The 54,627-nt window shown below is 68.7% G+C and carries 57 protein-coding genes, 1 tRNA gene and 1 riboswitch (2 of these 59 running past the window's edge); of the genes, 29 read left to right on the forward strand and 29 right to left on the reverse strand.

What is annotated here, in order from left to right:
- The 3 genes from ACH4EW_RS08975 to ACH4EW_RS08985 form a co-directional block, all read right to left on the reverse strand.
- Positions 1-615, reverse strand: the 5' end (the start) of a protein-coding gene (locus ACH4EW_RS08975; protein WP_398253561.1) for a DUF6571 family protein. It extends 672 nt beyond the left edge of the window; the window shows 615 of its 1,287 coding nt (coding positions 1-615); it begins with the start codon at positions 613-615; its stop codon lies off the left edge, out of view.
- Positions 615-1,061, reverse strand: coding sequence for a hypothetical protein (locus tag ACH4EW_RS08980; RefSeq protein WP_398253564.1), 447 nt, complete (start codon positions 1,059-1,061; stop codon positions 615-617). The genes ACH4EW_RS08975 and ACH4EW_RS08980 overlap by 1 nt, the downstream gene beginning before the upstream one ends.
- 282 nt (positions 1,062-1,343) lie before the next feature.
- Positions 1,344-1,901, reverse strand: a complete 558-nt coding sequence (locus ACH4EW_RS08985; RefSeq protein WP_398253566.1) for a hypothetical protein — start codon at positions 1,899-1,901, stop codon at positions 1,344-1,346.
- A gap of 312 nt (positions 1,902-2,213) precedes the next feature.
- Between ACH4EW_RS08985 and ACH4EW_RS08990 the strand changes: the two genes are divergently transcribed.
- The 4 genes from ACH4EW_RS08990 to ACH4EW_RS09005 all read left to right on the forward strand — a co-directional run bounded on the left by ACH4EW_RS08990 (position 2,214) and on the right by ACH4EW_RS09005 (position 7,916).
- Positions 2,214-3,830 carry a WxL domain-containing protein gene (locus ACH4EW_RS08990; RefSeq protein ID WP_398253569.1) on the forward strand — a complete coding sequence of 539 codons (1,617 nt, stop codon included), beginning with the start codon at positions 2,214-2,216 and terminating at the stop codon, positions 3,828-3,830.
- A gap of 191 nt (positions 3,831-4,021) precedes the next feature.
- Positions 4,022-5,989, forward strand: a complete 1,968-nt coding sequence (locus ACH4EW_RS08995) for a hypothetical protein (protein ID WP_398253571.1) — start codon at positions 4,022-4,024, stop codon at positions 5,987-5,989.
- Positions 5,990-6,327: 338 nt separating this feature from the next.
- Positions 6,328-6,969, forward strand: a complete 642-nt coding sequence (locus ACH4EW_RS09000) for an IclR family transcriptional regulator (protein WP_398253574.1) — start codon at positions 6,328-6,330, stop codon at positions 6,967-6,969.
- A gap of 158 nt (positions 6,970-7,127) precedes the next feature.
- Entirely contained in the window at positions 7,128-7,916 is a 789-nt protein-coding gene (locus tag ACH4EW_RS09005) for a PDZ domain-containing protein (RefSeq protein ID WP_398253576.1), read from the forward strand.
- Here the strand turns inward: ACH4EW_RS09005 and ACH4EW_RS09010 are convergent.
- From ACH4EW_RS09010 to ACH4EW_RS09080, 15 genes are all read right to left on the reverse strand, one after another.
- On the reverse strand, positions 7,846-9,168 hold the full coding sequence (locus ACH4EW_RS09010) for an MFS transporter (RefSeq protein ID WP_398254745.1): 1,323 nt from the start codon (positions 9,166-9,168) through the stop codon (positions 7,846-7,848). The two genes, ACH4EW_RS09005 and ACH4EW_RS09010, sit on opposite strands and share 71 nt — an antisense overlap.
- A gap of 148 nt (positions 9,169-9,316) precedes the next feature.
- Positions 9,317-9,514 (reverse strand): hypothetical protein, encoded by a 198-nt coding sequence (locus ACH4EW_RS09015; RefSeq protein WP_398253578.1) that lies wholly within the window; start codon positions 9,512-9,514, stop codon positions 9,317-9,319.
- Between the two features lie 23 nt (positions 9,515-9,537).
- Entirely contained in the window at positions 9,538-10,146 is a 609-nt protein-coding gene (locus ACH4EW_RS09020; protein ID WP_398253580.1) for an ArsR/SmtB family transcription factor, read from the reverse strand.
- Positions 10,147-10,260: 114 nt separating this feature from the next.
- Positions 10,261-11,889: an IS200/IS605 family accessory protein TnpB-related protein gene (locus ACH4EW_RS09025; protein WP_398254748.1), complete on the reverse strand. Its 1,629-nt coding sequence runs from the start codon at positions 11,887-11,889 to the stop codon at positions 10,261-10,263.
- 166 nt (positions 11,890-12,055) lie between these two features.
- Positions 12,056-12,208 (reverse strand): hypothetical protein, encoded by a 153-nt coding sequence (locus tag ACH4EW_RS09030; protein ID WP_398253582.1) that lies wholly within the window; start codon positions 12,206-12,208, stop codon positions 12,056-12,058.
- On the reverse strand, positions 12,205-12,873 hold the full coding sequence (locus tag ACH4EW_RS09035; RefSeq protein WP_398253584.1) for a recombinase family protein: 669 nt from the start codon (positions 12,871-12,873) through the stop codon (positions 12,205-12,207). The genes ACH4EW_RS09030 and ACH4EW_RS09035 overlap by 4 nt, the downstream gene beginning before the upstream one ends.
- Positions 12,874-13,042: 169 nt before the next feature.
- Positions 13,043-13,651, reverse strand: coding sequence for a Fic family protein (locus ACH4EW_RS09040; RefSeq protein WP_398253586.1), 609 nt, complete (start codon positions 13,649-13,651; stop codon positions 13,043-13,045).
- Positions 13,638-13,799, reverse strand: coding sequence for a hypothetical protein (locus ACH4EW_RS09045; protein WP_398253588.1), 162 nt, complete (start codon positions 13,797-13,799; stop codon positions 13,638-13,640). The genes ACH4EW_RS09040 and ACH4EW_RS09045 overlap by 14 nt, the downstream gene beginning before the upstream one ends.
- Complete coding sequence (locus ACH4EW_RS09050; RefSeq protein ID WP_398253590.1) at positions 13,742-15,982, reverse strand: transposase; 2,241 nt, start codon at positions 15,980-15,982, stop codon at positions 13,742-13,744. The genes ACH4EW_RS09045 and ACH4EW_RS09050 overlap by 58 nt, the downstream gene beginning before the upstream one ends.
- The gene (locus ACH4EW_RS09055; RefSeq protein WP_398253592.1) at positions 15,889-16,932 is read right to left on the reverse strand and encodes a DUF4158 domain-containing protein; all 1,044 of its coding nucleotides are present in this window, start codon (positions 16,930-16,932) and stop codon (positions 15,889-15,891) included. Before ACH4EW_RS09055 ends, ACH4EW_RS09050 begins: the two co-directional genes overlap by 94 nt.
- 271 nt (positions 16,933-17,203) lie before the next feature.
- A complete protein-coding gene (locus ACH4EW_RS09060; protein ID WP_398253594.1) occupies positions 17,204-18,181 on the reverse strand; it encodes a glycine betaine ABC transporter substrate-binding protein in 978 nt (325 codons plus the stop codon).
- Position 18,182: 1 nt separating this feature from the next.
- A complete protein-coding gene (locus ACH4EW_RS09065; RefSeq protein WP_398253597.1) occupies positions 18,183-18,977 on the reverse strand; it encodes an ABC transporter permease in 795 nt (264 codons plus the stop codon).
- 101 nt (positions 18,978-19,078) lie between these two features.
- Positions 19,079-20,278, reverse strand: a complete 1,200-nt coding sequence (locus tag ACH4EW_RS09070; RefSeq protein WP_398254751.1) for an ABC transporter ATP-binding protein — start codon at positions 20,276-20,278, stop codon at positions 19,079-19,081.
- A 94-nt stretch (positions 20,279-20,372) separates the two neighbouring features.
- On the reverse strand, positions 20,373-21,020 hold the full coding sequence (locus ACH4EW_RS09075; protein WP_398253599.1) for an ABC transporter permease: 648 nt from the start codon (positions 21,018-21,020) through the stop codon (positions 20,373-20,375).
- Positions 21,021-21,035: 15 nt separating this feature from the next.
- Positions 21,036-21,524, reverse strand: a complete 489-nt coding sequence (locus tag ACH4EW_RS09080; RefSeq protein ID WP_398253601.1) for an Lrp/AsnC family transcriptional regulator — start codon at positions 21,522-21,524, stop codon at positions 21,036-21,038.
- A 133-nt stretch (positions 21,525-21,657) separates the two neighbouring features.
- On the opposite strand from ACH4EW_RS09080, the gene hppD reads away from it, so the two are divergent.
- Positions 21,658-22,803, forward strand: coding sequence for a 4-hydroxyphenylpyruvate dioxygenase (hppD, locus tag ACH4EW_RS09085; protein WP_398253604.1), 1,146 nt, complete (start codon positions 21,658-21,660; stop codon positions 22,801-22,803).
- A gap of 153 nt (positions 22,804-22,956) precedes the next feature.
- Here the strand turns inward: hppD and ACH4EW_RS09090 are convergent, their stop codons facing one another.
- A complete protein-coding gene (locus ACH4EW_RS09090) occupies positions 22,957-24,471 on the reverse strand; it encodes a tetratricopeptide repeat protein (RefSeq protein ID WP_398253606.1) in 1,515 nt (504 codons plus the stop codon).
- Positions 24,472-24,568: 97 nt separating this feature from the next.
- Between ACH4EW_RS09090 and ACH4EW_RS09095 the strand changes: the two genes are divergently transcribed.
- Positions 24,569-25,936 (forward strand): FAD-binding oxidoreductase, encoded by a 1,368-nt coding sequence (locus ACH4EW_RS09095; protein WP_398253609.1) that lies wholly within the window; start codon positions 24,569-24,571, stop codon positions 25,934-25,936.
- 22 nt (positions 25,937-25,958) lie between these two features.
- Here ACH4EW_RS09095 and ACH4EW_RS09100 read toward each other — a convergent pair whose 3' ends face one another.
- Positions 25,959-26,435 carry an SsgA family sporulation/cell division regulator gene (locus ACH4EW_RS09100; protein WP_398253612.1) on the reverse strand — a complete coding sequence of 159 codons (477 nt, stop codon included), beginning with the start codon at positions 26,433-26,435 and terminating at the stop codon, positions 25,959-25,961.
- 211 nt (positions 26,436-26,646) lie between these two features.
- On the opposite strand from ACH4EW_RS09100, the gene ACH4EW_RS09105 reads away from it, so the two are divergent.
- Complete coding sequence (locus ACH4EW_RS09105; protein ID WP_398253614.1) at positions 26,647-28,374, forward strand: RDD family protein; 1,728 nt, start codon at positions 26,647-26,649, stop codon at positions 28,372-28,374.
- A gap of 133 nt (positions 28,375-28,507) precedes the next feature.
- On the forward strand, positions 28,508-29,278 hold the full coding sequence (locus ACH4EW_RS09110; RefSeq protein WP_398253616.1) for an RDD family protein: 771 nt from the start codon (positions 28,508-28,510) through the stop codon (positions 29,276-29,278).
- Between the two features lie 24 nt (positions 29,279-29,302).
- On the opposite strand, the gene ACH4EW_RS09115 is transcribed toward ACH4EW_RS09110, so the two are convergent.
- Positions 29,303-29,668, reverse strand: coding sequence for a hypothetical protein (locus tag ACH4EW_RS09115; protein ID WP_398253618.1), 366 nt, complete (start codon positions 29,666-29,668; stop codon positions 29,303-29,305).
- Positions 29,669-30,087: 419 nt separating this feature from the next.
- Between ACH4EW_RS09115 and ACH4EW_RS09120 the strand changes: the two genes are divergently transcribed.
- Together ACH4EW_RS09120 and ACH4EW_RS09125 are read left to right on the forward strand one after the other, a co-directional pair.
- Complete coding sequence (locus ACH4EW_RS09120; RefSeq protein ID WP_398254753.1) at positions 30,088-32,439, forward strand: immune inhibitor A domain-containing protein; 2,352 nt, start codon at positions 30,088-30,090, stop codon at positions 32,437-32,439.
- A 286-nt stretch (positions 32,440-32,725) separates the two neighbouring features.
- On the forward strand, positions 32,726-33,040 hold the full coding sequence (locus ACH4EW_RS09125; RefSeq protein WP_398253620.1) for a hypothetical protein: 315 nt from the start codon (positions 32,726-32,728) through the stop codon (positions 33,038-33,040).
- Between the two features lie 30 nt (positions 33,041-33,070).
- Here ACH4EW_RS09125 and ACH4EW_RS09130 read toward each other — a convergent pair whose 3' ends face one another.
- Together ACH4EW_RS09130 and ACH4EW_RS09135 are read right to left on the reverse strand one after the other, a co-directional pair.
- Positions 33,071-33,655: an isochorismatase family protein gene (locus ACH4EW_RS09130; RefSeq protein WP_398253623.1), complete on the reverse strand. Its 585-nt coding sequence runs from the start codon at positions 33,653-33,655 to the stop codon at positions 33,071-33,073.
- Positions 33,656-33,793: 138 nt separating this feature from the next.
- Positions 33,794-35,122, reverse strand: a complete 1,329-nt coding sequence (locus ACH4EW_RS09135; RefSeq protein ID WP_398253626.1) for a nicotinate phosphoribosyltransferase — start codon at positions 35,120-35,122, stop codon at positions 33,794-33,796.
- Between the two features lie 78 nt (positions 35,123-35,200).
- Between ACH4EW_RS09135 and clpS the strand changes: the two genes are divergently transcribed.
- From clpS to ACH4EW_RS09170, 7 genes are all read left to right on the forward strand, one after another.
- Complete coding sequence (clpS, locus tag ACH4EW_RS09140) at positions 35,201-35,515, forward strand: ATP-dependent Clp protease adapter ClpS (RefSeq protein ID WP_398253628.1); 315 nt, start codon at positions 35,201-35,203, stop codon at positions 35,513-35,515.
- 44 nt (positions 35,516-35,559) lie between these two features.
- The gene (locus tag ACH4EW_RS09145; RefSeq protein WP_398253630.1) at positions 35,560-36,144 is read left to right on the forward strand and encodes a DUF2017 domain-containing protein; all 585 of its coding nucleotides are present in this window, start codon (positions 35,560-35,562) and stop codon (positions 36,142-36,144) included.
- A 466-nt stretch (positions 36,145-36,610) separates the two neighbouring features.
- On the forward strand, positions 36,611-38,050 hold the full coding sequence (locus tag ACH4EW_RS09150) for an amino acid permease (RefSeq protein ID WP_398253633.1): 1,440 nt from the start codon (positions 36,611-36,613) through the stop codon (positions 38,048-38,050).
- 199 nt (positions 38,051-38,249) lie between these two features.
- Positions 38,250-38,681 carry a Mov34/MPN/PAD-1 family protein gene (locus ACH4EW_RS09155; protein WP_398253635.1) on the forward strand — a complete coding sequence of 144 codons (432 nt, stop codon included), beginning with the start codon at positions 38,250-38,252 and terminating at the stop codon, positions 38,679-38,681.
- Positions 38,682-38,824: 143 nt separating this feature from the next.
- A complete protein-coding gene (locus tag ACH4EW_RS09160) occupies positions 38,825-38,950 on the forward strand; it encodes a putative leader peptide (protein WP_398253637.1) in 126 nt (41 codons plus the stop codon).
- 105 nt (positions 38,951-39,055) lie between these two features.
- On the forward strand, positions 39,056-39,367 hold the full coding sequence (locus ACH4EW_RS09165) for a MoaD/ThiS family protein (protein WP_398253639.1): 312 nt from the start codon (positions 39,056-39,058) through the stop codon (positions 39,365-39,367).
- Complete coding sequence (locus tag ACH4EW_RS09170) at positions 39,367-40,317, forward strand: PLP-dependent cysteine synthase family protein (protein WP_398253642.1); 951 nt, start codon at positions 39,367-39,369, stop codon at positions 40,315-40,317. Before ACH4EW_RS09165 ends, ACH4EW_RS09170 begins: the two co-directional genes overlap by 1 nt.
- A 66-nt stretch (positions 40,318-40,383) precedes the next feature.
- Here ACH4EW_RS09170 and ACH4EW_RS09175 read toward each other — a convergent pair whose 3' ends face one another.
- On the reverse strand, positions 40,384-40,890 hold the full coding sequence (locus ACH4EW_RS09175; RefSeq protein WP_398253644.1) for a type II toxin-antitoxin system PemK/MazF family toxin: 507 nt from the start codon (positions 40,888-40,890) through the stop codon (positions 40,384-40,386).
- Between the two features lie 177 nt (positions 40,891-41,067).
- On the opposite strand from ACH4EW_RS09175, the gene ACH4EW_RS09180 reads away from it, so the two are divergent.
- Positions 41,068-41,820, forward strand: a complete 753-nt coding sequence (locus ACH4EW_RS09180) for an MBL fold metallo-hydrolase (protein WP_398253646.1) — start codon at positions 41,068-41,070, stop codon at positions 41,818-41,820.
- Positions 41,821-41,843: 23 nt separating this feature from the next.
- Here ACH4EW_RS09180 and ACH4EW_RS09185 read toward each other — a convergent pair whose 3' ends face one another.
- A complete protein-coding gene (locus ACH4EW_RS09185) occupies positions 41,844-43,154 on the reverse strand; it encodes a PTS transporter subunit EIIC (protein WP_398253649.1) in 1,311 nt (436 codons plus the stop codon).
- Between the two features lie 223 nt (positions 43,155-43,377).
- On the opposite strand from ACH4EW_RS09185, the gene ACH4EW_RS09190 reads away from it, so the two are divergent.
- The 4 genes from ACH4EW_RS09190 (at position 43,378) to rdgB (ending at position 45,611) form a co-directional block, all read left to right on the forward strand.
- Entirely contained in the window at positions 43,378-43,611 is a 234-nt protein-coding gene (locus ACH4EW_RS09190; protein WP_398253651.1) for a glucose PTS transporter subunit EIIB, read from the forward strand.
- Between the two features lie 118 nt (positions 43,612-43,729).
- Positions 43,730-44,467: a ribonuclease PH gene (gene rph / locus ACH4EW_RS09195; protein ID WP_398253653.1), complete on the forward strand. Its 738-nt coding sequence runs from the start codon at positions 43,730-43,732 to the stop codon at positions 44,465-44,467.
- Between the two features lie 121 nt (positions 44,468-44,588).
- Entirely contained in the window at positions 44,589-44,981 is a 393-nt protein-coding gene (locus tag ACH4EW_RS09200; RefSeq protein ID WP_398253655.1) for a hypothetical protein, read from the forward strand.
- A gap of 21 nt (positions 44,982-45,002) precedes the next feature.
- On the forward strand, positions 45,003-45,611 hold the full coding sequence (gene rdgB / locus ACH4EW_RS09205) for an RdgB/HAM1 family non-canonical purine NTP pyrophosphatase (protein ID WP_398253658.1): 609 nt from the start codon (positions 45,003-45,005) through the stop codon (positions 45,609-45,611).
- A gap of 54 nt (positions 45,612-45,665) precedes the next feature.
- Here the strand turns inward: rdgB and ACH4EW_RS09210 are convergent.
- Together ACH4EW_RS09210 and bcp are read right to left on the reverse strand one after the other, a co-directional pair.
- Positions 45,666-45,749 (reverse strand) — tRNA-Leu (locus ACH4EW_RS09210).
- Positions 45,750-45,800: 51 nt separating this feature from the next.
- Positions 45,801-46,268: a thioredoxin-dependent thiol peroxidase gene (gene bcp / locus ACH4EW_RS09215; RefSeq protein ID WP_398253660.1), complete on the reverse strand. Its 468-nt coding sequence runs from the start codon at positions 46,266-46,268 to the stop codon at positions 45,801-45,803.
- A 129-nt stretch (positions 46,269-46,397) separates the two neighbouring features.
- Here bcp and ACH4EW_RS09220 point away from each other — a divergent pair, with 129 nt between their 5' ends.
- The 3 genes from ACH4EW_RS09220 (at position 46,398) to ACH4EW_RS09230 (ending at position 47,600) form a co-directional block, all read left to right on the forward strand.
- Complete coding sequence (locus tag ACH4EW_RS09220; RefSeq protein WP_398253662.1) at positions 46,398-46,718, forward strand: DUF3618 domain-containing protein; 321 nt, start codon at positions 46,398-46,400, stop codon at positions 46,716-46,718.
- 61 nt (positions 46,719-46,779) lie between these two features.
- The gene (locus ACH4EW_RS09225; protein WP_327274989.1) at positions 46,780-47,118 is read left to right on the forward strand and encodes a co-chaperone GroES; all 339 of its coding nucleotides are present in this window, start codon (positions 46,780-46,782) and stop codon (positions 47,116-47,118) included.
- Positions 47,119-47,174: 56 nt separating this feature from the next.
- A riboswitch (guanidine-III (ykkC-III) riboswitch) is annotated at positions 47,175-47,239 on the forward strand.
- A gap of 40 nt (positions 47,240-47,279) precedes the next feature.
- A complete protein-coding gene (locus ACH4EW_RS09230; RefSeq protein WP_398253665.1) occupies positions 47,280-47,600 on the forward strand; it encodes a DMT family transporter in 321 nt (106 codons plus the stop codon).
- Here ACH4EW_RS09230 and ACH4EW_RS09235 read toward each other — a convergent pair.
- Complete coding sequence (locus ACH4EW_RS09235; RefSeq protein WP_398253667.1) at positions 47,594-49,996, reverse strand: transglycosylase domain-containing protein; 2,403 nt, start codon at positions 49,994-49,996, stop codon at positions 47,594-47,596. The genes ACH4EW_RS09230 and ACH4EW_RS09235 overlap by 7 nt on opposite strands.
- 170 nt (positions 49,997-50,166) lie before the next feature.
- Between ACH4EW_RS09235 and ACH4EW_RS09240 the strand changes: the two genes are divergently transcribed.
- From ACH4EW_RS09240 to ACH4EW_RS09255, 4 genes are all read left to right on the forward strand, one after another.
- A complete protein-coding gene (locus ACH4EW_RS09240; protein ID WP_398254756.1) occupies positions 50,167-50,967 on the forward strand; it encodes an ABC transporter permease in 801 nt (266 codons plus the stop codon).
- Positions 50,960-51,841: an ABC transporter permease gene (locus tag ACH4EW_RS09245; RefSeq protein ID WP_398253669.1), complete on the forward strand. Its 882-nt coding sequence runs from the start codon at positions 50,960-50,962 to the stop codon at positions 51,839-51,841. Before ACH4EW_RS09240 ends, ACH4EW_RS09245 begins: the two co-directional genes overlap by 8 nt.
- Before the next feature lie 49 nt (positions 51,842-51,890).
- The gene (locus tag ACH4EW_RS09250) at positions 51,891-52,877 is read left to right on the forward strand and encodes an ATP-binding cassette domain-containing protein (protein ID WP_398253671.1); all 987 of its coding nucleotides are present in this window, start codon (positions 51,891-51,893) and stop codon (positions 52,875-52,877) included.
- A gap of 61 nt (positions 52,878-52,938) precedes the next feature.
- Positions 52,939-53,619, forward strand: a complete 681-nt coding sequence (locus tag ACH4EW_RS09255; RefSeq protein WP_398254759.1) for a DUF1707 domain-containing protein — start codon at positions 52,939-52,941, stop codon at positions 53,617-53,619.
- Between the two features lie 43 nt (positions 53,620-53,662).
- Here the strand turns inward: ACH4EW_RS09255 and ACH4EW_RS09260 are convergent, their stop codons facing one another.
- Positions 53,663-54,627, reverse strand: partial view of an SGNH/GDSL hydrolase family protein gene (locus ACH4EW_RS09260; RefSeq protein WP_398253673.1) — the 3' portion only. 295 nt of this gene lie beyond the right edge of the window; 965 of the gene's 1,260 nt are visible here — the last part of the coding sequence; its start codon lies beyond the right edge, outside the window; it ends in the stop codon at positions 53,663-53,665.

A 54,627-nucleotide genomic window follows, 5' to 3' on the forward strand; every position in this document is an offset into this window, starting at 1 on the left:
CTTCGTGAGGATCTTCGCTGCCTTCTCCGCCTCCGCCACCGCCTTGGCCGCGGAGTCGCGGCCCGAGTAGCCGGCATCGGAGAAGCCGTACTTGGCCTGGTCGACGATGAGGGTGAGCACCTTCGCCGCCGATGTGTCGCTCTCCGTGGCCTTCTTCAGAATGTTCTGAATTTCGTCCCGGAACGCGTCGACATCCTGCTGGGTGTGCTCGGGCAGCGTGGTGCCCTTCGCCGCCCGGTCGGGGTGGATGTTCATGGTGACGGTGAAGGATCCCTCGCCCGTGTCCAGGGCGGTGAGGTTCTTCTGTACCCCTCGGTGGATCGCCGCGTCGAGCTGTGCGCGGTAGCCGACGAGTTCCCCACGGGTGTCGGTGAGGATCTTTGTGATGGTTTCGGCCTGGGTGTGGGCGTCGGCGAACTCTCCGGCCGTCTTGTCCACGAAAGCGCGGGTCACGGTGGCGTTTTCACCGGCCCAGTTCGCTTTGTCCGACTTGGCTTTGAGGGCGTCCTTCGCGTCGTCCTGGAGGACCTTGAGCTTGGTGACCATTTGTTCCCAGTCGGTGATGGCCGCGTCCAGGTCGGAGAAGTTCGCGAAGCGCAGGGAGTCGAGGTCCATCAGTGGCCCGACCTCTCGTCGAAGCCCTTGTCGAGCGTGTCGATGTTGCTGATGATCGTGCTGATGTAGACCTCGTCGCCGGCGTGGGCGCCCTTGGTGAAATCGAGATGGTTCGAGATGTGAGCGCAGGCGTCCAGCAGGGAGCGGACCTGGTCGATCCACCGTGAGGCCACGTGATCGAGGGCCGCGCCTATCGCGAAGGTCTCCGTCTTGAGGCCTCCGGCAGCCTTCTGGGTGGCGGCGCGGGCGTGGTCACCGGCCTTTTCGAGATCCCCGTACATCCGGTATGCGGTATTGCCGATCGCTGCCAGGTCCTGCTGATTGACCTTCAGATCACCCTGGGGAGTCGGCCCTCCGCCGCCTGGTTCGACTTGGTTCAATCGCATCTGGGCCGAGCGTCTTTCTGCCGCTTCGGATTTCAGCTGCTCCCACTCGTCCCACGCCACTGGTGGTTACCCCCGTAGTCCCAATGATTCCCGTATGTCGCCCCTGTGGGCGATATGCGGTGTGTCACTTTATCAATGAGGCTGAGTAATTGTCGTGAGAGTTGACCATGAATTGAAGGATCGAACGCAAGGGGGTTGTGTCCAGCGTGGGGATACCTGGATGAGGTGAGGTGGCTCCCGTGAAGTGCCGGCCCGGGGCGGGGACAGCGGTCCTCGCTCCGGGCCGGCGGCGTTCGTGCGGATCGGGTGCGGTCGCCGGACGAACGGCTTTCGGGCGGACGGTTACCAGACGAACGGCGCGGACTGGTTGCCCGTGGCCACGCACGGAACCGTGGCCGACGTCGGGGACGAGGTCACGATCTGCAGTGACCAGTTGGTGGCGCTGGGCGGACCGGACAGCACCAGGGAGTTCGTGGTGTCACCCGCCGCCAGGGTGCCGGAGGTGAGCTTCAGCGGCCCCAGGGTGATCAACGGGCTGGGGTAGGCCATGCCGGGGTTGGCCTTCCCGGAGAACTGCACCTGACTGGTGACGCCGCCCGAGGTCTTGGTGAGCTTGAGCGTCGTCGTGATGCTGTTCGGGTCGGCAGCGGTGCCGGGCGGCATTTTGATATCGGTTGAGGTGAGCTTGATGGACTTGGACGTGCCCGAGTCGGTTGCGGTCAGGGTGGCGAGACCGCTGCCCCAGGCCCCGCAGTCGTACGTGGCAGTCGCGGTGGTCGGGGTCACCGCCTGGGCCGTCGGTGCCAGGGCGAGCGCGGCGGCCGCGGAGCAGGCCGCGGCCAGCACCAGCGGGATGCGGATGCGTCTTCGGTTCGACGGCCGTACTGAAGTGATTGACATGACGGGGGGAACTCCTTCCGGTTGAAATTCGCAGATCCATGGGATTCCGCGCTTTGCCGTAATCGATGCGTACGCGATCTTCTTGTGGATCTGCGTGCCGGGCCCGGCATGTCGGGTGCAGTGAAGCTGTGATCTCCGGAGATGTCAATAGATGTCAACAGGTGCGTGAAAAATGCCTGCTGAAATGCTTTTCGGGCATTTCTGATAAGGATCAGTCAATCCTCTCTTGACTTCTCTGCATGCGACCTCCTCAATGTGCGCAATCAATGGGCCATGGAGGGGTGTCTGGTGATCCGACGACGAAGACCCGGCGTGACCGGTCTGCTTGCTGCCTGCTTCGTACTGTCACTCAGCTGTGTCGGGGCCACCGCCCAGGCCAGGTCACCGGCCGGACAGCAGGCCACGGGGACGGTCACCCCGACCGTCCACTGCACCCTGCCCGCCGGTCAGGGCGAGGCGACCGGGCCGCAGGAGATGACCGTCGAGCTGTCGCCCGCGGTCGTCGCTCCGGGCGGCAGGGTGCACGCCAAGGTCACGCTGGGCCCGTCCCCCGCCACCAGCGCTCTGCCGCTGGAGGACGTACCGACCATCCCCAGCCTCGACCTCGCGATGTCCGGCGGGGCCACCGGTACCGTCACCGTGCGGGGCGCCGAGTTCACGATGGACATCCCGGCCGGGAAGCCCATCGAACTTCCGCCGTACGAAGGCGACTTCCTGGTACCCGCGGACGCCTCCGGCGAGATCTCGTTCGCCCCGGTCCGTACGCTGACGCAGACCAAGGTGCTCGGCTCGGTCTTCGAGACGCCCTGTGACGTGGTCGGCGGGGGCGGCAGCGTCGGCACCGTCACGGTGGAGGGCACCGGCTCCGAGCCCGCCACCCTGACCGCTCCCGCCGATTCCGTGCGCCCCAACACCGATGTGAAACTGGGTGGTTCGGGCTGGACGCCGGGCGGCACACCCGTGCCTTCGCTCTGCGCGGCGGGCGGTGGCGGCTGCGATCCGCTGAAGTTCAAGGGCCACACCCTCACCATCGACAGTTACGGAACGCTGCACGGCACGGCCACCCTCGCGGAGGCCGGGGCGGTGCCGGACGGCGCGTACAAGGTGAAGGTCAACGACGGCACGAAGGAAGCCACCGCTCCCCTCACCGTCAAGGCCGTCGCGGCCGGCGACCGCGAGATCTCGCTCTCGCGGAGCAGCGGACCGGTCGGCAGTGTGATCACGGTCAGCGGAAAGAACTACAACCCGGACCGCTGGATCAATGTCATCGGCCTCGATGCGACGGGCACCGGGCTCGACGACAGCGCGGTCTACGTCAAGAGCGGCGCGGACGGCACGTTCGCCGTCGAGTTCACCGTGATTTCCGATGCCGTCGTCGCTGTCCAGGCCGACGAGGGCAACGACCCCGCCACCGTACGGACCACCCCGTTCACCGTCACCACGGACGGGGGAGGGGGCGGTGGCAGCGCCGATCAGAAGCTGAACACCTCGGTCAGGGCCGGGACGCTGTCCATGGTCCAGGACGGCGACACCGTCGACTTCGGTACGACGGTCCTGGGCACCGGCAGCGGTGTGCAGCGCTCCCGGCTCAACCGGGTCGAGGTGGAGGACGCCCGCGGCGTCAACAGCGGCTGGTCCCTGACCGCCACCCTCACCGGATTCACCAGCGCCGGCGGGGACACCATCCCGGCGGGCGCCGTGCGGTGGACACCCAAGTGTACGGCGCAGAACGGGAGTTCGGGCGTGCCGGTGGCCGGGTCGCCCGCCGTGCTCGGGAGCGAGGCGGCGAGCCTCTGCCGGATGAATCCGGACGGGTCCCGTCCATTCACCGGAGGCCGGTTCGACGCCGACGCCGATCTCACACTGACGGTTCCCGGATTCACCCGGCCCGGAGATTACAGCGCCACCCTGACACTCACTCTTCTCTGACGGCGAGGTCGTAAGAGCCGTCAGGGGGAAAGACCCGGAGATGCCCGCCTGCTCCGTATCGCAATGGAGCAGGCGGGCGTCGCCATTTCGAATTCGGAGCATTCCCGTAGTCACGGAGGAGTCGCATGTTCGTACGGCCGAGATCGAGAAGACCGGAAGGATCGAGAAGACCGGAAAGACACGGTGCGGTGGTGCGCCGCGCCGTCGCCCTCGCCACCGGGACCGTGCTCGTCTGGACCGGCGGAACCCTCGCACTCGCCCCCGCCGCCCACGCCGGTACGGTCACGCCGACCGTCCACTGCTCCCTGCCCGCCGGCCAGGGCGAGGCCACCGGGCCGCAGCAGATGAGTGTCGCCCTCTCGCCGGGCATCGTCGACCCGGGCGGCAAGGTCCACGCCAAGGTCACCCTCGGCCCGTCGCCCGCCACCAGCGGAATCAGCCTGAACGATGTGCCCACCACCCCCAGCATCGACCTCGCCATGTCGGGCGGCGCGACCGGCACGGTCACCGTCACCGGACCCCAGATCAACCTCAGCATCCCGTCCGGGAAGCCGATCGAGATCCCGCCGTACGAAGGGGACTTCATCATCCCCGCCAACGCGAGCGGACCGATTTCCTTCACCCCGATACGCAATCTGACGCGTACGAAGGTGCTCGGCTCCACCTATGAGACCCCGTGCGACGTGACCGGCGGCGGCGGCTCCATCGGCACCGTCACCGCCGAGGGCACCGCAGGCCATCCGGCAACCCTCACCGCGCCCACGGCCGCCGTCCGGCCGTCCACCGGTGTCGCCCTGTCGGGCAGTCTGTGGACCGTCGGCGCCACCCCCGTACCGTCGCTCTGCGCGGCGGACGGCGGTGGCTGCGACACCGGCAAGTTCGTCTCCAGCACCCTCGCGATCAGCGGCTCGGGGGAGCTGACCGGAAGCGCGGTGCTCGCCGCCGCAGGCGCGGTGCCCGACGGCTCGTACCTGGTGAAGGTCGGCGACGGCACGAAGGAGGCGACCGCACCCCTGACCGTCAAGGCGTACGTCCCGGGCGGGCCACGGGCCATCGCTCTCTCCCGCGCCGGTGCACCGCTCGGCAGCGTCATCAAGGTCACCGGCAGCAACTACTTCCAGGACCGCTGGATCAACACCGTCGGCCTGGACGCGAGCGGTGCGACGCTCGATGACACCGCCGTCTATGTGAAGAGCACCGCCGACGGCACGTTCAGCGCCGACTTCACCGTCTCCGACCCGGCCATCGCCTCGATCCAGGTCGACGAAGGCAACGACCCGTCGACCGTACTGACCACCCCGTTCGCCGTGACCGACGCCTCCGCGACGCTCTCCGCGGGCGCGGCGAAGGTCAAACCCGGCGGAACGATCACTCTCTCCGGCGGCGACTGGCCGACCGGGACCACACCCGCCGCCGCGCTCTGCGCAGCCGACGGCAGTGCCTGCGACAGCGCACGGATCAGCCGCTCCACTCTCCGGATCAACGCCGACGGAACGCTCGCCGGTACGGTCACCGTGGCCGGATCCACCCCGCGCGCCGTGTACGCGCTCCAGGTCACCGCAGGAGGAGCGCAGGCCCTCACCCCGCTGACCGTCGCCCCGACCTTTGTCGTCCTCACCCCGTCGGCCGGGCCGAAGGGCACCGCCGTCACCGTGCTCGGGCAGGGCTTCGCCCCCGTGGCCACCGTATCCGTCGTCGGGCTGCGGGCCGACGGATCACAGACGTCCGACCCGGCGAAGACGAAGGTCGTCGGGCTGGACGGGGCGTTCTCGCAGACCTTCACGGTCAACGCCGCCGACACCGTCGCGATCCGGGTCCGGGAAGTCCTCGTCAACCCGCGCACCGAGACCGCGGCGTTCACCGTCCAGGACGGGACCGCCCCCGCCGGACCGTCCTTCGCGCTCTCGCCGCCCGAGGGGCCCGTCGGCACGGCCGTCCAGGTGACCGGCCGGGGCTTCGCCCCCGTCGCCACGGTCTCGGTGACAGGCCGCACCGCGGACGGGAAGCAGACCTCGGACTCGTACGTCACCCGGGTCATCGGACTGGACGGCACTTTCGCCCTCAACTTCACCGTCCGCGACCCGGCGACGAAAGCGATCAGAGCCTGTGAGGTGCTCGTGAACGGAAAAGTTGTCCAACAGACTTTCACGGTGAGTTAGCGTCCTTTCACCCCCGGTGCGCGGAGCGCCCGCCGAGCCATCGGCCGACCTGGACGCGCGTAGACGTCCAGGTTTCGGCCGGCGCCGCGCTGACCGGTGCGGATGCTTCTTCACCACAACTCCACTCCCGTCGGCGCCCGGATTCTGAACGAGGTCTTCCGCTGAGCGGACTGACTCGCTACTGTCCCAAAAATATGCACGCCCCGTGGCAGTGCCGCCGCGGAGCGCAGTCGGCTGCCGGCGGCCTCTCCGTGCGTCGCCGCTGGGACCGGTGATGCACATTTCCATGGGAGCCAGCCGCCGCCGCTCACCAAAGAGGAGAAAGAGGAGAGGGCGTCGTGACCGCGGAGACCTCCCAGACGCTCGACCGGGGACTACGAGTCCTCAAACTGCTCGCCGACACCGACCACGGCCTGACCGTCACCGAGTTGTCCAAAAAGCTCGGCGTCAACCGAACCGTGGTCTACCGTCTGCTTGCCACCCTGGAGCAACACGCCCTGGTACGCCGCGATTTGGGCGGCCGGGCCAGGGTGGGCCTCGGCGTGCTGCGCCTGGGCCGCCAGGTGCATCCGCTCGTACGGGAAGCAGCGCTGCCCGCGCTGCGGTCCCTCGCCGAGGACATAGGGGCCACCGCCCATCTCACACTGGTCGACGGCAGTGACGCGCTGGCGGTCGCCGTCGTCGAGCCGACCTGGACCGACTACCACGTGGCCTACCGGGCCGGCTTCCGCCACCCGCTGGACCGGGGTGCCGCGGGCCGGGCGATCCTTGCCGCCCGCCAGATGCCGGTGGGCGAGACCGCCTTCACCCTCACCCACGGCGAACTGGAAGCCGGGGCGAGCGGGGCCGCGGCTGCGCTGGTCGGGGTGACGGGGGTCGAGGGAAGCGTGGGCGTGGTCATGCTCACGGACTCGATACCCGAACGGGTCGGCCCCCGAGTCGTGGACGCGGCCCGCGAGGTGGCGGACGCGCTGAGGTGACACCGGGGCCGTCCGGCCGGCCGACCCGGAGAGTTACGGCCTCACCCACGATTGGCAGTGGGAGAAGGAGCGGTGTCTGGGGCCTTCGAATCCAAGGCGGAGGTCCCAGGCGCTGCGCCGCCGCTGCCAATCGTGGGTGAGGCCGTTAGATTGGGCGGGTGCTCACTCGCCTCTCACGCTCCCGCATCATCGCCCTGTGCGCCCTGCCCATCCTTGCCCTGTTCGGCGTAGCCGCCTTCGCGCCGCTGCCGTTCACCCTGGCGCAGCCCGGCACGACCGCGAATGTGCTCGGGAACGATCAGGGCAAGCCCGTGATCAGTATCGAGGGCGCGCCGACCCGGCCCACCAGCGGGCAGCTGCGGATGACGACGATCCTCGCGACCGGGCCGACCGCCGACATCGGCGTCGGCGACGTGATCGACGGCTGGTTCCGTACAGACCGGGCGGTTATGCCCCGCAACTCCGTCTACCCGACCGGCGGCTCCGAGAAGGAAATCGAGAAGCACAACCTCGAAGACATGAAGAAGTCGCAGAACTCCGCCGTCGACGCGGCCCTGAACTACCTCGGCAAGCCGAAGGACTCGGTCGACGTCACTCTGCACCTTGCCGATGTGGGCGGCCCCAGCGCGGGTCTGTTCTTCGCGCTCGGCATCGTCGACAAACTCAACGGCAACGGCTCCGGCGGCGATCTCACCGGTGGCCGCACCATCGCGGGCACTGGCACGATCCAGGCGGACGGCACGGTCGGCGCGGTCGGCGGGGTGTCGCTGAAGACTCAGGCCGCGCACCGCGACGGTGCGACCGTCTTCCTCGTCCCGAAGGCCGAGTGCAGGCAGGCGCTTGCCGAGCTCCCCGAGGGACTTCAGCTGATCCCGGTCACGACCCTGAAGAGCGCGGTGTCCTCGCTCCAGGCGCTGGAGCAGGGGAGCAAGGTCCCGAGCTGCTGACCTCGGCGGCCGGTGACGGTACGGAGGCCTCCGGCGCCGTACCTCCGGACCCGGGCCCGGACCCCGCTGCCGTATCCCCGCCCCCCGCCCCGTCCATCGTCCGCCACACCGGGAACACCAGCGGGCTCAGCGTCGCCAGCAGGTACACCCCGCCCATCGCCAGCAGCGCACCCCTCGCGCCCGCGCTCTCCACCAGCAGGCCGGCCGCGAGACCGCCCACCGGCATGGCCAGCTCACCGCCCGCCGTGAGGACCCCGGAGACCCGGCTGCGCAGCTCGTCGGGCACGCTTCCGTAGATCACCGTCGTCAGGATCGGGTTCAGCACCCCGCCCGCGATGCCGCTCAGCGCCATGGTCACGGCGAGCGGCAGCGTCGTCCCGGTCAGCGCCGCGACCGCATACCTGGGCGCCCCGCACAGCACCACGCACACCGTGAAGACGGCCCGCCGCGAGAAACGGTGCCCGACCGCCCCGTACAGCAGCGCGCCGGTGAGCCCGCCCGCGCCGAACAGCGCGGTGAGCAGCCCGATGTCCCTGGCCCCGCCCAGCTCGGCGGAGGCGTGCACCGGCAGCAGGACGGCGTTCCAGCCCTGATCGGTGCCGTTCATGAAGAGGACCATCACCACGACCGCGAGCAGCAGCCGGTTGCCCAGCAAGTAGGTGTATCCCTCGCGCAGTTCGGCGCGGTACGCCCGCAGCGAGACGGGAGCGGTGACCTTTCGCGGCTCGGCCGCGCGTACTCCTCGTACCCCGGCCGCGATCAGCAGCGCGGAGGTCAGGAACGTCGCAGCGTCCAGCAGCAGTACGGTCTCCGCGCCGACCAGCGCGATCAGTACGCCGGCCAGCGCCGCCCCGACCATTCGGGCGCCGCGCGAGACGGCGTCGAAGAGGCTGGCGGCGCGGGCGAGAGTGGTGCCGGCGTGCTCGGCGAGATCGGGTACGAGGACGTATCGCGCCGTGTTTCCCGGGGTGTGCAGGAGTCCGCTGACCGCCATCAGCGCGCACAGCATCCAGAAGTCGAGCGCGTCCGCGTAGTGCAGCAGCGGGATGGCGGCAACGGCGAGGCCGCACACCAGGTCGGAGGCGACGGAGACCCGCCGGCGTCCGATCCGGTCGATGACGGGCCCGCCGATCAGTGCCGAGACGACGATCGGCAGCGTCGCGCAGAAGGCGACGACACCGGCCCGTCCCGCGCTGCCCGTGGTCTCCAGGACGAACCACGGCACCCCGATCAGGGTGAGTGAATTCCCCATGGTGGAGATCGAGTTGGCCGCCAGGACCGAGGCGAGCGGCCTGCGGTCGCGACTTGCGGCGTGCGGGGCGCCGTGCGCGTCGGTGCTCCTGTTGTCGTCCGTGTTGTCGTACGCGCTGTCGTGTGAGTTCTTCCCCCCGTCCATGGCTCTAGGCCGTGCGGGGTGAGTGGGTCGAAGGTGTGGGCTGGTTCGGTATCAGGCGCAGGCCCAACTCCACCATGGTCCAGCCCAGTTGGGTTCGCATGCGCTTGCGTGGGGCGCGCGGCACCAGGCAGAACTCATCGGCCTTGTGGCGCAGTTCGGTGGATCGGGCGGCGTGCAGCTGCAGGTGTGTATCGGGGTGCATGGCGATGGGTCCCTTCGGTCGGTTCAGGCGCTGGGGCGCGGGAAGAGGTGCAGATGCGTGCGGACCACGGCCGAGCCTTCGGCGTCCTCGGGGACGCGTCCGCGATAGCTGTTGACCAAGTCGTGGATCTTGTAGGCCAGTTCGCTGCTGAGCTCAGGGGTGAGCCGGATCTTGAAGTCGCTGAGGTCCCAGTTCTCGGTCCACTCCTGGGGCCACTCGTGCATCGTGCCGAGCCAGGTGTTCAGTTCCTGGGCGTGGGTCGTGGCGATTTCATGGAGCACCACGTTCATGGCGCCGCGGACCTCGGGGTCGGCGTCCCGCATGATCTTCGTGTTGAAGGCGCTGCCGGAGTGCAGCGCCCGCCACCACCGCTCGCGGCCCTTGCCGAGCGTCGGGTCTTCCTCCACGAAGCCGTACGTGGCCAGTTGGCGCAGGTGGTAGCTGGTGGCACCGCTGGACTCGCCGAGCCGGTCGGCGAGTTTGGACGCGGTGGCGGGGCCGAACTCGCGGAGTGTGTTGAGCAGTCGGATGCGCAGGGGGTGGGCGAGCCCGCGCAGCGTGCGGGCGTCGATGTTGAGCACCTTCGGATCGTCGGCGCCCTTGTGGTCGCCGGCGGCTTCTTTCGCTTCCATGCCCCAACGATAGAGTTGCAAAGGGGGCTTTGCAACACCTTCTTTGCATCGACTTCTTTGTAACCCGCGGAGGGCTCAATGAAAGCCCCCTCACCCCTTCTTGATGAACCGTTCCTAACCAGTGCGCATGAGTGAGTCCTGGACCCACTGCTGTGTACTGGGCGCATCCCGAACGGTGTTGGATGCGCTGGGTTCCCGCTTTCGCGTCCCGTTCGGCGGCACGCCTCCAGGGGCGTGATCCGTTGCGGGTGGGCGGGTTCCCTCACGCCCCCGGGTGCCTGGCCTGGCCTGGGCGGTCCGATGCCCCGCACGATCACTCCGGTCGTGTGGGGGCGGTGCCGTCCGACGCCCAACCGGGTGTCCAAGGGCGCGGCGTCCGATCGCGATACCAGCGGCATCGTGACGGGACATCTTTCGCTTGGGGGTGGCCAGCGGTTTCTGCCAGTGCTGGGCACCCCACAGGGAGGTGTAGGCGGGGTCGACGGCGACAACGGCCAGGCCTTGTTCGGCGGCCATGGAGACCAGCCGGGCCTTGAGCCTGCCGGTCGGGATGCCCGAGATCAGATGCCTGAACCGTTTCTTGCGGCCGTGTTTCTCGCGGGTCTTCTCGGTGGTGAAGTCGAGGTCCTCGATGCCGATCGCGGCGACACCGGTCTGCTTGGCCCAGTGGATCAGGCGGGTCAGGGCGTGGCGGATCTGTGCGTCGCGGTGGGCGGTGGTGCCGGTCGGGTCGTAGCCGAAGCGGTGCGGGTTGCCGATGGGGTTGCCGTGCGGGTCGAGGTGGTAGGCGGCGAAGTGGTCGGCGTTGGTGTCGACGCCGATCATGCCCCGGGCGCGGGCGGTCTCCAGCGGGATGGTCTGCACCATGGGGCGTTGCCAGGATGCGGTGAGGTACCAGCGGCGGCGGTAGGTGTCGAGGTGGATGCGGTAGGCGACGGCCCGGTTCGCGGCGATGCGGTCGCCCCACTCCACGCCCCGGTGCGCGAACGCCACGGTGGCGGTGAGGGTGTAGCGGCCGTGCCGGGTGTTGGCAAGGTGCGCGAGCGGGGCGGGCAGCTTGATGGACACCTCACCGTCCGGGGTGACACGGATCGTCTCGTTCCCAAACCGCTTCCCCGACTCACCATCCGCCGCGATGAACCAACGCTCCGCCTCCCACCGCTCCCGCCACCGCTCCTCGGTCAGATGGGCTTGGGTAAGGTAGTGGCGGGTGTTGAGGAGACGTTTGCCGCCCCGCACCACACGCACATGTCCGGCTTGCCGTTCGGCGACAACGGCCGCATGCCGCGCCTCCAGCGCGGCCAGGCGCCGGGACTTGTAGAACCATTCGCTCCGGGAGCGGTAGCCGCCTGGGGCCCGCTTCGTCCCGGGTTCCCCGATCGGGAGGGACAGGCGGTGGCGCAGCGTCTTGATTCCGGCTTCCAGTGTCTGGATGTGTGCGGCCTGACCACGGCGTGCCAGTGCCCACTGGTCGTGCGTGGCCTTGGTGATCGCACCCGCGATCCGTGACGACGACAGCGGCGTCAGGTTCCGTTTGCGCGATGCCCAGGTGTCCGCGCTGTGCTCCAGACCATCCGCGCAGCGAGCTTTGAGGTCACGCGAGGCCAGACGCCCTTGATGCTCACCGACGGCGCGGAGCACGTTCTCGTCCTGGGGCGTGAGGTGCTTCAGACGGTCCCGGACCGCCACCCCACAAGGCCCCGGCACCACGAACGGCGCCGCCAACTCCCGCAAACCACCCACCACACCACCCCCCTCCCGCCAGGCCGGACACCTGCCAAGCCCAACGAGCAACCACCGCCAAGGTCACCCATTCGGCTCCAGAACCCCCGTTCCCACCCCGCGAACCCACCACCAGGGGGGCCAGCCAAGGTGAGTCCAAAAGCCGCCACGGGATGATCTTGGTACGTCAGCAGTGCGGTTCGGTGTCGTCCCAGGCCGCGTCGCGCTCGTTCTCCTCGTCGTCCTGATCAGTCCAGGTCCCGAAAGGTCCGGGCACGCCGGGCTCGTCCGAACCGAGCTGGAGGGCTCCGCCCTTGGTCCGGTGCAGGCCGGGGATCACCGGGTGCCCGCTTCGAGCTGGGCGGGGATACGGCTGGCTCGGAGTTCTTGCAGGTCGGGGATGTGGTTGTAGAGCGTGCCGGGGCTGACGCCGAGGAGCTTCGCGATCGAGGTGATCGAGTGCTCGGGGTTGGGGAGCATGTCGCGGGCGGCCCGGATGATGTCGGGGTTGACGACGGTTGGCCGGCCGCCGACCTTGCCGCGGGCTCGGGCGGCGGCCAGGCCCTCGCGGGTGCCGGAGACGATCAGCTCGCGGATGAACTCGGCGAGGGCGGCGAAGACGTGGAAGACGAGCCTGCCGCCGGGGGTGGTGGTGTCGAGCCGTTCGTGCAGGGAGGTGAAGCCGATCTCGCGCTTGCGCAGTTCGCTGACCATGGCGATCAGGTCCTGCAGCGAGCGGCCGTAGCGGTCGAGGGCTGGGACCACCAGGGTGTCGCCGGGGGCGAGGAAGGCGTGGCACGCCTTCAGCTCGGGTCGCAGGTCGTTCTTCCCGGACTTCTTGTCGGAGAAGATCCGGCGGCAGCCGACCGCGTTGAGGGCGTCGAGTTGGCGGTCGAGCTTCTGTCCGCCGGTGGACACCCGTGCGTATCCGATGCGGATCTCGGTGCGGATGGCGGGCTCGGCGACCAGGAGTTCAAACTGGGCGTCTTCAAGTGGGGTGCTCACGCCCGGAATCCTGTCAGAAAACGGTGGTCGGGGGTTGTTGAACCACCTGGGTTTTTGAAGGAGTTTTTGAAGGCTCTGGGGTCCTTCCGGCGGCCTGCGAGGCGATCTTCAACAAACGATGGTTTGTTGAAGTCTGAGGGAAGTTGTCGGTGCTCTCAGCCCGAACGCCTCAGTATCGGCGGCGGTTGAGCACCCTGATGAGAGCGGCAAGGTCGGCGGCACCGGCCGGGTCATCCGCGTAGCGGGTGGTCTGAAGAGGACCGACCTCAGGAAGGACGATGTCTTCCCGGGCCAGAACATGGACCAAGGTCAACAGTGCAGCGCGGGCATTGCCATCGGTGAAGGGGTGGAAGAACGCCACATCGAGGTAGGCGCGGGCCGCGCGACCCGCCAGCGGGACGTCCGGGTCGGTCGTCTCGCGCAGACAGGAATCGAAATCGGCTTGCGTGTGAGGGGTCAGGCCGTAGTGCTCGCGGCCGGCCTTCGCATAGGCGTCGCTCACGCGAAACGGCGCCCGTGTCGCAGCAAGGACTTCGCACTGCCAACGGGCAAGCAGTGCGAAATCCAACGGGGTGCGGTGCGCGGCATCTTCCCGGGCCAGGGCGTATGCGCCGAGCAGACGCTCGGCGCGAATCGGGTCGCGCCGGCACACCGGTCCCTCGCACCAGGACCGGAACCCGTCGCGGCCGGGCGGGACCCGCTGTAGGGCCGGTGCACGTTGCCAGTCGACCTCACGGCGCACGCGCAGCCAGACCGAAAGGCTGTCAGTAGCGGTCATGGAAATCCTCCAGCGCCGCCCTCTCACGGTGGTCCTGGTACGGGGCGTGGCCGGTGAGGCCGGTGGCGAGATCCTCGCCGACGGATTCGATCAGCGTCCGCTCCGGGTAGACCCAGCTCTTGAACCGGCCACCGATCGCTTTCTCCACCGCTTGCGCGGCTTCGGCCCGGTCCATGCCGGTGCTGGTGAGGAACCAGCCCAGGACGATCGAGGTCTGGGTGCGCCAGGCGTTGTCCGCGCCCGAGTCCAGCGCGTGGCCTCGGTCTGCAGCTCGCGCACGACGTCGGCGATGTCCAGGGTGTTGTGGAAGATCACCAAGTTGGCCAGCAGGGAGGTGAACTTCACGTCCTTCTCCTGCTCGACCGGGTCGTTCGCGGCCACGGTGCCGTTCTGACCGAAGCGCACCCAGTCCGAGAAGCCGTTGAATGCCTCGACCTTGTTGGTCGCCGCCGTCACCCGGGCCCGCAGCGGGCTGTCCGAGAGGTAGCGCAGCAACTGGACGGTGCGGATCACCTTGCCGACCTCGCGGAAGGCGGTGTAGGTGGCGTTGCGCCGGGAGCCGGAGCGCAGGCGCCGCAGCAGTAGGACGGAGGAGATGGTGCCTTCGCGGATGGAGACGATCACCCGCATCAGGTCGCGGAAGTGGGTCTCGATCAGGTGCCAGTCGATGACGTTGCGCCCGGCTTCGCCGAACAGGGCGTCGATGTGCTCGTAACTCGCGGTGCGCGAGGGGCGGAAGAACAGCAGGTCCTTCCAGTTGTGGATGCGGGGCATCAGGTCGATGCCGAGCAGGTGGGCGATGGCGAACACCGGGTAGCTCTGCCCCTGCGTGTCCGCGTGGATGGTGGTCGGGCGGACCTCGGAGGTGTTCTTGAGCAGGCCCTCGATGATGTAGACGGCCTCCCAGACCCCGCACGGCACGAAGTGCGTGAACAGGGCGATGTACAGGTCCGAGACGTGGTGGTAGGCGATACCGCCGACCGCCCCGTAGCGCACGGACGTCTCGGCGAGCAGGTTGTCCAGGTAGGTGTCCATGTGGGTGCCGTCGGCCGCCGCGGTAGTGCCGTTGCCCCACGCGCGGGACAGGTCGAGCTGGGCGTGCCGGTCGACCACGTCGCCAATCGCCTCGTTCAGCTTCGCGGTGGTGACGTGCCGCCGGGACGCGACGGACAGCTCGTGGCCGGAGACGCCGGCGATGTGCCGGGCGGCCTCGGCGAAGGTCATGTTCGTGCCCTTCACGAACGTCGTGATCACGTACCGGCCGAACGGGTCCTTCAGCTTCGGGTCGTTGCCGGAGGCCGGGCCGAATCGGTTCCACCACTCGATCCAATACGCGGTGCGGGCCACGATGCCCAGCAGGGTGCGCTCGGGCATCCGCTCCTTGACGGCCTGCTCCAGGACCTGGGCGCTCTTGCGCGGCTTCTCCGCCCGGCGGGCCTTGAGCTTGGGCGCTCCGGAGTCGGGGTCGATGAACAGCTCGTCGTTCTCGGGGTACTCGCTGTCCGCCGCGGCAGCCGCCGCACTCAGGCGACCGCGTAGCTGGGCGACCAGGGCCCGGCCGTCGAACGCCGCCGCCTCACCCGGGCTGCTCAGGCCGACCTCCGCCAGGTACTCGGGCAGCTTCGCCTCGACCTGCCCCCAGGGCAGCAGTTGCTCGGACCAGTCGGCGTACTCCTCCGAGCCGAGCACCGCGACGTCGCCGGTGCGGAGCTCGTCGGCGAGGTAGTAGAAAACCATCGCCTCGAAGTGGCGGCGCACGAAGTGGCCGGGCCGGCGCCGGTCGCGGATCGCCTTCTGCCAGTTCTGCGTGGCGAAGGAGACGTCGACCTTGCGGCCGTCCGCGTCGCGGTCGGGGATGAAGTCGCGCACCATTGCCCGGTGAGCCTTGGCGTGGGCGAGGGCGTCCAGCACGGAGGAGTCCTCGCTGGTGGCCTTCAGCTCGATCACGTCGGTCAGATCGAACATCACCGGCCGGTCGGCCTTCAGGTGCCCGTGCAGCAGCACCTCCCAGTTGTCGCCGTGGTGCGCGGAGACCCGCTCGATCTGCGCGTACTGGGCGTCGAACCCGCCGAGCCCTTCCACCGCCGCGGTGAGCGAGGCGAGCCCGTTCGACTGCACCATCAGCCCCTCGGCCAGCATCAGCAGGGCGGGCGAGACCCGGCCCTCCAGCTTGGAGGCGGCCTCGGCCGCGCTGGACTCCTCATCCAGGCCCTCCAGCGCGTCCAGCGCCTGCTTGGTCAGCGCGGCGGCCTTCGCCCGCGCCGTCTGCGCGGGCCCGCCGACGTCGACCTGCTGCAGCAGCGTGCGGTAGTTGGCGACCAGCCGCTCCACGATCTTCTGCTGCTGGCGCCGGATCTCCTCCAGCTCCTCGCGGGCCTTCTTCGCCTGCCCGCCATCCGCTTGCAGAACATGGTCGTCAGGTCGTCGCGGGCCCGCATCCTCGCCTTCGCGGCCAGGCAGGCGATCAGCGCGACCCGCCGGTTCGGGGTGTAGTCCTTGAGTGCCGCCGCGTCCTGGGCCTGTGCCTCGCCGGCGAAGTCAGCGACCTTGCCCGACGCCACCGACTCCAGCCACTTGCCGGTCTCGCCGAGCCCGTCGACCCACGTCAGGTGGCCTTTCAGGCGCTTGAAGTTCGACCAGGTCGCCCGGCCGGGGTTGTGCTTGAGCGCGTTGAACAGCGTCTTACCGTCCAGGCCGACGATGTCCACCAGGCCCAGCAGCCGCATCCGCTCGTCCTCGGTCATCCGCTCCCGGATGCCGGCCAGGATCTCCTCGTTCACCCGGGCCCGCACCGTGGAGGCCATCGCGTCCAGGGTGGAGAACCGGGGGATCTCCAGCCCGGCCTCCACCAGCTTCTCCAACGCGATGTTGATCAGGTCCGCCGGGTTGTTCTTCGACGCCGCCTCGATCCGCATCGTCTCCTCGGCCAGCGCGCGGGCCCCGGGTCCGTCGTAGCGCATCCCGCACCGCTCCCGCACCCACGAACGGTGCCGCTCGGCGGTACGGCCGGAGGCGTACACCGGCAGGGTGTCCTCCAGCAGCTCCGCCGCCCGGCGCACGAACTCCACCACTTGGTCCGGCACGTCGTGCGCCTTCGGGAAGCAGCCCATCCGCTGGTACGACTTCAACGCCAGTAGCAGCGCCAGCTGGTGCTCGTCGGAGTCCGCGGCCTCCTGCGCCCAGGCCCGCTCCTCCTCGGAGGGCGTGAAGAACACGTGCAGCTCACGCGCGGTGATCAGCCGCTTGAACCGCGGGTACGCGGTCCGCTCGATCGAAGTCATCCCCACCCCACCCGATGCCCAGCCTGCCGAGCGCGCCATGCGCACCCGCGCGGGATCATCGCGGCGTCAGCGCCGGGGGCGGATCGGAACAGCGGAACCCGGGACAGAGCCAAGCCCCCGGTGGTAGAGCCAGGACCGAGGGTCAAGACACCAAGATCATCCCGTGGTGGCTTTTGGGTTCACCTTGGCTGGACCCCACCAGGACTCACTCCCGCTCACCACAACACACTTCAGTGCAGCAAACCGGCAGCAGCTCGCAACCCCTCCTGCGTCAGCTCTTGATGAACCCCTCCCGGATCAGCCAGTCCTTCGCCACCTCGTGCGGGTCCCGCCCGTCGACATCCACCTTCGCGTTGAGCGCTCGGGCGACCTCCGTCGTCAGCTTCCTGCTGACCGGGTCGAGCAGCCCCGCGATCTCCGGGTACTTCTCGAAGGTCTTGGTGTGGATGACGGGCGCCGCGTTGTAGTTGGGGAAGAAGTGTTTGTCGTCCACGAGCACCTCGAGGTCCATGGCCTTGATCCGGCCGTCCGTTGTGAACACCTCGCCCAGCAGGCAGGAACTGGACGTCGAGACCTGGGTGTAGATGATCCCGGCGTCCATCTTCTTGATGTTGGCGGCCGGGAGGGACATCCCGTACGCCTTCTCCATGCCCGGCAGCCCGTCGTCGCGCGAGGCGAACTCGTTCTCCACGCAGATCGTCACCGCCGACGGGTCCATCTTCGCCAGTGCGGCGACATCGGAGAGCGTCCTCAGGTGGTGCTTCGCGTTGTTCTTCCTGCTGATGGCGAGCGCGTAGGTGTTGTCGAGGGTGGACGGCGTCAGCCAGGTCACCCCGTTCTTCCGGTCCTCGTCGCGGACCGCCTTCCACTGCTCCATCGGGTCGGCGATCGGCTTCGCATGGCCCAGATAGGTGATCCAGCCGGTGCCCGTGTACTCGTACATCGCATCCGCACTGCCGTTGACGATCGCCTCGCGCGCACTGATCGAACCGGGCAGGTTCGTCCGGTCCAGGACCTCCGCGCCGGCGGCCTTGAAGACCAGGCCGATCATCTGGCCCAGGATGATGTTCTCGCTGAAGTTCTTCGAGGTGACGGTCAGCGAGGCTCCGTGCAGTGGCCGCCCCTGGCCGACGGAGCCCGGCATCACGTTGTCCACCATCGACGAGCCGCTCTTCAGCCCGCACCCGGAGAGCGCCAGCGCCGGCACCACCGCCCCCACGAGCCAGGCACGCACCTTCCGCGGGACCATCTCACCCCACCTCCAGTCCGCGTGGCGTCAACGCCAGCTCGACCAGCGAGGCCAGCCAGTCCACCAGCAGCGCCAGCACCACCGTCAGTACGGAACCGAGCACCAGCACCGGCATCCGCTGGGTCTGGATGCCCGAGGTGATCAGGTCCCCGAGACCGCCGCCACCGACGAAGGTGGCCAGGGTCGCCGTACCGACGTTGAGCACCAGCGCCGTCCGTACACCGGCCAGGATCAGCGGGACGGCGAGAGGCAGTTCGACCTTGGTGAGCGTCCCCATCGCCGACATGCCGATGCCGCGCGAGGCATCGACCAGGCTCGGCTCGATCGCCTTGAGACCCGCTACCGTGTTGGAGAACACCGGCAGCACCGCGTAGATCACCATGCCGATGATCGCCGTCGACGGCCCGATGCCCAGCCCGATGACCAGCAACGCCAGCAGGCCGATCGCCGGGGTCGCCTGCCCGATGTTGGCGAACGCCGTGACCACCGGGGCACCCTTGCGCAACCCCCGCCGGGTGAGCGCGATCCCCAGCGGGATGGCGATGACCAGCACCCAGAACGTCGAGATCGCGGTCAGCTTCACATGCTGCCACCAGCGCAGCCGCACATTGCCGCCGGTGAGCGAGTTCCTTGCGATCGAGTCGAGGTGGGTGTGGGTGATCCACAGATAGGTGATGGCCAGGACGACCGCGAGCGCGGCCGGCAGCAGCACCAGCTTGCGCCAGGTGATCCGGCGCCGCGGCCCCGGAGGTGGCGGTGGGGGTTCCTCCTCCTCGTCGCGGAAGGCATGGCCCATGACGTCGTGTTCGCCGGGCGGGCGGTCCCCGCCGGACGCGGGCGCCGGGCGGAAGGAGCGCGCAGTCCGCGGTGATTCGGGACCCCGCGGGGAGTTGGGATTCATCCGCCCGCACCGCCCTCCAGCTCCTGTTCGGTCTGATGGGCGCGCATTTCCTCCAGGTCGTGCTGGTGCTCGATGGCGGCGAGCCGGTCGGCCTCCAGCAGTTCGTGGACCGAGTTCATCAAGGTGTGCATGTCGACGACCCCGATGAACTCGCCGCGCCGCCCGGTCACCGCGGCCCGCCCGCCGCTGTCGAGCAGCACCGCCTCCAGCGCGTCGTGCAGCGTCGCGTCCCGCGTCACCGTGTCATGGACCAGCTGCCCGGCACGCGCCAGCGAACCCCGGGCCCGCATCAGGTCCCCGCGCCGCAGCCACTTGTACGGGCGGTTCCTGCGGTCCAGCATCAGCAGCTCGTTGTGCAGGCTGGTGCGCAGCTTGTTGAAGATCGACTGGAGCGGCTCGTCGACCGTCACCGTCGGGAACTGGGCGATCTCCACGTCCCGCACGCGGGTGAGGTTGAGCCGTTTCAGCGCCGCACCGGCCCCGACGAAACCCGAGACGAAGTCGTCCGTCGGGTTGGTGAGGATTGCCTCCGGGGTGTCGAACTGCGCGATGTGCGAACGCTCCCGCAGTACGGCGATCCGGTCACCCAGCTTGATCGCCTCGTCGAAGTCATGGGTGACGAAGACGATCGTCTTGTGCAGCTCGTGCTGGAGCCGGATCAGCTCGTCCTGGAGGTGGTCCCGGGTGATCGGGTCGACCGCGCCGAACGGCTCGTCCATCAGCAGCACCGGCGGATCGGCCGCCAGGGCCCGCGCCACGCCCACCCGCTGCTGCTGTCCGCCGGAGAGCGCGCGCGGGTAGCGCCCGTGGAACTCCCGCGGATCGAGACCGACCAGATCGAGCATCTCCTCGACCCTGTCCTTCACCTTCGACTTCGACCAGCCGACCATCTTCGGTACGAGGGCGATGTTCTCGGCGACCGTCATGTGCGGGAACAGCCCGGACGACTGGATCGCGTAACCGATCTTGCGGCGCAGCTTCACCGGGTCGATGTCGGTGACGTCCTCGTCGTCGATCAGGATCCGCCCGGACGTCGGCTCGATCAGCCGGTTGATCATCTTCAGGGTGGTGGATTTCCCGCAGCCGGACGGGCCGACGAAGATCACCGTTTCGCCGGCCTTGATGTCCATCGTGACGTTGTCCACCGCCGGGTTCGGATTGCCCGGATAGCGCTTGGTCAGGTTGTCCAGATGGATGGTGGCGCCGGACGTGGTCCTCGTCGTCCCGGCACTGCCGGCGGACCTGCCCCCGTTGGCGGTATCGGATCCTGCGTTCCCGGAGCCGTCGGTCTCAGACACGGATCCCCCCGGGAATGGTGAGACGCCCGAGCAGTACGTACGCGGCGTCGAAGAGCAGGGCGAGAACGACGATGCCGATCGTGCCGGCGAGCACCTGATTGATCGCGTTGGCGCTGCCCAGCGAGGCGATGCCGCGGAAGATCTCATTGCCCAGGCCGGGGCCCGACGCATACGCGGCGATGGCGGCGATGCCCATCAGCATCTGTGTGGACACCCTGATGCCGGTGAGGATCGGCGGCCAGGCGAGCGGCAGCTCCACCCGGCACAGCCGGGCCGGCCGCGACATCCCGATGCCCTTCGCCGCGTCGACGAGCGACGGATCGACGCTGCGCAGCCCCACGATCGAGTTGCGGACGATGGGCAGCAGCCCGTACAGCGTCAGAGTGATCACCGTGGGCGCGACCCCGAGCCCGACCAGCGGGATGAGCAGACCGATCGCGGCGAGAGAGGGGATGGTGAGGATCGTCGCCGTCGACGTGATGGCCAGCGACCCCGCCCATCCGCTGCGATAGGTGACGACCCCGATCAGGATGCCCAGCGCGGTGGCGACGACCATGCACTGAAACACGGCACTGACGTGCTGGTACGCGTCGCTGAGCAGTTGTTGGTGTTGGTTGCCCAGGTACTCCCAGAAGCTCACACGTCACTCCTCGGCTCAGTTGCTGTCCTCCGCGTTGCCGTCCTCCGCGGCCTGCTCGACGAGCGGGATGATGCGCAGCGGAACCGGGTTCTCCATGACGATGGCCGTGGAGGCCCGGACGATGCCATCAAAACCGACAACCCGGTCGATCACCCGTTGAAGATCGGCGTTGGAACGCGCGACGAGACGGCAGAGCATGTCGCCGTGCCCGGTGGTGGTGTGCAGCTCCAGCACCTCCGGAACACTGGCCAAGTGGGCCCGTACATCGGCGCCTTGACCCTGTTTGATCTCCAGGGTCGCGAACGCGGTGACCGGGTAGCCGAGCGCCGCCGGATCGACGGTCGGGCCGAATCCGCGGATGACTCCATTCGACTGAAGCCGGTCGAGGCGCGCCTGCACCGTCCCGCGTGCCACGCCGAGCCGGCGCGATGCCTCCAGGACGCCGATACGGGGCTCGCGGGCCAGCAGCACGATGAGCCGCCCATCCAGGTGATCGATCGCCATGGTGTGCCTCCGGGGGTCACTGTGATGGTCATCATGTACAGATAGCCCGGCCATCATGCGCGTCCGCTATGCAGATTGCCCAGCAGATTCGCGAACTGTTGCGCACCTTGCGAAGCGGCGAGAGTCTTCGAATATGACTGAGACTCTGCACACCACCCCCGACACAGCCCGGCAGGCCGACCCCTTCCCGGTCAAGGGAATGGACGCGGTCGTCTTCGCCGTCGGCAACGCCAAGCAAGCCGCGCACTACTATTCGACGGCCTTCGGCATGAAGCTGGTCGCCTACTCCGGACCGGAGAACGGCAGCCGCGAGACGGCGAGTTACGTGCTGACCAATGGCGCCGCCCGTTTCGTCTTCACCTCCGTCATCAAGGCGTCCACCGACCACGGCCGCTTCCTCGCCGACCATGTCGCCGAGCACGGCGACGGCGTCGTCGACCTGGCCATCGAGGTCCCCGACGCCCGCGCGGCCTATGCGTACGCGGTCGAGCACGGCGCCCTCGGCCTCGCCGAGCCGCACGAGGTCAAGGACGAGCACGGCACGGTCGTGCTGGCCGCCATCGCCACGTACGGCAAGACCCGCCACACCCTCGTCGAGCGCACCGGCTACGACGGCCCTTACCTGCCCGGCTACGTCACCGCGGCCCCGATCGTCGAACCGCCCGCCAAGCGCACCTTCCAGGCCATCGACCACTGCGTCGGCAATGTGGAACTGGGCCGGATGAACGAGTGGGTCGGCTTCTACAACAAGGTCATGGGCTTCACCAACATGAAGGAGTTCGTGGGCGACGACATCGCCACCGAGTACTCCGCCCTCATGTCGAAGGTCGTCGCCGACGGCACCCTGAAGGTGAAGTTCCCGATCAACGAACCGGCGATCGCCAAGAAGAAGTCCCAGATCGACGAGTACCTGGAGTTCTACGGCGGCGCGGGCGTCCAGCACATCGCGCTCGCCACGAACGACATCGTCGCCTCGGTACGCGCGATGCGGGCGGCCGGCGTCCAGTTCCTGGACACCCCCGACTCGTACTACGACACCCTCGGCGAGTGGGCGGGCGAGACCCGCGTCCCCGTGGAGACCCTGCGCGAGCTGAAGATCCTCGTCGACCGCGACGAGGACGGCTACCTGCTGCAGATCTTCACCAAGCCGGTCCAGGACCGCCCGACCGTCTTCTTCGAGATGATCGAGCGCCATGGCTCGATGGGCTTCGGCAAGGGCAACTTCAAGGCCCTGTTCGAGGCGATCGAGCGCGAGCAGGAGAAGCGCGGCAACCTCTAGGGCGTGACCGGCACTGGTGCCGCTGCCGGCCTGCTGCCGCCTTCCCGGCCGGGACAGCCGAACGGGCCCCTTCCCGGGGGCCCGTTTCTGGCTTTCCGGAGCCCTTGGGCCTTTCGCCGGGCCCAGGTCACCATCGGCGCTCCCGCAGCGTGCCTACCTGCCCTCCGGGCCGCCTGCTGACGGAGAGGCCAGGGCGTCCAGGGCCTTCTGGGCCGCCGGGCCCTCCAGCGGCGAGAAGTGCGGGTTGGTGAGCAGGGCCTCCCCCAGACTGCGGCGCGCCGCGCCGTAGTCCTTCAACCTCTGCTGGATCGCGCCCAGGTGAGCCACGTACGCGGCGTTGCGCCCACCCGTGTCGACCGCCTGCGTCGCGTACTTCAGGGCGGAGGACGAGTCACCGGAGCGGTGCAGCGCCCAGCCCAGCGCGTCCGCCACCTCCGCGCTGCGGTGCGACCGGGCCCACTCGGCCTTCAACAGTTTCGCCGCCGTGGCCGGGTCTCCGTGATCGGTCTCGAAACGGCCGCGCAGCAGTGCGTTGTCCACACCCTGGCCGTCGTCACGCGCGAGAGCCTGGCCGAGCTGCGTGTACTGGTTCCGGGCATCCTCGTCCCGGCCCAGAGACTCGTACAACTCGCCCAGGGCCAGCATGTATTCCGGCCGGGGGAGGTCGGCCAGCGCCGCCTTGTAGTCGCGCTCGGCCTCGGCGGTACGGCCGAGAGCCACCAGCGCCCCGGCCCGGCCCGCGAGCGACGGATGGCTGGCGCGGTCGGTGCGCAGCGCCGCGCTGTACTGAGCCACCGCCTCGCCGGGCTCGCCCCGCTCCCAGGCCAGTTCGCCCAGCAGATGCAGGCATTCCGCCTTCTGCGCCGGTGTGGTGGCCCGGTCCGCCGCGGCCCGGGCGCTGGTCAGCGCGTCCTTGCGCCGGCCGCGGTCCCGGTAGCTCTGCGCCGTCCGGATGAGCGCCGGGGCGCCGGAGTGCAACGCCGTGAACTTCTCCACCGCCGTGTTCGCGGACTTGTAGTCACCGAGGCCGTTGTACGCGTCGATCAGGGCCGGATACACGTTCCACTGCTTCGGCTGCCGTGCCCGTACCTTCTCGCCCCACTTCTTCGCCGTGACGAAGTCGTGCCGGGCATTGGCGAGCGTCGCGAGCCCCACCCAGGCCGCCGTGTTCCCCTTCTCACCCGGCACGACGTCGAGCGAGCGCTTCAGCGCCTGTTCGGCCCGGCCGAAGTACGCCGCGTCCGCGGAACGCTGCCCCCACTCCACATAGGCCGTACCGAGCAACGCCCACGACGGCGCGTCGGCCGGATGCGTGCCCACCCACTCCTGCCGGTCCCCGAGCAGCGCCGTCAGATCGGAGAGCGAGGCGGGGGAGCCCATGTCCCTGGCCTTCAGGGCCCGCGAAACCGGACCCGGCGCGGGCGGCGGCGCGGACTTCTTCTCGTCCTCATCCGGCACGGCCACCACCGCACCCGTCACCAGTACCGCACCCGCCACCGCGCCCATGGCCGCCCGACGCAGCTTCGTACGCAGTGAGAGGGGCGGCAGCACGGCCGGATCCGGGCCCGGTGACACCGGGCCCAGCGGTGCGGGGCGGATTCCGGGGGGTTCAAGGGGAGGCTCGGTCGAATCGGGGGACTTCGGAGGCTCCTGCGGCGTGACATCCATGCCGATCACTCTGCGTCAGTATGATGAGCACACCGCGTCTTGTGGAGGCTGTGGCGGGCGGGTTCACACCAATGGGCCCGAGTGCCAGGCTTGGATCGTGAACGCTCTTCTCGAACACCTACGTGCGGGGCTGCCCGCCGAGGCCCTGATCACCGATCCGGACGTCACCGCCTCCTACGCCCACGACATGGCGAGCTTCTGCGAAGCGGGCACGCCGTCCGTCGTCGTGCTCCCGCGCACGGTCGAGCAGGTCCAGCACATCATGCGCACAGCCACGGCCCTGCGCGTCCCGGTCGTCCCTCAAGGAGCCCGTACCGGTCTGTCGGGCGCGGCCAACGCCTGCGACGACTGCATCGTGCTGTCCCTGGTGAAGATGGACCGGATCCTGGAGATCAACCCGGTGGACCGGATCGCCGTCGTCGAACCGGGCGTCATCAACGCGGTGCTGTCCCGGGCGGTCAACGAGCACGGTCTCTACTACCCACCGGACCCCTCCAGCTGGGAGACGTGCACCATCGGCGGCAACATCGGCACCGCGTCCGGCGGTCTGTGCTGCGTGAAGTACGGCGTCACCGCCGAATACGTACTCGGCCTGGAGGTCGTCCTCGCCGACGGGCGGCTGCTCACCACCGGCCGCCGCACCGCGAAGGGCGTCGCCGGATACGACCTCACCCGGCTCTTCGTCGGCTCGGAGGGCAGCCTCGGCATCGTCGTCAAGGCCGTGCTCGCGCTGAAGCCCCGGCCGCCGCAGCAACTGGTCCTGGCCGCCGAGTTCCCGAGCGCGGCCACCGCCTGCGATGCGATCTGCCGGATCATGGAGCGTGGTCACACCCCGTCACTCCTCGAACTGATGGACCGTACAACAGTCCATGCCGTCAACAGGATGGCCAACATGGGTCTCCCCGACACCACCGAGGCACTCCTGCTCGCCGCCTTCGACACCCCGGACCCGTCGGCCGACCTGGCCGCTGTCGCCGAGCTGTGCACCGCGGCGGGCGCCACCGAGGTGGTACCGGCCGAGGACGCCGCCGAGTCCGACATGCTGCTCCAGGCCCGGCGGATGTCGCTCACCGCACTGGAGACCGTCAAGTCGGCCACGATGATCGACGACGTCTGCGTGCCGCGCTCGAAGCTCGGCGCGATGCTCGAAGGCACCGCCGCCGTCGCCGAGAAGTACGACCTCACCATCGGCGTCTGCGCGCACGCGGGGGACGGCAACACCCACCCCGTCGTCTGCTTCGACCACACCGACGCCGACGAGTCCCGGCGGGCCAGGGAATCCTTCGACGAGATCATGGCGCTCGGCCTGGAACTCGGCGGCACGATCACCGGTGAACACGGTGTCGGCGTCCTGAAGAAGGAGTGGCTCGCGCGCGAGCTCGGAGAGGTGAGCGTCGAATTGCACCGGGGCATCAAGCAGGCGTTCGACCCTCTGGGACTGCTCAACCCGGGCAAGGTGTTCTGACGGCCGGCCGGACCGTGCCCGCTCATACGGCGCCGTCCTGCGGCTCGTCCGGCCCCCACGGGTCGCTCAGCCACAGATCGTCGGCCGGGAGCGGCGCGAGCAGCTCGGCGAGGCATTCGTCGATACCGAGCCGCTCGCTCTCCGTCCCCGGCGGAACCAGCCGCAGAGTCCGCTCCAGCCAGGTGGCCACCGCGGCGGACGGCACCTCCAGAAGGGCGTTGCCGTCGGGCGAAGTCAGTGCCACGAAGACGACGTTGCGCAAGTCGGACTTGGACGGCCAGATCCGCACGTCCCCTTCGCCGCACGGCCGGAACACACCCTCGACCAGCAGCTCGCGGGCGAACGTCCAGTGCACGGGGAACTCGGAGCCCACGTGAAAGGCGACGTGCACGGCGTACGGGTCCTGTGTGCGGAAGGTCAGCCGGGCAGGGACGGGGATGCTGCGTTCGGGCGACAGAACCAGCTTGAGCTCCAGATCGCGTTCCACGACGGTGTGCATGAGTGCGTCCTTTCGGTGCCTGTGGGCCGGTCCCGCGACCGTCCGCACAAGGAGAGAGCGCCCTCCCCGCCAGCTATTACGCGACTTCCGGAAAAAACTTCTGCGTGCCCGGAAAGTGGCCCAAACCCCTGGACTGGCCCAGGGGTACGCGGGCGTCTGATAGATGTGGACCCGTCATATTGAGGCCGCGAAGAGATACGGGACCACGGTGATGAGCGCCCCAACCCCGGCACCCGGTGACGAAAGCCCCCGTGAGGGGTACTACCCCGACCCGTCCATTCCCGGATATGTCCGGTACTGGAACGGCGCTTCGTGGGTGCCCGGCACGAGCCGGCCCGCCCCTCAGCAGGGCGCGCCGATGCCCGCGACGCCATCCGGAGCGGCGGCCGAACCGCAGCCGCCGGCCCCGGCGCCGGTGGACGAGACCGGTCCGGTGTTCCTCGACGGGGAGCCGTACGCGGACAACCGCCCCGAACCGGCCACCGTCTGGCAGGCCGACGCCTCCCGGCAGAGCGGCTTCGGTGGGGAACTCGACCGGCGGGTCTCCTGGGGTGGCACCGGGCAGCCCGGCGGACAGGGCGAGCCGGGCCGGCAGGGCGAGCCGGGCCGGCAGGGCGAGCCGGGCCGGCCGTCGGGGCCGGAGTCCGGCCGGGTACCGCGACTGCCTGTCGGCCGTGCTCCCGCGGTCCGGGAACCTGCCGACCGTGCTCCCGCGGTCCGGGAACCCGTCGACCGTGCCCCCGCGGTCCGGGAACCTGCCGACCGTGCTCCCGCGGTCCGGGAACCCGTCGACCGTGCCCCCGCGGTTCGGGAGCGCGCGGACCGGGTCCCCGCAGTTCTTGAACCTGTGGACCGTGCTCCCGCGGACCCGCGTCGGCCGGCCTCGCCGGACCCGACGGGCGGTGCGCTGCCGGGCATGCGTGACGGCAGCCGCCAGGCCCCCGAGAACACCGTCGCGATCCGGGGCGACCGCCCGGGGCGCCCCGGCGGCAGTGACGCGGGCGGCCCGCCCGCCGACGGTACGGTCGTGATCCGCGCCGCGGGCCGGGGCGCCCGCCCGCCCGTTCCCCGGACGACGGGACAGGGACTCGCCCCGGTACAGCCCTCCGCCCCCGCCCAGATCCAGGCCCCCCAGAACCAGGCCCCAGCCCCGGCCCCCGCCGAGCTCAACAGTCCTCTCACCCCGGGCCCCGGCGGCGGTGCCGCCTCCTGGGCGCAGCAGGCTCACCAACTTGCACAGCCCGACCAGACGGCCCGCGCGCAGCCCCAGCAACACCAGCCCCAGCAACACCAGCCCCAGCAACACCACCCACAACAACACCAATCCCACCTCCCGCTCCAGGGGCAGCAGCCGCCCCCGCAACTCGGTGCGCAGGGCGGGCAGCCGGACCAGCCCGTTGTTCCCTGGAAGCCCCCGGTCAATGACCCCTTCCAGCAACTCGCGCAGGCCCAGGCATCGGCCAGGCCCGCCGGACTCGGCAAGAGGTTCGCCGCCCGGCTCATCGACACGGTGGTGCTGGCCGCGCTCGTCGGCGCGATCGGCTTCCCGCTCGTCTCGCGGGCGATGGACCACATCGACGAGAAGATCAGCGCGGCGAAGCTGTCGGGAGAGACGGTCACCGTCTGGCTGGTGGACTACACCACGGCCGGTCTGTTCGGTGGGGTACTCGGCGCGTTCCTTGTGCTCGGCGTCCTGCTGGAGGCGCTGCCGACCGCGAAGTGGGGCCGTACGCTCGGCAAGAAGCTCTGCGGACTCGAAGTGCGGGACATCGAGTCCCACGAGGTCCCGTCCTTCGGCGCCGCGCTGCGCCGCTGGCTTGTCTATGGCGTGCTGGGCGTCCTGGTCGTCGGGGTGGTGAATGTGCTCTGGTGTCTGTTCGACCGGCCGTGGCGCCAGTGCTGGCACGACAAGGCGGCGCACACCTTCGTGGCGGGCTGACTCCGCGCGAGGGCCCACGGAGCCCACTCCACCGGCTGACGGCTCATCGGGGGAGGGGCCTTCGGGGCTCGTGCATTCCCCCGAACGCACCTGAGCCGTTGCGGGCGCCCGTGTGCCGGGGTGCACTGCCCCCATGAGCAACGATCAGCCGACGTCCGGTCAGCCGCCCGAGGACGACCCGTTCCTCAAGAAGCCGCAGGAACCGCAAGGGCAGCCGGAGCCGCAGGGACCGCATGGACCTCAGGCGCCTCAGGGACCTCAAGAGCCTCAGGGACCTCCGGCGCCTCAGGGTCCGCAGGGGCCGCCGTCGGGTTCGCCCTACGACAGCGCTCCTCCGCCTCCTCCTCCTCCTCCTCCGCCGCCGTACGATCCTGGTGCCTACGGCGGCGGTGGCCCGTACGGGGGCGTGGATCCGCTGGCCGGTATGCCGCCGCTCGGCGAGCCCGGCAAGCGGATTCTGGCCCGGCTGATCGACCTCCTGATCGTCTTCATCCCGCTGTATCTGATCTCGTTGCCGTGGGGCGGCGTGGTCGGGATGAATGGAAACAACAGAGGCAACAGCGACCTCGGTGATGCCTTCAGCCAGACGTACAACGGGCATCAGCTGCTCTGGTGGCTGATCGGTCTGGTGCTCTACGTCGCGTACGACACGTACTTCACGCACAAGGACGGCCGGACCATCGGCAAGCGGCTGCTGAAGCTCCGGGTCGCGATGCTCAACGACGGCAGGGTGCCGGACACCAGTGCGTCGTTCCTGCGCGCCGTGGTGCTGTGGGTGCCGGCACTGCTGTGCTGCCCGTGCCTGTGGTGGCTGGTCATCATCGCACTCATGCTCACGGACAAGCCGTACCGGCAGGGCCTCCATGACAAGGCGGCGAAGACCGTGGTCGTCCAGACCAACTGAGGCCCTGGGCCGAGGCGATGTGCGTCAGCTCCGCAGGGAATGCTCGCCCAGGAGCTCGTCCACACGAGCCGCGGCACGCTGCTGGGCCGTGCGGGCCGGCGGGATCGAGGCCTGGGCTCCGTCGCGGGCGAGGCCCTCGGCCTCGACGGCGGCGGAGACCGCATCCTGGTTCATGCGGACTGCCGCCCCGGCCTTCGCCGACTTCGCTGTCTTCGTCCGGGACGGGTGGGGTACGGTCACGGCCACCAGCAGGCCGAGCGCAAGCGCCGCGGTCCCGATGACGGCGATGCCGAGGCCCGAACCCGTGCGGGAGAGCAGCAGCATGGCGAGGGTCGAGAAGACGACGGTGACCGAACCGTAGGAGAGCTGTGCGGCATTGATGCGCGGCATGTCGGTATCCGTCCTCGGGGCATCGGATGGGCAGTCTCTCGACACGGTCGCACTGTCGAGCGACTCTACGACGGTGGATGCCCGTGAGGAACCGGCAGTAAGCATCACCTATCCCGCGGTACCAGTGCACGGGGGGCGCACGGAGTCATTTCGTTTTCCAAGCGCCGTCCGTGACGCGCCGGTTGGCTGCACGGTGAACGTCCGGATATCGGAAATGCACTCCTGCATAGTGCACTTGGCCTGTTCAAGTCAAGGTCTGTCTTTTTCCGCGTAACTCCGGTCGAATGTCGTCACTTGTGACGCGTATCCGCGCGCGGCCCCACCACACCACCCCAGGCCGCAGCCGCGGGCGCCGGGGAGGACTGCATCAAGTGAGCACTAACAGGCAGGCGCTTCGCGCCGCAGCGGTTGTCGTGGCCATGGCCGCCACTGCCGCCACGGCGTCGGCTTTCGCCACTGCCCAGGCGGACGAGCGCACCGCGGGGGCGAAGTCGCCCGTGGCCGAGCGCCGCGACCCGGGTTCGGCCAAGGGCAACGCACATGACCTGGACGGCCCCTTCAGCAAGCAGCAGGACGCCCAGCGTCAGGCCGCTCTGGAGAAGGTCATAGCGGGCGACAAGAAGGTGTCGACGCGGGGCGGCTCCAAGGTCGTCAAGCTCGACGACAAGAAGTACGTCGAGCTCGGCCGCGAGAAGACCGACAAGATCTTCACCGTCCTGGTGGAGTTCGGCGACAAGGTCGACAACACGACCATGTTCGACCCGGACGGCGACGGCCCCGAGCCGGCCGTTCCGAAGTACGGCGGCACACCCGGCCCGGCGCACAACCAGATAGCCAAGCCGGACCCCAAGAAGGACAACAGCACCGCCTGGCAGGCCGACTACAACCAGGCGCACTTCCAGGACCTCTACTTCGGCGAGGGCACCGGTAAGGACTCCCTGAAGACGTACTACGAGAAGACGTCCTCCGGGCGCTACTCGGTCGACGGCAAGGTCTCCGACTGGGTCAAGGTGCCGTACAACGAGGCCCGTTACGGGTCCAACTACTGCGGCTCCAGCAACTGCGCCAACGCCTGGGACATGATCAAGGACGGCGTGAACGCCTGGGCCGCCGACCAGAAGGCCAAGGGCCGTACCCCCGAGCAGATCAAGACGGACCTGGCGCAGTACGACGAGTGGGACCGTTACGACTTCGACAACGACGGCAACTTCAACGAGCCGGACGGGTACATCGACCACTTCCAGATCGTCCACGCCGGTGAGGACGAGTCCGCGGGCGGCGGCGTCGAGGGCGAGAACGCCATCTGGGCGCACCGCTGGTACGCGTACGGCACCAACGCCGGTGCGACCGGCCCGGACGGCAACAAGGCCGGCGGCACCGAGATCGGTGACACCGGCATCTGGGTCGGCGACTACACCGCGCAGCCCGAGAACGGCGGCCTGGGTGTCTTCGCCCACGAGTACGGCCACGACCTGGGCCTGCCCGACCTGTACGACACCACCAACCGCGCCGAGAACTCGGTCGGTTTCTGGTCCCTGATGTCGGCCGGCTCCTGGCTCGGCACCGGTAAGAACCAGATCGGTGACCTGCCCGGCGACATGACCTCCTGGGACAAGCTCCAGCTGGGCTGGCTCAACTACGGCAAGGCCAAGGCCGCGACGAACTCCATCCACAAGCTGGGCGTGTCCGAGTACAACACCAAGGACAAGCAGGCGCTTCTCGTCACGCTGCCCGACAAGGCCGTCACCACCGCTGTCACGAAGCCCGCAGAGGGCTCCAAGCAGTGGTGGAGCGACAGGGGTGACAACCTCAACAACACCCTGTCCCGTTCGGTCGACCTGACCGGCAAGTCCAAGGCGTCCCTCGACCTTTCGGGCTGGTGGGACATCGAGAAGGACTACGACTACCTCTACGCCGAGGTGTCCACGAACGGCGGCACTAGCTGGACCGCGATCGACGGCACGGCCGACGGCAAGGCGATCCCGCGCGACGCCAGCGACAAGCCGGCTCTGACCGACGTCTCCGGCAAGTACCAGACGCTCTCCTACCCGCTGGACGCCTACGCGGGCCAGAAGATCGACATCCGCTTCCGTTACGCCACCGACGGCGGCGCGGGCGGCGTCGGCTTCGCGGCCGACACCATCTCGGTCAACGCCGATGGTGCCGCGCTGTTCACGGACAACGCCGAGGGCGACGACAACGGCTGGACCGCCAAGGGCTTCTCCCGCGTCGGCGAGTCGTTCACCAAGGACTACCCGCAGTACTACCTCGCGGAGAACCGCCAGTACGTCAGCTACGACAAGACCCTCAAGGTCGGCCCGTACAACTTCGGCTTCTCCAAGACCCGTCCGGACTGGGTCGAGCACTACCCGTACCAGAACGGTCTGCTCATCTGGCTCTGGGACACCTCCCAGAAGGACAACAACGTCTCGACCCACCCGGGCAAGGGCCTGATCCTGCCGGTCGACGCGCACGCCAAGCCGCTGAAGTGGGCGGACGGCACGATCATCCGCAACAAGATCCAGCCCTTCGACGCGCCCTTCAGCTGGTACGCGACCGACGGCTTCACGCTGCACAACGCCGATGTGCCGGTGCAGATCAAGCCGCAGCTCGGCGTCCCGGTCTTCGACGACCACAAGGGCACGTACTGGTACAAGGAAAACAAGACCGGAAGTGTTCAGGTCGCTGACACGAACACCCGGATCACGATCGTCAGCGAGCCGCGTGACGGCTCGACGATGACCGTCAAGGTCGGGGCCTCGCACAAGTAACCCCGTATCGCCGCAGGTCAGAGCTTGATCGGCCGTCGCCCTCTAGCGGGCGGCGGCCGATCGTGTTTAGGTGCGTCTTGACCAGAACCTTAGACCGACCGGCACATGGGGGGTGGGAGAAGGAGCGGGGCTGGGTGCGTGCAGCTGCAAGGCGGAGGATTGAGTCAACGCGGAGCGTTGGTGATTGACGACAACGCCGCAGATGTGCGTACCCAGCCCCGCGACGCCGCCCCCCCATGTGCCGGTCGGTCTTGTTGACATGATGTCTCACGGGGGAGCGTGGAGCATGGCAGGCGGAGGCTTCAGCAAGTTGCCGAACGGCAGGGTGGTGGTGGCAATCAGCCTGACCGGTCCAACGGACGGAACGGGTCCGGGCACTCCCGTCCGGGTCCTGGTGCACGCCGCCAACCGGGCCCGCGCGCTGACCCGGCTGCGCAATCTGGGCCTGCGCGCCGTCTACCTCCGCGGCAACGCCGAGCCGCCCACCCCGGACGAGATCACCGCCGTGCTGCACCACCCGGACGGGGTGCTCTGGCGAGCGAGACCGGAGCGGGCCCAAGAGCTCTGGCACCCGATCCGAGCGCTGCTCCGCCCTGCCTGAGGCGCACCACGGCAGCTCTCGCCCCCGGGGCTACACGACAGGCTTCCCGGAAAGCTTCACGCCCGCCCTGCGGAGCTCCTCGAGCGCCCGCTCCGTGGTCTCCTCGGCGACCCCCGCGGTCAGGTCGAGCAGCACATGCGTCGTAAAGCCGGCCCGGACCGCGTCCAGCGCCGTCGCCCGCACACAGTGGTCGGTCGCTATGCCGACCACGTCGACCTCGGTGACCTTGCGGGCCCGCAGCCAGTCGGCCAGCCCCACGCCGTTCTCGTCGATGCCCTCGAAGCCGCTGTACGCCGCGGCGTAGGCACCCTTGTCGAACACCGCGTCGATCGCCCCCGAGGCGACCGCAGGGGCGAAATTGGGGTGGAAGCCCACCCCCTCCGTGCCGGCGACACAGTGCGCGGGCCAGGAGTGCTCGAAGTCCGGCTGTGCGGCAAAGTGGCTGCCCGGGTCGATGTGGTGGTCGCGGGTGGCCACCACATGGCGGTACCCGGGCTGAGCGTCGCCGATCAGGTCGGTGATGGCGGCAGCGACATCGGCGCCCCCCGCCACGGCGAGGCTGCCGCCCTCGCAGAAGTCGTTCTGAACGTCCACGACGATCAAGGCGCGGTGCATGGAGGGTGTCCTTCGATGGGGGACGGATCGGCGGTCATGGGGGACGTATTCGAGCCTAGAGACCCGGGCGCGGTTCAGGGAGGGAACGGGGCAAAAGGGTCACCGGGCGCCCCGGTCGCTTTTCTCTCGCCCGCCCCCTCACGCGTACTCCGTGGGAATCACCGGCTCCCCGCGGGACAGCTGGATCGCCGACATCGGCAGCCCCGCCCGCGCCGCGATGTGCCGCTCACGGGCCGCGTCCAACGGCTCACGGGCGATCGCTTCGCCGCCCCTGAGCAGCTCGACCAGCAGCTGCCGGTCGGCCAGCTCCGCCGGTACGGGACCGGCGCCGATCACCTCTGCCTCGGCCACCCCGTGCTCGTCCAGCCGGCGCGCGGCCCACTTGCGGCCGCCCACCGACGTCTTCGCGCCGAGCGACTTCTTGGCGACCGGGCACAGCGGCTCCGTGGGGTCGGCGGACCCGGCGCGGGCGACCAGCTTGTAGACCATGGAGCAGGTGGGCTGACCGCTGCCGGTCACCAGCTGCGTGCCGACCCCGTACGCGTCGACCGGCGCCGCGGCCAGCGACGCGATCGCGTACTCGTCCAGATCCGATGTCACCACGATCTTCGTCGCGGTGGCGCCCAGCTCGTCCAGCTGCTGCCGTACCCGGTGCGCGACCAGCAGCAGGTCCCCGGAGTCGATCCGTACCGCACCCAGCTCGGTCCCGGCGACCTCGACCGCCGTACGGACCGCCTCGGCGACGTCGTACGTGTCGACCAGCAGCGTCGTGCCCCGGCCCAGCGAGTCGATCTGGGCCTGGAACGCGTCGCGCTCGGTGTCGTGGAGCAGCGTGAAGGCGTGGGCGCTCGTCCCGACGGTCGGGATGTTGTAGCGGAAGCCCGCGGCCAGGTCGGATGTGCTGTCGAAGCCGCCGATGTACGCGGCGCGCGCCGACGCCACAGCGGACAGTTCGTGGGTGCGGCGTGCACCCATCTCGATCAGCCCACGCCCGCCCGCCGCGGCGGACATCCGTGACGCCGCCGCGGCGATCGCCGAGTCGTGGTTGAGGATCGAGAGGATCACCGTCTCCAGCAGCACGCATTCGGCGAAGGAGCCCTCGACCCGCAAAATCGGCGAGCCGGGGAAGTACACCTCGCCCTCCGGGTAACCCCAGATGTCGCCGCTGAAGCGGTAGTCGGCCAGCCAGTCGAGCGTGGGCCCGTCGACGACGTTCTGTTCGCGCAGGAAGGTGAGCATCTCGTCGTCGAAGTGGAAGTTCTCCACCGCGTCCAGCACCCGTCCGATGCCCGCGACGACGCCGTAGCGCCGCCCCTCCGGCAGCCGGCGGGTGAACGTCTCGAAGACCGAGCGTCGGTCGGCCGTGCCGGCCTTCAGGGCGGCCTGCACCATCGTGAGCTCGTACTGGTCGGTGAAGAGCGCGGTCGACGGCACACCGACCCGTCGCCCAAGGTCCGCAGAGTTCATGGCCTGGATGCTACCTCTATGTCGTCAGAGTGACGAGATGTCGGGTCGTTTGTGCGATGACCGCCCTCGGGTGGCAGCATGGGGTGCGTGAGCGTCGCCCCCACAGAGATCGAGCGTCCCGAATCGGCCGAGGAGAGTTTCGTTGTCCCCGAGCCCGACGTCCCCTGGGTGACGCTGGTCCACAATGACCCGGTCAATCTCATGAGCTATGTGACCTATGTCTTCCAGGCCTACTTCGGCTACTCCAAGGACAAGGCGCACAAGCTGATGCTGGACGTCCACCAGAAGGGCCGCGCCGTCGTCTCCAGCGGCAGTCGCGAGGAGATGGAACGCGACGTCCAGGCCATGCATGGCTACGGGCTGTGGGCCACCCTCACGCAGGACCGCAACTAGACCGATCTCCTCTGCCCCGCCCGACCCACCATCGGAGAAAACCCATGGCCGGCCACTTCGAGGCCACCCCCGACGGCGGCGCGGCCGTCGCGCTCGACGAGGTGGAGATCGCGATCCTGCGCTCCCTCGCCGTCCAGTTGCTGGAACTGATCGGTCCCGGCGAAGAGCCCGCCGAGGGTGCGGATCCCCTCGCCGCCCTCTTCGCCGAAGGGCCCAGCGAACCGCCCACCGACCCCGCCCTGGCCCGCCTCTTTCCCGAGGCGTACGGCGACGAGGACAGTGAACTGCGCGCCGCTTCCGCCGAGTTCCGCCGCTTCACCGAGAATGATCTGCGTACCCGTAAGCGCAACGACGCCCTCACTGTCGTACGCACCCTGGACGCTCTCTCCGTCAACAAGGCCGGCGACACCGTGCTGAAGCTGACCGGCGACGAATGCCGCCACTGGCTCGGTGCGCTGAATGATCTCCGGCTGACCATCGGCACCCGTCTTGACGTCTCCGACGACGACGAGGGCGAGGCCGGCTCGCTCTACCGGCTTCCCGACAGCGACCCGCGCAAGCCGATGGTCATGGCCTATCTCTGGCTCGGTGCGCTCCAGGAAACCCTCGTGGAAACCCTGATGCCGTAGTTCCCGCGTACGGATTTCCCGATCATTCGCTCACGGATTTCCCGATCACTCGCTCACGGACTTCCGGATCATTCGCTCAAGAAATCCCCGATCACTCGCTCACGGATTTCCCGATCATTCACTTCACGGACTTCCCGAGTGTTCGTTCACGGGCTTCTTGGCCACTCACGCACCGCATTTGCTCAAAGAATGCTCAAATCTGAATAACAATCCCGTCACCCGAACAGTCTCTTTTGTGGCGACATGAAACGCTTGTCCGCTTTTTCCTGTGACGTGTGCCACATAATGTCCGGTGATCCACCCATGTGCCCGTGGTAAATCTTCACGACCACTCGGGGACGCCACCTCTGTTCCCGAGGGCGCTACAAGCCGGCCACCGCCGGCGGCACTCCATCCATATCCGGGGGGATCAGGACCTGATCCGCAGCCTCAACGGCGCGGATCGGCGTGGAGAAAGGCGCAGCACATGACATCGGCGCAGGTAGACAAGGGACAAGACGGCCGCAAGGCCGCAGCGGTCGCAGATGCCGGCGCGGCGGGCGAGGGGTACCAGCGGACCCTCGGCGCCCGCCAGATCCAGATGATCGCCATCGGCGGGGCCATCGGCACCGGCCTCTTCCTCGGCGCGGGAAAGGCGATCGCCAAGGCCGGGCCCAGCCTCGTCCTGGCCTATGCCATCGCGGGCCTGGTGATCTTCTTCATCATGCGGGCCCTGGGCGAACTCCTCATGTACCGACCGGTGTCGGGCTCCTTCTCGGAGTACGCCCGCGAATTCATCGGTCCCTTCGCCGGCTTTGTCACCGGCTGGACCTACTGGCTGTTCTGGGTCGTCACCGGAATCACCGAAGTCACCGCAGCCGCCCAGTACATGACGTTCTGGTTCGATATTCCCCAATGGGTGTCGGCCCTGATCTTCACGATCATCCTCTACGGCGTGAACCTGATCTCCGTAAAGCTCTTCGGTGAACTCGAATTCTGGTTCTCGATGGTCAAGGTGACCGCCATCGTCGGCATGATCCTCATCTGCGCCGGAATTCTCACCCTCGGCTTCTCCGACGCCGGGGACACCGCGTCCGTCACCCACCTCTGGGCCGACGGCGGCTTCTTCCCGCACGGCATCTCGGGCACCTTGATGACCCTGCAGATCGTGATGTTCGCCTTCCTCGCCGTCGAACTCGTCGGCGTCACCGCAGGCGAGTCCAAGGACCCGAAGACCGTCCTGCCCAAGGCCATCAACACCGTGCCGTGGCGCATCGCCGTCTTCTACGTCGGCGCGCTCATCATGATTCTTTCCGTGGTTCCGTGGACCGAGTTCCAGGCCGACGTCTCGCCGTTCGTCGCCGCCTTCCAGAAGATGGGCCTCGGTATCGGCGCCGGCATCGTCAACTTCGTCGTGCTGACCGCCGCCCTCTCCTCCTGCAACTCCGGCATGTACTCCACCGGCCGCATGCTCCGCGACCTCGCGCTCAACGGCCAGGGCCCGAAGTTCTTCACCCGCCTCACCCGGAGCGGCACCCCGCTCGTCGGCACCACCTTCTCCGCCGCCCTGATGCTCGTCGGCGTCTGGATCAACTACCAGTGGCCCGGCGACGCCTTCACCTATGTCGTCTCCTTCGCCACCATCTCCGGCATGTGGGCGTGGATCATGATCCTCATCTGCCAGATCCGCTACCGCCGCCTCGCAGACCGCGGCGTCCTCCCGCAGTCCGGCTTCCGGGCCCCCGGCGCCCCGTTCACCAGCATCTTCGCGCTGTTCTTCATCGGCATGGTCATCGTGATGATGGGCATCGACAAGGACGCCAGGATCTCGCTGTACTGCGCCCCGCTCTGGGCGGTCGTCCTCGGCGTCTCGTACCTGGTGCTCAGGGCCCGTAACCCCGAGAACAAGGCCTTCGCGAAGAGCTGAGGCCATCTCCGCACGAACCCCGAGCCATCCCCGGACGACCGGCCGCCCCACCAACCGGTCCACCATGCGGGCCCCCGCGTACCACCCCTCGGTACGCGGGGGCCCGCATGCGAAGGCGGGCCGCACGCACCAGGTCCCGCTCCTTCCCCCGCTCCCCACGGGACAGCCCTTGGCCACCGGCCCGCCTATCCTGGCAGCCATGCTGACCATCACCCAGACGCTCTACGACCAGATCGTCGCGCACTCGCGCGCCGACCACCCCGACGAGGCGTGCGGCGTGGTCGCGGGGCCGGCCGGAACCGGCCGCGCCGAACGGTTCATCCCCATGCTCAACGCCGCTCGCTCGCCCACCTTCTACGAGTTCGACTCGGGCGACCTCCTCAAGCTCTACCGAGAGATGGACGACCGTGACGAGGAGCCGGTGATCGTCTACCACTCGCACACCGCGACCGAGGCCTACCCGTCCCGCACCGACGTCACGTACGCCAACGAACCCGGCGCCCACTACGTCCTCGTCTCCACCGCGGACACCGACGACGCGGGCCCCTTCCAGTTCCGCTCCTACCGGATCGTGGACGGCGAGATCACCGAGGAGGTCGTCGAGGTCGTCGAGGCGTACGAAGCCGCCTGACCGCCTCGCACCGCCCGAACCCGGTACTCCACCGGCCGGACGGGGCCGGGCCCACCACGGTCCCGTCCACCTGTCGAACACCGACCATCCGACAGGTGAGATCACACTCCGGATTGCGGACCGGGAATCGATACGATGACCGCATGGTTCCCCATGACGTGAGCGACAAGACGCCGGGCATGCTGCTCGTGGCGCGGCTGCACGTCGACCTGTGCAGGCTCTCCAGCGCGATCTGTACGAGCCGCCTGCCCGTCGGCCGCAAGGCCTGAGCCGGGCTCGCGGCCCGAGCACCCATCCGTCACGCACCAACCCCTGCGCGGGGGCAGATTCGCGCGCCCACGTCACCTCTTTCGCTTTCGACAGGAGCCCACGCCATGGCCATCGAGGTCCGCATCCCGACCATCCTCCGCACCTACACCGACGGCGCCAAGGTCGTCGAGGGCAACGGGGAAACCCTCGCCGACCTCTTCACGGACCTGGACACCCGCCACAACGGCATCCGTGAGCGCATCGTCGACGGCGACGAACTCCGCCGCTTCGTGAACGTCTACCTCAACGACGAGGACGTCCGCTTCCTCGACGGCATCTCCACCAAGCTCAGCGACGGCGACAGTGTCACCGTCCTCCCGGCCGTCGCCGGCGGAGCCGCCGGGGCGACGGCCGGGCGACGGGCGGGCAGGAACTGATGCGGTACGACAGCCCGCTCGCCGCGGTGGGCAACACCCCGCTCGTCCGCCTGCCGCGGCTCTCACCGTCGGACGACGTCCGTATCTGGGCCAAGCTGGAGGACCGCAACCCCACCGGCTCGATCAAGGACCGCCCCGCGCTCCACATGGTCGAACAGGCCGAGAAGGACGGCCGGCTGACCCCCGGCTGCACCATCCTGGAACCCACCAGCGGCAACACCGGCATCTCGCTCGCCATGGCGGCCAAGCTCAAGGGCTACCGCATCGTGTGCGTCATGCCGGAGAACACCTCCCAGGAACGGCGCGACCTCCTCGCCATGTGGGGCGCCGAGATCATCTCCTCCCCGGCGGCGGGCGGATCCAACACAGCCGTACGCGTCGCCAAGGAACTGGCCGCCGAGCACCCCGACTGGGTGATGCTCTACCAGTACGGCAACCCGGACAACGCCGGCGCCCACTACGCCACCACCGGCCCGGAGATCCTCGCCGACCTGCCCACCATCACCCACTTCGTGGCGGGCCTCGGCACCACCGGCACACTGATGGGCGTCGGCCGGTTCCTGCGCGAACACAATCCGGACATCAAGATCGTCGCCGCCGAGCCGCGCTACGACGACCTGGTCTACGGACTCCGCAACCTCGATGAGGGCTTCGTCCCCGAGCTCTACGACGCCTCGATACTCACCACCCGCTTCTCCGTCGGCTCGGCGGACGCCGTCACCCGTACCCGCGAACTCCTCCAGCAGGAGGGCATCTTCGCGGGCGTCTCCACCGGCGCCGCACTCCACGCCGCGATCGGAGTGGGAAACAAGGCCGTCAAGGCGGGGGAGTCGGCCGACATCGTCTTCGTCGTCGCGGACGGCGGCTGGAAGTACCTCTCGACGGGCGTCTACACGGCCTCGACAACAGAAGCAGCCATCAAAACGCTGCACGGCCAGCTCTGGGCTTAGGGCCTGTCTGGGGCACATGGGGGTGGGCGTGCGCCACGGCCACGCTCACCCCGCCGGCCTCCCGCCTCACCCGAACTTCCGCACCCGCTCCCACACCCCCGGATCCACCACCCCCACCCGCCGCCGGAACCCCCGCACCGCAACCTCCCGCAACTCGTCCGTCTCCAGGAAGCTCTCCCGCCCCCGCGCATCCCCCACCGTCCCCGCGGGCAGCGCGATCACCCCGGACCGCTCCTCGTGATACTTGCTGGTGATCTTCGCGACGAGCGCCGAGTCACCCCGTACCGACAGCACCAGGCAGGGCCGGTCCTTCGCCCCGGGCCCGTCCTCGTACGGCACCTCGGCCCACCAGATCTCACCCGGCCGAGGCCTCCGCTCCGGCTCCGGCCCACGCCCCGGCCCCGCAGGCGGACGCGTCCGCCCGCCCGGACGACCACCGGAGCGCGTACCCGCCGACCTGCCGGAACGACCGCCCGGCCGTCGCCCGCCCCGCCCCCGCCCATCGGCAACCGCCGCTACGAGCGCGAGCAGCACGACAACGGCGAACGCGATCCACCACCAGGACATGTCCATGTCCCGACCGTACCGGCCTCCCCACCCCATCCATCGAACCGGTGACAGAGCAGGTGAGTTCGCCCACAACGGATGGCTGTGGGGGAGCGACCGGCTGTTTCGAGCTTTACGCTCGACAAACCGCTCAACAGACCGCACGAACCCTCCCCGTTCCCACGCCCCGGAGGTTCACGCTCCATGAAGCTCACCGTCGTCGGCTGCTCGGGCTCGTTCCCGTCCGCGGGATCAGCGTGTTCGAGCTACCTCGTAGAGGCCGACGGCTTCAGGCTGCTCCTCGACATGGGCAATGGCGCCCTCGGCGAGCTGCAGCGCCATGTCGGTCTCTACGACCTCGACGCCATCTTCCTCAGCCACCTGCATGTCGATCACTGCATCGACATGTGCGCGTACTTCGTCGTCCGCTACTACCGGCACGACGGCGGCCGTCCCGCACCCATTCCGGTCTACGGTCCCGACGGCACCGAGCAGCGGCTGACCACCGCCCACGGCGACACCCCGTCCGAGCGGGCGATGAGTGAGGTCTTCGACTTCCACACGCTGAAGCCGGGCTCGTTCGAGATCGGCCCCTTCTCGGTCCGTACGGAGAAGGTCTGCCACCCCGTCGACTCCTTCGCCATCCGGATCGAGCACGGAGGCCGCTCGCTCACGTACTCCGGCGACACAGGCGCCTGCGAGGCCCTGGACGAACTCGCCGAGGGCGTCGATCTGTTCCTCTGCGAAGCATCGTTCGTCCATGGCAAGGAGGACATCCCGGACCTTCACCTCAACGGCCACGAGGCGGGCGACATCGCCGCCCGCGCCGGAGTGGGACGGCTCGTGCTCACCCACATCCCTCCGTGGACCGATGCCGATCGCAACCTGGCCGATGCCCGCCTGCTCTACGCCGGGCCGGTGGAGGTGGCGGCACCCGGCGCGGTCTACGAGGTCTAGCGGTCTGCGAGACCTCGCGTTCGCTATTTCGTGAGGTTCCTCTCGATCTCCGCCTCCAGCTCATCGGGCTCCCGGCCCGGAGTCTGGAGATCGAATCGGGTGATGGCGAACCGGAAGATCACGTAGTACGCGACGGCGAAGGCCAGACCGATCGGAATGATCAGCCATGGCTCGGTCGCCAGGCTCCAGTTGATGACGTAGTCGATCAGGCCCGCGGAGAAACTGAAGCCGTCCTTGACGCCGATCGCCCAGGTCACCGCCATCGAGACACCGGTGAGCACCACGTGGATCGCGTACAGCAGCGGTGCGACGAAGAGGAACGAGTACTCGATCGGCTCGGTGATCCCCGTCACGAAGGACGTCAGGCCGACCGAGAGCATCATGCCGCCGACCGCCTTCCGGCGATGCGGCTTGGCGCAGTGGTGGATCGCCAGCGCCGCCGCCGGCAGGGCGAACATCATGATCGGGAAGAAGCCCGAGGTGAACTGACCGGCCGTCGGGTCGCCCGCCAGGAACCGGTTGATGTCACCGTGCACGACCGTGCCGTCCGGCTTGATGAAGTCGCCGAACTGGAACCAGACGAATGTGTTCAGGAACTGGTGGAGGCCAATGACCAGCAGCGCGCGGTTGGCGACACCGAAGATGCCGGAGCCCACCCAGTCCAGGCCCACCAGCCACTTGGAGAAGCTGGTCAGACCGTCGCCGATCGGCTGCCAGAGCCACGCGCAGAGCGCCGCGAAGCAGAGGCCGACGAACGCCATGATGATGGGGACGAGCCGGCGGCCGTTGAAGAAGCCCAGCCAGTCCACCAGCTTGACCCGGTGGTACCGCTGCCAGAACCAGGCGGACAGCAGGCCCATCACAATGCCGCCGAACACCCCGGGATTCTGATACTGGGCGGCCGTGACCTTGGCGTCCTTGGTGACGCAGGTGCCGAACCAGGTGCCGCCGGAAGTGAACGTCGAACCCGGTGCGCAGTCCACCGGGAAGGCGTGCAGCACCGCGTAATAGACAAGGAAGCCGGCCACCGCCGCGAGTGCGGTCGAGCCGTCCGACTTCTTCGCCATGCCGATCGCCACACCGACGCAGAACAGCAACGGGAGGCCGAGCCCCGAGTCGAGCAGCGCGCCACCCGCGGCGGCGAACACCTTGGCGACATTGCCCCAGCCCAGACCCTTGTCACCGAATACGTCCGGCTGGCCCAGCCGGTTGAGAATGCCTGCCGCCGGCAGGACGGCGATCGGGAGCTGGAGGCTGCGTCCCATCTTCTGAAGACCTTGGAAGAAGGTGTTCCACCACGTCTTCTGGGGCACTGCGGCGCTGCTCGAGCTCATCGGCGTCCTCCCGGAACAAAGGCGCGGTCGGCGGTCGTGGCAAACTGGTGTAGACCAATTGGGGTGTGGCGCGTAACCCGTCCGGAAGACAGGGTGCCGATGATCGTCATCTTTGAGGACCGGTCAGCCGCTCGCTCGCGAAGCTGGGCCAAACGTGCGTTACGGTGACGAAACGGACCCATGGTGGGCCGTCACACGCATATGAACAACCAGGGAGAAGGCCATGGCCAGCAAGGCTGAGAAGATCGTCGCCGGGCTCGGCGGTATCGACAACATCGACGAGATCGAAGGCTGCATCACGCGCCTGCGCACCGAGGTCCACGACCCCAGCAAGGTCGACGAAGTCGCGCTCAAGGCCGCCGGAGCCCACGGTGTCGTCAAGATGGGAACCGCGATCCAGGTCGTCATCGGTACCGACGCCGACCCCATCGCCGCCGACATCGAAGACATGATGTGACCAGCCGGCGAATCCCCTGCCGAGCCAAAGCCCAGCACCGCACAGGCCCTGCCCGCCCGGACGGGGCCTGCGCCACACCCGAACGGGCGCCACCCCCGCACCCGATAAGGTCGAGACCATGTCTCGTATCGACGGCCGCACCCCCGAAGAGCTCCGCCCCGTCACCATCGAACGCGGATGGAGCAAGCACGCCGAAGGCTCCGTACTCATCTCCTTCGGCGACACCAAGGTCTTCTGCACCGCCTCCGTCACCGAAGGCGTCCCCCGCTGGCGCAAGGGCAGCGGCGAAGGCTGGGTCACCGCCGAATACTCCATGCTGCCCCGCTCCACCAACACCCGCGGCGACCGCGAATCCGTACGCGGCAAGATCGGCGGCCGCACCCACGAGATCAGCCGCCTCATCGGCCGTTCCCTGCGCGCCGTCGTCGACTACAAGGCCCTCGGCGAGAACACCATCGTCCTGGACTGCGACGTCCTCCAGGCCGACGGCGGCACCCGCACCGCCGCCATCACCGGCGCCTACGTCGCCCTCGCCGACGCCGTCACCTGGGCCCAGCGCAAGAAGCTCGTCAAGCACGGCCGCAAGCCGCTGACCGACACGGTCTCCGCGATCAGCGTCGGCATCGTCGACGGCACCCCCCTCCTCGACCTCTGCTACGAGGAGGACGTCCGCGCCGACACCGACATGAACGTCGTCTGCACCGGCGACGGCCGCTTCGTCGAGGTCCAGGGCACCGCCGAGGCCACCCCCTTCGACCGCAAGGAACTGGGCGCACTCCTCGACCTCGCCACCGCCGGCTGCGCGGACCTCACCGTCTTCCAGAACGACGCCCTCGCCCGCACCCTCGGCGAGTGAGACCGACCGGCTCGGGTAAAGAAGCAACCACATACGCACCCCAATGCGTCGTTACGAACACGGGCGCACGGTTCGAACCGTGCGCCCGTCCGTATATCCGCACCTGGGGAGGAACCGCACCATGGCCAAGGCCGACCGCCGCCGTCGCATCACCGTCGCACTGACCCTGACCGCCCTCACCCTCACCGCCACAGCCGGCTGCGGCGCCGTCGACAAGGCGCTCGACTGCGTCCGCACCGCCGACGCCATCGCCACCAGCGTCGACAACCTCCGACAGGCCGCCTCCAACGCCTCGGACGACCCCACCTGGGCATCCGAAGCCCTCGACGACATCGAGAAGGAACTCGGCAACCTCGGCGACCAGACCGACAACGCCGACCTCGACAAGGCCGTCGACGACCTGCAATCCGGCGTCGCCAACGTCCGCGACGCCATCAAGAAGGGCGACACCACCGTCGACATCACCCCGGTCACTGACGCCGCCAAGGAGATCGGCAAGGTCTGCACACCCTGACCACCACCGATACTGGGTGACATGACCCGCCTCATCCTCGCCACCCGCAACGCCGGGAAGATCACCGAACTCCACGCGATCCTCGCCGACGCAGGCCTCGACCACGAGCTCGTCGGCGCGGACGCGTACCCCCACATTCCCGACGTCAAGGAAACCGGCGTCACTTTCGCCGAGAACGCCCTCCTCAAGGCCCACGCCCTCGCGAAGGCCACCGGCCACCCCGCCGTCGCCGACGACTCCGGCCTCTGCGTGGACGTACTCGGCGGCGCCCCCGGCATCTTCTCCGCCCGCTGGGCCGGCACCCACGGCGACGACCGGGCCAACCTGGACCTGCTCCTGGCCCAGCTCTCGGACATCGACGCCCCGCACCGCGCCGCCCACTTCGCCTGCGCGGCAGCCCTGGCCCTCCCCGACGGCACGGAACGCGTGGTCGAGGGCCGCCTGATCGGCACCCTGCGCCACACCCCGTCCGGCACGAACGGCTTCGGCTACGACCCGATCCTCCAGCCGGACGGCGACACCCGCACCTGCGCCGAACTGACCCCGGCGGAGAAGAACGCGATCAGCCACCGCGGCAAGGCGTTCCGCGCGCTGGTACCGGTGGTGCGGGAGCTGCTGGGCCGGGCGTAGCGGGTACGAGAACGGCCTGCGAACCAAGTCCCTTGGTTCGCAGGCCGTTCACTGTGCGGCGGAAGGGATTCGAACCCTCAAGCCGTTTCACGGGCCACAGATCCTAAGTCTGCTGTGTCGCCATTGCACCACCGCCGCAAGCTGTCAGACATGCTACCGGGGTGCGCCTGCGGGCCGACAGGTACGGGGTCAGATCCCGAGGTCCTTGATGATCTTGGCTACGTGGCCGGTGGCCTTGACGTTGTACAGGGCTCGTTCGACCTTGCCCTCTTCGTCCACGACGATCGTGGAGCGGATGACGCCCGTCACCGTTTTGCCGTAGAGCTTCTTCTCGCCGAAGGCGCCGTATGCCGCGAGGGTCTCCTTGGAGGGATCGCCGACCAGGGTGACCTCGAGGTTTTCCTTCTCGCGGAACTTGGCGAGCTTCTCGGGCTTGTCGGGGGAGACGCCGATGACGTCGTATCCGGCGCCGGCGAGCACGTCCAGGTTGTCGGTGAAGTCACAGGCCTGCTTGGTGCAGCCGGGGGTGAGGGCGGCCGGGTAGAAGTAGACGATGACCTTGCGGCCCTGGTGGTCGGCGAGCGAGATTTCGTTGCCGTCGGCGTCGGGGAGGGTGAAGGCGGGGGCGGTGTCGCCGGGCTGGAGTCGCTCGCTCATGGTTCTCCTCAGGTGGCACGTGGGGTGTACGGGACCGAGCGTAATAGGGGTGCCGCCGGGTGCGTGGGCGGTGAAGCTGACAGACTGTCGATGAAGGTTTGACCGGACGAGGACCACGGAGGCGGCGCAGTGTCGGATGCCAGGACCCCTGCGCAGATCGAGGCGGACATCATCAGCAGGCGTGAGCAGCTTGCGGTGATGCTCGATGAGATCGGGGTGCGGGTGCACCCGAAGACGATCATGGGTGATGCGAAGGCCAAGGCTGCCGAGGCCGTGGACCGGGCGGCCGGGCGGGCTTTTGTCGCGGTGAACCGGACGGTGTCGGACGTGAAGGCGCAGTTTGTGTCCGAGGACGGCACTCCGCGTATGGAGCGGGTGATTCCGGCGGCGCTGCTCACGGTGGGCGTCGTGGGTCTGCTCGCGGCGTCGAAGCGGCGGCGGAAGAAGTGATGTCGCGGTCCGTGTACCCCGGAGGCGTGCGGAGCCGCGGTGGACAGGTAGGTTGCGGGGCGTGAGCGAGAACACCGACGACAAGCTGCCCATCCGCATGCTGCATGACCGTGTGCTGGTCCGTTCCGATGCGCCGGAGGGTGAGCGGCGCTCGGGTGGCGGCATTCTGATTCCGGCGACGGCTGCGGTCGGCCGTCGGCTGGCCTGGGCCGTGGTGGTTGCGGTGGGCCAGAACGTGCGGACGGTGGAGCCGGGCGACCGGGTGCTGTACGACCCCGAGGACCGTGCGGAGGTCGAGGTGCGTGGTGTGGCGTATGTGCTGATGCGCGAGCGGGATCTGCATGCGGTGGCGGCGGACCGGTTCGAGGGGTCGGTGGATTCGACCGGGCTGTATCTGTAGTCAGTAGCAGTTGTGAGCGGGGCCTGGTGACCATTGTCACCAGGCCTTTTACTTGTTCTTTGCTACGGTGGAGCCACCCCGACGAGACGCGCCGTACCGGGTTTCGCAAAGACGACGCACCCCCTGTTGTTCGCTTGTTCTGTTTTGTCGGAGGTGCCGTCGTGGCATGGGTTCTGCTGGTTGTCGCCGGTCTGCTTGAAGTGGCCTGGTCGATCGGGATGAAGTACACCGAGGGGTTCACCCGGCTGTGGCCGAGCGTGTTCACGGGTCTCGGGATCGTGGCGAGCATGGTGTTGCTGGCCCAGGCGGCGAAGACGCTGCCGATCGGTACGGCGTACGGCGTGTGGGTCGGTATCGGTGCGGCCGGGGCGGCGATACTCGGCATGGTGGTGCTGGATGAGCCGGTGACCGCCGCCCGGATCTTCTTCATCTCTCTGTTGCTGGTGGCCGTGGTGGGGCTGAAGGTGACCTCCGGTCACTGACGCGGCGCCGGGGTGCCTGGTACGCCCGGTAGGAAGTCGTAGCCGCTCCCGTCGCCGTTGTACCCGCCGCGGGGGCCGGTGTTGTACCCGTCGCCGTTGTACCCGCCGCCGTTCTCCGCGCCGCCGATTTCCGTTCCGCCGCCGACCGGCCCGCTGATGTCCGCGTCGGCGGCGGGTTCACTGCTCGCGGGGCTCGGCGGGCTGCTGGGCGGGATGCTTCCGGGGCTACTGGGCGATGTGATGGAGGGGGTCTCGGACGGTGTCCCGGTGCTGCCGGGGCTGGAGTTCTCCTCGGTGGGCTGCGCGGTTTCCTCGGCGCCGGTTTCGAGGCTGAGGTCGAAGTCCGTGACCGTGGTGCCGCGCAGCGCGGCTTCGGTGTACTGGGCCCAGGTCCGGGCGGGCGCGCCGCTGCCGTTGATGCGGGCTGTTCCGAGTGCTCCGTAGAGCGGTTTCTGTGCACCGGTGTCGGGGTCCTGGCCCATGACGGCGATGACGGTGGCGAGGTCGGGGGTGTAGCCGGCGAACCAGGCTGCCTTGTCCTCCTCGGCGGTGCCGGTCTTGCCTGCGGCGGGGCGGCCGGCGCCCTGGGCGGCGGTGCCGGAGCCGCTCTGGACGACGCTTCGGAGGATCGCGGTGGTTGTGTCGGCGGCTTCGCGGCTGACGGCCTGTTCGGTGTTTGCGCTGGGGAGTTCCAGGTCGACGCCGCCCTTGCTGACCTTGTCGACGAGGGTGTATGCGCTGTGCCTGCCGTGGTTGGCGAGGGTGGCGTACGCCTCGGTCATGTCGAGGACGCTGGCGGTGGCGACGCCGAGCGCGATGGACGGATAGGGGGTGAGGTCGGGGGTGTTCTCGGGGATGCCGAGGTCGATGGCGGTCTGCTTGACCTTGTCGGGGCCGACGTCCTCGGCCATCTGGGCGTAGACGGCGTTGACGGACTTGTCGGTGGCTTCGCGGACGGTGATGGGTCCGTAGCTGATGTCGTCCTCGTTGGCGGGGGCGTATCCGGTGGGTCCGTTCGGGCCCTGGACCATGCGTTTGTTGGTGCCGTCGTACACGGTGTTGGGCGTGATGAGCCGGCCGTCCTGGGTGGTGGAGCCGTTGGCGACGGCGGAGGTGAAGACGAACGGTTTGAAGGTGGAGCCGACCTGGTAGTCGCGGCGGGTCGCGTTGTTCACGTACTGCTTGGTGTAGTCGACGCCGCCGTACATGGCGACGACCCGGCCGGTGCCGGTGTCGATGGAGGCGCCGCCGACGCGGACGTTGCGGTCGGCCGTGCGGTCTGTGCTCGTCTGGGACATGACGTTGTCGTCGACGGCTTTGACGAGTGCGTTCTGTTTCTTCTTCTCCAGTGTGGTGGTGATCCGGTAGCCGCCGGTGGCCAGGGTGTTCCCGTCGATGATTTCGTTGCTGGTGAGGTAGTCCTCGACTGCCTGGACGATGTAGCCGCGCTGTCCGGAGAGCCCGGTGGGTGATTTGACCTTGCCGGGTACGGGGAATTTCATGGCGGCGCGTTCGCCGGGGTCGAGCCACTTCTCCTTGACCATGCCGTCGAGTACGTAGTTCCAGCGCGCGAGGGCCGCGGCCTTGTTCTCGGGGTGGACGACGATGTCGTACGCGCTGGGGGCGTTGAGCAGGGAGGCCAGGTAGGCGCCCTCGGCGGTGGTGATCGTGCTGATGTCCTTGCTGTAGTAGGCGTGCGCGGCGGCCTGGATGCCGTAGGCGTTGCGGCCGAAGTAGCTGGTGTTGAGGTAGCCCTCGAGGATCTGGTTCTTGGACTGCTCGCGGTTGAGTTTGATCGCGATGAAGAACTCCTTGATCTTGCGGATGAGGGTCTGTTCCTGGCCGAGGTAGTAGTTCTTGACGTACTGCTGGGTGATGGTCGAGCCGCCCTGCTTGCCCTTGCCGGTGAGGGTGTTCCAGGCGGCGCGGGCCGTGGCCTTGATGTCGATGGCCCGTTCGGAGTAGAACTCGCGGTCCTCGGCGGCCAGGACGGCGTGCTGGACGGTGAGCGGGACTCGGGCGAGTCCGACGTTCTCCCGGTTGACCTCGCCGGAGCGGGCGATGACGCTGCCGTCCTTGTAGAGGTAGACGTTGGACTGCGCGGTGGCACTGGCGTTGGCCGGCGGGATGTCGACGAGCTGGTATCCGGCGATGAAGCCGCCGATCAGAAGCAGGGCGACGACGAGGACGGTGCCGAGGACCATGCGCCAGGTGGGGACGGCGCGACGCCAGCCGGTGCGCTTGCTGTGCTTGGGTTTCTTCGCCTTGCCGGCTTCGCCGTCCTGCGCTGTGCTGTTGCCGCTGTTGCCGCTGTTGCTGCCGTGGGCGGACGGGTCCCTGGGGTCCCGGCCCCGGGGTTCGTGTTCCCCGCTCGGCTGCTGTGGCTCGTCGCTCATGTCCGTGCAGACTCCTCGGCCGCGGTCAGTTACCCCATAGTGCCCTTTTCCGTGTAATAAGCAGCGGATCGACCCCTGAAAAGCGGTCGCGGCGGCTGTCTCCGTTGAACTAGGGTCTTGCGCTTTGGTGTCCAACGCCGTTGGGTGCCCGGGCGATGGGGGTGGTTGCGGTGCGGCTGTACGCGGTGGTGGCGGCGGGAGGGTTCCGGCGCTATGCCACTTACCGGACCGCGACGGCGGCGGGAGTGTTCACCAACACCGTCTTCGGTTTCATCATGGCGTACACCTATGTGGCGCTGTGGGACGAGCGTCCGCGGCTCGGCGGTTACGACATGCCCCAGGCGCTCACCTATGTGTGGCTGGGGCAGGCGCTGCTGATGACCTGCGCCATGATGGGCGGCGGTTTCGAGGACGAGCTGATCGAGCGGATCCGTACCGGCGATGTCGCGATCGATCTCTACCGACCGGCGGACCTCCAACTCTGGTGGATGGCCGGTGATTTGGGCCGGGCCGCGTTCCATCTGCTGGGTCGCGGGATTGTGCCGATGCTGCTGGGATCGCTCGCCTTCGATCTGGCGCTGCCTGCCTCGCCGGGGGTCTGGCTCGCCTTCCTCGTCTCGGTGACGCTCGGTGTCGTGGTCAGTTTCGCGATCCGCTATCTGGTGGCGCTCTCCGCGTTCTGGCTGCTGGACGGGGCGGGGGTGTCGCAGATGACGGCGCTGGCCGGGATGTTCTTCTCCGGGATGCTGCTGCCGCTGACGCTGTTCCCCGGGGTGCTGGGCGATGTGGCGCGGGTGCTGCCGTGGTCGTCGCTGCTCCAGGTGCCGGCCGATGTACTGCTCGGCAAGAGCGCGGGGTGGGGGCTGGTGGAGGCGTACGCCTTCCAGGGCGGCTGGGCGCTGACGCTGCTGCTGGTGGGGCGGTTGGTGCAGTCGGTGGCGATGAGGAGGGTGGTGGTCCAGGGTGGCTGAGACGGCGCGTGCGGTGGGGGTGGCCGAGGCGGCGGACGCACCCGAGGTGGTGTTCGTCGAACGGTCCAGGCTCGTCGAGGGGGTCCGGGCGTACGGGCTGATCGCGACGATGTGGCTGCGCTCGACGATGGCTTACCGCGCCTCGTTCGCGATGACGGCGTTCGGGAACTTCGCGGTGACCGCCTTCGACTTCGTCGCGATCCTGTTGATGTTCCAGCACGTGGATGCGCTGGGCGGGTACACGCTGCCGGAGATCGCGCTGCTGTACGGGGCCTCGGGCACCGCGTTCGGCCTCGCGGACCTGGTGATGGGCCCAATGGGCCGGCTGGGGCGGCGGGTGCGCGACGGCACGCTGGACACGCTGCTGGTACGGCCGGTGCCGGTGCTCGCCCAGGTCGCGGCGGACCGGTTCGCGCTGCGCAGGATGGGGCGGATCACCCAGGGGGTGCTGGTCCTCGGGTACGCGCTGGTGACGCTGGACATCGGATGGACGCCACTGAAGGTGGCGATGATCCCGCTGATGCTGCTGAGCGGGGCTGCGATCTTCGGAGCGGTGTTCGTGGCCGGGGCGGCGTTCCAGTTCGTCGCGCAGGACGCTTCCGAGGTGCAGAACTCCTTCACGTACGGAGGGAACACGCTGCTCCAGTACCCGCCGTCGATCTTCGCGAAGGACCTGGTGCGGGGGGTCACGTTCGTGGTGCCACTGGCCTTCGTGAACTGGCTGCCCGCGCTGTATGTGCTGGGCCGGGACTATCCGCTGGGCCTGCCCGACTGGGTGGCGTTCCTGCCCCCGGTGGTGGCGGGCCTGAGCTGGCTGCTTGCGGGTCTGGCCTGGCGCTTGGGCCTGCGGGCGTACCGCAGCACGGGCAGTTGACGAACACACCGAGCAGGGCAAGGCGAGCGCAGGGACAGGGGCACCGGAGATGAACACCGAGAACGACACCGACTTCATCGATCTCGACAACGTCGAAAAGGTCTTCGACGTGCGCCGGAAGACCGGCTTCATGCGCGGTGAACGCCGCCAGGTGCGAGCGGTCGACTCCATCAGCTTCCGCGTCGCGCGCGGCGAGATGGTCGGCTACATCGGCCCGAACGGTGCCGGGAAGTCGACCACGATCAAGATGCTGACCGGCATCCTCACCCCGAGCGGCGGCCGGCTGCGGGTGGCGGGCATCGACCCTTCCAGGGAACGCACCAGGCTGGCGCACCGGATCGGTGTGGTGTTCGGCCAGCGCACCACGCTCTGGTGGGACCTGCCGCTGCGCGACTCGTACCGGCTGATGCACCGGATGTACCGGATTCCCGACGCCCGCTACCGCGAGAATCTGGACCGCTGTGTCGAACTCCTCGATCTGGGCGAGCTGTTGGACGTCCCCGTACGACAGCTGTCGCTGGGGCAGCGGATGCGCGGTGATATCGCTGCGGCTCTGCTGCACGATCCCGAGGTGCTGTACCTGGACGAGCCGACGATCGGCCTGGACGTCGTCTCCAAGGCCAAAGTCCGTGGATTCCTGCGTGACTTGAATGCCGAACGCGGCACGACCGTACTGCTCACCACGCACGATCTGACGGACATCGAGCAGCTCTGCAAGCGCGTGATGGTGATCGACCACGGCCGTCTGATGTACGACGGGGCGCTCGCCGGACTGCATGAGGCGGGCGAGAGCGAGCGGATGCTGGTGGTCGACCTGGAGCGCCCACTCCCGCCGATCCGGCTGGAGTCGGCGCCTTCGGTCCGTACGGTGAAGGTGGAGGGGCCGCGCCAGTGGCTGGCCTTCCCGGCCTCGGAGTCGGCCGCACCGCTGGTCGCCCGGATCGCCGCGGATTACCCGCTGGCCGACCTTTCGGTGCGGGAGCCCGACATCGAGGCCGTGATCGCGAAGATGTACGCGTCGGCCGGCGGGATGTAGCTCGGTGACGGGAGCGTACGCGTTCAATAGGCTGCGCGGTATGACAAGTAATGTTCCGGAAATGCGTGCCTCCGATGCCGAGCGTGAGCGTGTCGCCGAGACCCTGCGCGAGGCGGTGGCCGAGGGCCGGCTGGAGATGGAGGAGTTCGACCAGCGGCTCGAAGCGGCCTACAAGGCCCGCACGCATGGGGAGTTGGAACCGCTCGTCCGTGACCTTCCGGCGCCGGGCACGGCAGTTGCCCCGGTGGGCCCCGCCCCGGCTCCGGCGGCGACGGGTTCGGCGGTGCGCTGGGCGGACCGGATCGGCAAGCCCGCCACGTCGAGCGGTGCGTTCGCGTTCTGGGGTGGGTTCGGCCGCCGGGGGAACTGGACGGTGGGCCGCAAGTTCACCGCGTTCGCGATGTGGGGCGGCGGCGAGATCGATCTGCGCGAGGCCGACTTCGAGGACCGCGAGGTGGTCGTCCGCTGCTTCGCGATCATGGGCGGTATGCAGGTCACGGTCCCGCCGGAGCTGAATGTCGAGGTCAGGGGCATCGGCATCATGGGCGGCTTCGGCGAGCACTCGAAGGACGAGGGAGTCGTGTCACCGGATTCCCCGCGGGTGCGGATCACCGGGCTCGCTCTGATGGGCGGCATCGGTGTGGAGCGCAAGCGGAGCAAGGCGGAGAGGCAGCGGCTGAAGGACGCGAAGCGGGCGCGGCTGGAGAAGGGCCGGGGGTCCTCGGACCGCGCCGAGGACTGAGCCCGAGACGTCCTCCGGTCTTCCGCCGCCCCGGGCCCCGCCGTCAGAGCCGGCCGGAGACAGGCCGTTCGTGTCGCAGGGCCGGCAGGTCCACCAGCGAGCCCAGCCGCTGGTAGCCCGTGTCATTCAGGTGGAGATGGTCGCCGGAGTCGTAGGCGGGCAGCAGCCGGGTCGGGTGGTGCGGGTCGCGGGCCGCCTTGTCGAAGTCGATGACCGCGTCGAAGACCCCGCCCGCCCGGATCAGTTCGTTGACCTGTTCCCGTACGGCGTTCTGCGCGGGTGTCCAGCCGCGGAACCCTTCGTACGGCATCAGTGTCGCTCCGACGACCCGCAGTCCTTGTGCGTGGGCGCGCTGGGTCATGGACCGCAGGGCGTCCACGATGCGCTGCGGGTCGGTCTCCTGCGGGAACTGCTGCACGTCGTTGATGCCGAGTGCGACGACGACCGTCCTCACCCCGGCGACGTCCAGTACGTCGCGGTCGAAGCGGGCGCTTGCCCGTACGCCGCGTCTGTCGCCTCCGTCACGCAGGATGCGGTTGCCCGCGATGCCGGCGTTGACCACTCCGTATTGGCCGCGCAGCCGGTCGGAGAGCACGTCGGGCCAGCGGCTGTTCGCGTCGAGGGTGGAGCCGGTGCCCGCGGTCAGCGAGTCGCCGATCACCGCGACCGTTCCGGCGGCGGTCTTGTTGTGTACGTCGACGGCGGTGAGGTAGCGCCAGTCGGTGGTGCGCCAGGTGCCCCGCTCGTCCTCCACGTACGACGTCTGGTGGGCGCCCGGGTGGATGGTGACGGGGCCCTCGGCGCTGGGGGTGCGCAGGGTGACGACGAGATCGGCGTCGGCGGCGACGGGGACGAGCACCGGGTCGCTGACGATCTTTCCGCCCGCGGGGACGGTCACGGCACCGGCGCCCCGGAACGTCACGGGGCGCTTGTTCACCGTGGCGTGGTCCACGACCAGCGGGTGCGTACCGAAGAGATTGGAGAGGGTGATGCGGGCCGCGTCGCCGC

Source organism: Streptomyces sp. NPDC018000 (assembly GCF_044328025.1).
Taxonomy (GTDB): Bacteria; Actinomycetota; Actinomycetes; order Streptomycetales; family Streptomycetaceae; genus Streptomyces.

What these genes read in the sequence shown, in the direction of transcription:
- ACH4EW_RS09155 (WP_398253635.1), top strand. Translation starts at nt 38,250, where the DNA reads ATGCTGACCATCACCCAGACGCTCTACGACCAGATCGTCGCGCACTCG.
- ACH4EW_RS09185 (WP_398253649.1), bottom strand. Translation starts at nt 43,154, where the DNA reads ATGAGCTCGAGCAGCGCCGCAGTGCCCCAGAAGACGTGGTGGAACACC.
- ACH4EW_RS09040 (WP_398253586.1), bottom strand. Translation starts at nt 13,651, where the DNA reads ATGACCGCTACTGACAGCCTTTCGGTCTGGCTGCGCGTGCGCCGTGAG.
- ACH4EW_RS09235 (WP_398253667.1), bottom strand. Translation starts at nt 49,996, where the DNA reads ATGAGCGACGAGCCACAGCAGCCGAGCGGGGAACACGAACCCCGGGGC.
- ACH4EW_RS09170 (WP_398253642.1), top strand. Translation starts at nt 39,367, where the DNA reads ATGCGGTACGACAGCCCGCTCGCCGCGGTGGGCAACACCCCGCTCGTC.
- ACH4EW_RS08985 (WP_398253566.1), bottom strand. Translation starts at nt 1,901, where the DNA reads ATGTCAATCACTTCAGTACGGCCGTCGAACCGAAGACGCATCCGCATC.
- ACH4EW_RS09060 (WP_398253594.1), bottom strand. Translation starts at nt 18,181, where the DNA reads ATGGTCCCGCGGAAGGTGCGTGCCTGGCTCGTGGGGGCGGTGGTGCCG.
- ACH4EW_RS09125 (WP_398253620.1), top strand. Translation starts at nt 32,726, where the DNA reads ATGGCAGGCGGAGGCTTCAGCAAGTTGCCGAACGGCAGGGTGGTGGTG.
- ACH4EW_RS09105 (WP_398253614.1), top strand. Translation starts at nt 26,647, where the DNA reads ATGAGCGCCCCAACCCCGGCACCCGGTGACGAAAGCCCCCGTGAGGGG.
- ACH4EW_RS09100 (WP_398253612.1), bottom strand. Translation starts at nt 26,435, where the DNA reads ATGCACACCGTCGTGGAACGCGATCTGGAGCTCAAGCTGGTTCTGTCG.
- ACH4EW_RS09200 (WP_398253655.1), top strand. Translation starts at nt 44,589, where the DNA reads ATGGCCAAGGCCGACCGCCGCCGTCGCATCACCGTCGCACTGACCCTG.
- rdgB (WP_398253658.1), top strand. Translation starts at nt 45,003, where the DNA reads ATGACCCGCCTCATCCTCGCCACCCGCAACGCCGGGAAGATCACCGAA.
- ACH4EW_RS09110 (WP_398253616.1), top strand. Translation starts at nt 28,508, where the DNA reads ATGAGCAACGATCAGCCGACGTCCGGTCAGCCGCCCGAGGACGACCCG.
- rph (WP_398253653.1), top strand. Translation starts at nt 43,730, where the DNA reads ATGTCTCGTATCGACGGCCGCACCCCCGAAGAGCTCCGCCCCGTCACC.
- ACH4EW_RS09120 (WP_398254753.1), top strand. Translation starts at nt 30,088, where the DNA reads ATGGCCGCCACTGCCGCCACGGCGTCGGCTTTCGCCACTGCCCAGGCG.
- bcp (WP_398253660.1), bottom strand. Translation starts at nt 46,268, where the DNA reads ATGAGCGAGCGACTCCAGCCCGGCGACACCGCCCCCGCCTTCACCCTC.
- ACH4EW_RS09150 (WP_398253633.1), top strand. Translation starts at nt 36,611, where the DNA reads ATGACATCGGCGCAGGTAGACAAGGGACAAGACGGCCGCAAGGCCGCA.
- ACH4EW_RS09165 (WP_398253639.1), top strand. Translation starts at nt 39,056, where the DNA reads ATGGCCATCGAGGTCCGCATCCCGACCATCCTCCGCACCTACACCGAC.
- ACH4EW_RS09065 (WP_398253597.1), bottom strand. Translation starts at nt 18,977, where the DNA reads ATGGGCCATGCCTTCCGCGACGAGGAGGAGGAACCCCCACCGCCACCT.
- ACH4EW_RS09055 (WP_398253592.1), bottom strand. Translation starts at nt 16,932, where the DNA reads ATGACTTCGATCGAGCGGACCGCGTACCCGCGGTTCAAGCGGCTGATC.
- clpS (WP_398253628.1), top strand. Translation starts at nt 35,201, where the DNA reads ATGGGGTGCGTGAGCGTCGCCCCCACAGAGATCGAGCGTCCCGAATCG.
- hppD (WP_398253604.1), top strand. Translation starts at nt 21,658, where the DNA reads ATGACTGAGACTCTGCACACCACCCCCGACACAGCCCGGCAGGCCGAC.
- ACH4EW_RS09160 (WP_398253637.1), top strand. Translation starts at nt 38,825, where the DNA reads ATGGTTCCCCATGACGTGAGCGACAAGACGCCGGGCATGCTGCTCGTG.
- ACH4EW_RS09010 (WP_398254745.1), bottom strand. Translation starts at nt 9,168, where the DNA reads ATGGGGAATTCACTCACCCTGATCGGGGTGCCGTGGTTCGTCCTGGAG.
- ACH4EW_RS09135 (WP_398253626.1), bottom strand. Translation starts at nt 35,122, where the DNA reads ATGAACTCTGCGGACCTTGGGCGACGGGTCGGTGTGCCGTCGACCGCG.
- ACH4EW_RS09190 (WP_398253651.1), top strand. Translation starts at nt 43,378, where the DNA reads ATGGCCAGCAAGGCTGAGAAGATCGTCGCCGGGCTCGGCGGTATCGAC.
- ACH4EW_RS09250 (WP_398253671.1), top strand. Translation starts at nt 51,891, where the DNA reads ATGAACACCGAGAACGACACCGACTTCATCGATCTCGACAACGTCGAA.
- ACH4EW_RS09145 (WP_398253630.1), top strand. Translation starts at nt 35,560, where the DNA reads ATGGCCGGCCACTTCGAGGCCACCCCCGACGGCGGCGCGGCCGTCGCG.
- ACH4EW_RS09090 (WP_398253606.1), bottom strand. Translation starts at nt 24,471, where the DNA reads ATGGATGTCACGCCGCAGGAGCCTCCGAAGTCCCCCGATTCGACCGAG.
- ACH4EW_RS09255 (WP_398254759.1), top strand. Translation starts at nt 52,939, where the DNA reads ATGCGTGCCTCCGATGCCGAGCGTGAGCGTGTCGCCGAGACCCTGCGC.
- ACH4EW_RS09175 (WP_398253644.1), bottom strand. Translation starts at nt 40,890, where the DNA reads ATGGACATGTCCTGGTGGTGGATCGCGTTCGCCGTTGTCGTGCTGCTC.
- ACH4EW_RS09015 (WP_398253578.1), bottom strand. Translation starts at nt 9,514, where the DNA reads ATGCACCCCGATACACACCTGCAGCTGCACGCCGCCCGATCCACCGAA.
- ACH4EW_RS09130 (WP_398253623.1), bottom strand. Translation starts at nt 33,655, where the DNA reads ATGCACCGCGCCTTGATCGTCGTGGACGTTCAGAACGACTTCTGCGAG.
- ACH4EW_RS09080 (WP_398253601.1), bottom strand. Translation starts at nt 21,524, where the DNA reads ATGGCGATCGATCACCTGGATGGGCGGCTCATCGTGCTGCTGGCCCGC.
- ACH4EW_RS09115 (WP_398253618.1), bottom strand. Translation starts at nt 29,668, where the DNA reads ATGCCGCGCATCAATGCCGCACAGCTCTCCTACGGTTCGGTCACCGTC.
- ACH4EW_RS09020 (WP_398253580.1), bottom strand. Translation starts at nt 10,146, where the DNA reads ATGGAAGCGAAAGAAGCCGCCGGCGACCACAAGGGCGCCGACGATCCG.
- ACH4EW_RS09180 (WP_398253646.1), top strand. Translation starts at nt 41,068, where the DNA reads ATGAAGCTCACCGTCGTCGGCTGCTCGGGCTCGTTCCCGTCCGCGGGA.